The sequence below is a fragment of the Salinimicrobium oceani genome, assembly GCF_012037645.1.
On record NZ_JAAVJR010000001.1, the window covers coordinates 634,388 to 691,854 of the forward strand.

The 57,467-nt window shown below is 43.0% G+C and carries 60 protein-coding genes and 1 tRNA gene (2 of these 61 running past the window's edge); 35 read left to right on the plus strand and 26 right to left on the minus strand.

All coding sequences use genetic code 11. The features are described 5' to 3' along the window. Positions 1-743, minus strand: partial view of an aspartyl protease family protein gene (locus tag HC175_RS02900; RefSeq protein ID WP_168136990.1) — the 5' portion only. The gene continues 580 nt to the left of window position 1, outside the view; 743 of the gene's 1,323 nt are visible here — the first part of the coding sequence; it begins with the start codon at positions 741-743; the stop codon falls past the left edge of the window. 87 nt (positions 744-830) lie between these two features. Here HC175_RS02900 and HC175_RS02905 point away from each other — a divergent pair, with 87 nt between their 5' ends. After that, on the plus strand, positions 831-2,021 hold the full coding sequence (locus HC175_RS02905; protein WP_168136991.1) for a pyridoxal phosphate-dependent aminotransferase: 1,191 nt from the start codon (positions 831-833) through the stop codon (positions 2,019-2,021). Beyond that, a complete protein-coding gene (murB, locus tag HC175_RS02910) occupies positions 2,021-3,034 on the plus strand; it encodes a UDP-N-acetylmuramate dehydrogenase (RefSeq protein WP_168136992.1) in 1,014 nt (337 codons plus the stop codon). The genes HC175_RS02905 and murB overlap by 1 nt, the downstream gene beginning before the upstream one ends. A 75-nt stretch (positions 3,035-3,109) precedes the next feature. Here murB and HC175_RS02915 read toward each other — a convergent pair whose 3' ends face one another. Continuing rightward, the gene (locus tag HC175_RS02915) at positions 3,110-3,724 is read right to left on the minus strand and encodes a fasciclin domain-containing protein (RefSeq protein ID WP_168136993.1); all 615 of its coding nucleotides are present in this window, start codon (positions 3,722-3,724) and stop codon (positions 3,110-3,112) included. Positions 3,725-3,945: 221 nt separating this feature from the next. Between HC175_RS02915 and HC175_RS02920 the strand changes: the two genes are divergently transcribed. From HC175_RS02920 to HC175_RS02945, 6 genes are all read left to right on the plus strand, one after another. After that, positions 3,946-4,152 (plus strand): membrane or secreted protein, encoded by a 207-nt coding sequence (locus tag HC175_RS02920; protein ID WP_168136994.1) that lies wholly within the window; start codon positions 3,946-3,948, stop codon positions 4,150-4,152. Between the two features lie 13 nt (positions 4,153-4,165). Then, the gene (locus HC175_RS02925; RefSeq protein ID WP_168136995.1) at positions 4,166-5,266 is read left to right on the plus strand and encodes a glycosyltransferase; all 1,101 of its coding nucleotides are present in this window, start codon (positions 4,166-4,168) and stop codon (positions 5,264-5,266) included. Beyond that, positions 5,257-5,826 carry an RNA polymerase sigma factor gene (locus tag HC175_RS02930; RefSeq protein WP_168136996.1) on the plus strand — a complete coding sequence of 190 codons (570 nt, stop codon included), beginning with the start codon at positions 5,257-5,259 and terminating at the stop codon, positions 5,824-5,826. Before HC175_RS02925 ends, HC175_RS02930 begins: the two co-directional genes overlap by 10 nt. Positions 5,827-5,990: 164 nt before the next feature. Further along, positions 5,991-6,860, plus strand: coding sequence for a lipoyl synthase (gene lipA / locus HC175_RS02935; protein WP_168136997.1), 870 nt, complete (start codon positions 5,991-5,993; stop codon positions 6,858-6,860). Beyond that, entirely contained in the window at positions 6,860-7,894 is a 1,035-nt protein-coding gene (gene gap, locus HC175_RS02940) for a type I glyceraldehyde-3-phosphate dehydrogenase (protein WP_168136998.1), read from the plus strand. The genes lipA and gap overlap by 1 nt, the downstream gene beginning before the upstream one ends. Before the next feature lie 31 nt (positions 7,895-7,925). Next, positions 7,926-10,154, plus strand: coding sequence for a response regulator (locus HC175_RS02945; protein ID WP_168136999.1), 2,229 nt, complete (start codon positions 7,926-7,928; stop codon positions 10,152-10,154). Positions 10,155-10,246: 92 nt separating this feature from the next. Here HC175_RS02945 and lpxK read toward each other — a convergent pair whose 3' ends face one another. Beyond that, positions 10,247-11,260, minus strand: coding sequence for a tetraacyldisaccharide 4'-kinase (lpxK, locus tag HC175_RS02950; RefSeq protein ID WP_168137000.1), 1,014 nt, complete (start codon positions 11,258-11,260; stop codon positions 10,247-10,249). Positions 11,261-11,493: 233 nt separating this feature from the next. Here lpxK and HC175_RS02955 point away from each other — a divergent pair, with 233 nt between their 5' ends. The 5 genes from HC175_RS02955 to HC175_RS02975 all read left to right on the plus strand — a co-directional run bounded on the left by HC175_RS02955 (position 11,494) and on the right by HC175_RS02975 (position 16,331). Next, positions 11,494-12,588: a Nif3-like dinuclear metal center hexameric protein gene (locus HC175_RS02955; protein WP_168137001.1), complete on the plus strand. Its 1,095-nt coding sequence runs from the start codon at positions 11,494-11,496 to the stop codon at positions 12,586-12,588. A 2-nt stretch (positions 12,589-12,590) separates the two neighbouring features. Further along, positions 12,591-13,370 carry a zinc ribbon domain-containing protein gene (locus HC175_RS02960; RefSeq protein ID WP_168137002.1) on the plus strand — a complete coding sequence of 260 codons (780 nt, stop codon included), beginning with the start codon at positions 12,591-12,593 and terminating at the stop codon, positions 13,368-13,370. A gap of 179 nt (positions 13,371-13,549) precedes the next feature. Next, on the plus strand, positions 13,550-14,113 hold the full coding sequence (locus HC175_RS02965; protein WP_168137003.1) for a hypothetical protein: 564 nt from the start codon (positions 13,550-13,552) through the stop codon (positions 14,111-14,113). A 3-nt stretch (positions 14,114-14,116) separates the two neighbouring features. Further along, on the plus strand, positions 14,117-14,779 hold the full coding sequence (gene msrA / locus HC175_RS02970; protein WP_168137004.1) for a peptide-methionine (S)-S-oxide reductase MsrA: 663 nt from the start codon (positions 14,117-14,119) through the stop codon (positions 14,777-14,779). A gap of 55 nt (positions 14,780-14,834) precedes the next feature. Next, positions 14,835-16,331, plus strand: coding sequence for a potassium/proton antiporter (locus HC175_RS02975; RefSeq protein WP_168137005.1), 1,497 nt, complete (start codon positions 14,835-14,837; stop codon positions 16,329-16,331). Positions 16,332-16,515: 184 nt separating this feature from the next. On the opposite strand, the gene HC175_RS02980 is transcribed toward HC175_RS02975, so the two are convergent. Continuing rightward, a complete protein-coding gene (locus tag HC175_RS02980; protein ID WP_168137006.1) occupies positions 16,516-17,862 on the minus strand; it encodes an FAD-dependent oxidoreductase in 1,347 nt (448 codons plus the stop codon). Positions 17,863-18,191: 329 nt separating this feature from the next. Between HC175_RS02980 and HC175_RS02985 the strand changes: the two genes are divergently transcribed. From HC175_RS02985 to HC175_RS02995, 3 genes are all read left to right on the plus strand, one after another. Next, entirely contained in the window at positions 18,192-18,347 is a 156-nt protein-coding gene (locus HC175_RS02985; RefSeq protein WP_029038389.1) for a lmo0937 family membrane protein, read from the plus strand. Positions 18,348-18,926: 579 nt separating this feature from the next. After that, complete coding sequence (locus HC175_RS02990) at positions 18,927-19,682, plus strand: SDR family oxidoreductase (protein WP_168137007.1); 756 nt, start codon at positions 18,927-18,929, stop codon at positions 19,680-19,682. Between the two features lie 943 nt (positions 19,683-20,625). Then, on the plus strand, positions 20,626-21,267 hold the full coding sequence (locus tag HC175_RS02995; RefSeq protein ID WP_168137008.1) for a hypothetical protein: 642 nt from the start codon (positions 20,626-20,628) through the stop codon (positions 21,265-21,267). Between the two features lie 147 nt (positions 21,268-21,414). Here HC175_RS02995 and kynU read toward each other — a convergent pair whose 3' ends face one another. Then, positions 21,415-22,680, minus strand: coding sequence for a kynureninase (kynU, locus tag HC175_RS03000; RefSeq protein WP_168137009.1), 1,266 nt, complete (start codon positions 22,678-22,680; stop codon positions 21,415-21,417). A 151-nt stretch (positions 22,681-22,831) separates the two neighbouring features. Between kynU and HC175_RS03005 the strand changes: the two genes are divergently transcribed. From HC175_RS03005 to HC175_RS03015, 3 genes are all read left to right on the plus strand, one after another. Beyond that, entirely contained in the window at positions 22,832-23,221 is a 390-nt protein-coding gene (locus HC175_RS03005) for an endonuclease domain-containing protein (protein WP_168137010.1), read from the plus strand. Between the two features lie 106 nt (positions 23,222-23,327). Beyond that, positions 23,328-23,717 (plus strand): endonuclease domain-containing protein, encoded by a 390-nt coding sequence (locus HC175_RS03010; protein WP_235942503.1) that lies wholly within the window; start codon positions 23,328-23,330, stop codon positions 23,715-23,717. A 107-nt stretch (positions 23,718-23,824) separates the two neighbouring features. Beyond that, on the plus strand, positions 23,825-24,214 hold the full coding sequence (locus tag HC175_RS03015; protein ID WP_235942504.1) for an endonuclease domain-containing protein: 390 nt from the start codon (positions 23,825-23,827) through the stop codon (positions 24,212-24,214). Between the two features lie 95 nt (positions 24,215-24,309). Here the strand turns inward: HC175_RS03015 and HC175_RS03020 are convergent, their stop codons facing one another. The 7 genes from HC175_RS03020 to HC175_RS03050 form a co-directional block, all read right to left on the minus strand. Beyond that, complete coding sequence (locus tag HC175_RS03020; protein ID WP_168137011.1) at positions 24,310-24,951, minus strand: O-methyltransferase; 642 nt, start codon at positions 24,949-24,951, stop codon at positions 24,310-24,312. Between the two features lie 258 nt (positions 24,952-25,209). Beyond that, positions 25,210-25,491, minus strand: a complete 282-nt coding sequence (locus HC175_RS03025) for a Sec-independent protein translocase subunit TatA/TatB (protein WP_168137012.1) — start codon at positions 25,489-25,491, stop codon at positions 25,210-25,212. A gap of 580 nt (positions 25,492-26,071) precedes the next feature. After that, on the minus strand, positions 26,072-28,381 hold the full coding sequence (locus tag HC175_RS03030; protein WP_168137013.1) for a M1 family metallopeptidase: 2,310 nt from the start codon (positions 28,379-28,381) through the stop codon (positions 26,072-26,074). A gap of 56 nt (positions 28,382-28,437) precedes the next feature. Next, positions 28,438-28,938 (minus strand): DUF6702 family protein, encoded by a 501-nt coding sequence (locus HC175_RS03035; protein ID WP_168137014.1) that lies wholly within the window; start codon positions 28,936-28,938, stop codon positions 28,438-28,440. A 116-nt stretch (positions 28,939-29,054) separates the two neighbouring features. Then, positions 29,055-29,897, minus strand: coding sequence for a hypothetical protein (locus HC175_RS03040; RefSeq protein WP_168137015.1), 843 nt, complete (start codon positions 29,895-29,897; stop codon positions 29,055-29,057). 99 nt (positions 29,898-29,996) lie between these two features. Then, positions 29,997-30,692, minus strand: coding sequence for a hypothetical protein (locus HC175_RS03045; protein WP_168137016.1), 696 nt, complete (start codon positions 30,690-30,692; stop codon positions 29,997-29,999). A 109-nt stretch (positions 30,693-30,801) separates the two neighbouring features. Continuing rightward, a complete protein-coding gene (locus HC175_RS03050; RefSeq protein WP_168137017.1) occupies positions 30,802-31,584 on the minus strand; it encodes a hypothetical protein in 783 nt (260 codons plus the stop codon). 210 nt (positions 31,585-31,794) lie between these two features. On the opposite strand from HC175_RS03050, the gene pepE reads away from it, so the two are divergent. Then, entirely contained in the window at positions 31,795-32,502 is a 708-nt protein-coding gene (gene pepE, locus HC175_RS03055; RefSeq protein WP_168137018.1) for a dipeptidase PepE, read from the plus strand. Position 32,503: 1 nt separating this feature from the next. Then, entirely contained in the window at positions 32,504-33,418 is a 915-nt protein-coding gene (locus HC175_RS03060) for a glutaminase (RefSeq protein WP_168137140.1), read from the plus strand. On the opposite strand, the gene HC175_RS03065 is transcribed toward HC175_RS03060, so the two are convergent. The 5 genes from HC175_RS03065 to HC175_RS03085 all read right to left on the minus strand — a co-directional run bounded on the left by HC175_RS03065 (position 33,396) and on the right by HC175_RS03085 (position 35,819). After that, complete coding sequence (locus HC175_RS03065; protein WP_235942505.1) at positions 33,396-34,001, minus strand: alpha-ketoglutarate-dependent dioxygenase AlkB family protein; 606 nt, start codon at positions 33,999-34,001, stop codon at positions 33,396-33,398. The genes HC175_RS03060 and HC175_RS03065 overlap by 23 nt on opposite strands. 17 nt (positions 34,002-34,018) lie before the next feature. Next, complete coding sequence (locus HC175_RS03070; RefSeq protein WP_168137020.1) at positions 34,019-34,831, minus strand: GNAT family N-acetyltransferase; 813 nt, start codon at positions 34,829-34,831, stop codon at positions 34,019-34,021. A gap of 32 nt (positions 34,832-34,863) precedes the next feature. Then, positions 34,864-35,061 (minus strand): hypothetical protein, encoded by a 198-nt coding sequence (locus tag HC175_RS03075; RefSeq protein WP_168137021.1) that lies wholly within the window; start codon positions 35,059-35,061, stop codon positions 34,864-34,866. Between the two features lie 176 nt (positions 35,062-35,237). Next, positions 35,238-35,313, minus strand: a tRNA-Gly gene (locus HC175_RS03080). Positions 35,314-35,366: 53 nt separating this feature from the next. Next, positions 35,367-35,819 (minus strand): GNAT family N-acetyltransferase, encoded by a 453-nt coding sequence (locus tag HC175_RS03085; protein ID WP_235942506.1) that lies wholly within the window; start codon positions 35,817-35,819, stop codon positions 35,367-35,369. 31 nt (positions 35,820-35,850) lie between these two features. Between HC175_RS03085 and HC175_RS03090 the strand changes: the two genes are divergently transcribed. Genes HC175_RS03090 through HC175_RS03105 form a run of 4 tightly spaced genes read left to right on the plus strand, consistent with a single transcriptional unit; the run spans position 35,851 to position 38,776 of the window. Further along, the gene (locus HC175_RS03090) at positions 35,851-36,411 is read left to right on the plus strand and encodes a ClpP family protease (RefSeq protein ID WP_168137022.1); all 561 of its coding nucleotides are present in this window, start codon (positions 35,851-35,853) and stop codon (positions 36,409-36,411) included. A gap of 1 nt (position 36,412) precedes the next feature. After that, positions 36,413-36,709, plus strand: coding sequence for a GNAT family N-acetyltransferase (locus HC175_RS03095; RefSeq protein ID WP_168137023.1), 297 nt, complete (start codon positions 36,413-36,415; stop codon positions 36,707-36,709). 10 nt (positions 36,710-36,719) lie between these two features. Further along, entirely contained in the window at positions 36,720-37,151 is a 432-nt protein-coding gene (locus HC175_RS03100; protein WP_235942507.1) for a GNAT family N-acetyltransferase, read from the plus strand. A gap of 5 nt (positions 37,152-37,156) precedes the next feature. Beyond that, the gene (locus HC175_RS03105; protein ID WP_168137025.1) at positions 37,157-38,776 is read left to right on the plus strand and encodes a L,D-transpeptidase family protein; all 1,620 of its coding nucleotides are present in this window, start codon (positions 37,157-37,159) and stop codon (positions 38,774-38,776) included. Here HC175_RS03105 and HC175_RS03110 read toward each other — a convergent pair whose 3' ends face one another. Beyond that, the gene (locus HC175_RS03110) at positions 38,777-39,520 is read right to left on the minus strand and encodes a murein L,D-transpeptidase catalytic domain family protein (RefSeq protein WP_168137026.1); all 744 of its coding nucleotides are present in this window, start codon (positions 39,518-39,520) and stop codon (positions 38,777-38,779) included. Between the two features lie 273 nt (positions 39,521-39,793). Between HC175_RS03110 and gpmI the strand changes: the two genes are divergently transcribed. From gpmI to HC175_RS03140, 6 genes are read left to right on the plus strand one after another with little or no spacing between them, the layout of a single operon-like run. Continuing rightward, on the plus strand, positions 39,794-41,311 hold the full coding sequence (gpmI, locus tag HC175_RS03115) for a 2,3-bisphosphoglycerate-independent phosphoglycerate mutase (protein WP_168137027.1): 1,518 nt from the start codon (positions 39,794-39,796) through the stop codon (positions 41,309-41,311). Between the two features lie 3 nt (positions 41,312-41,314). Next, entirely contained in the window at positions 41,315-41,869 is a 555-nt protein-coding gene (locus HC175_RS03120) for a thioredoxin family protein (protein ID WP_168137028.1), read from the plus strand. A 36-nt stretch (positions 41,870-41,905) separates the two neighbouring features. After that, positions 41,906-42,322 carry a BT0820 family HAD-type phosphatase gene (locus HC175_RS03125; RefSeq protein ID WP_168137029.1) on the plus strand — a complete coding sequence of 139 codons (417 nt, stop codon included), beginning with the start codon at positions 41,906-41,908 and terminating at the stop codon, positions 42,320-42,322. Continuing rightward, a complete protein-coding gene (map, locus tag HC175_RS03130) occupies positions 42,319-43,143 on the plus strand; it encodes a type I methionyl aminopeptidase (protein WP_168137030.1) in 825 nt (274 codons plus the stop codon). The genes HC175_RS03125 and map overlap by 4 nt, the downstream gene beginning before the upstream one ends. After that, a complete protein-coding gene (locus HC175_RS03135; RefSeq protein ID WP_168137031.1) occupies positions 43,136-43,699 on the plus strand; it encodes an HNH endonuclease signature motif containing protein in 564 nt (187 codons plus the stop codon). Before map ends, HC175_RS03135 begins: the two co-directional genes overlap by 8 nt. Next, a complete protein-coding gene (locus HC175_RS03140) occupies positions 43,699-44,463 on the plus strand; it encodes a class I SAM-dependent methyltransferase (protein ID WP_168137142.1) in 765 nt (254 codons plus the stop codon). The genes HC175_RS03135 and HC175_RS03140 overlap by 1 nt, the downstream gene beginning before the upstream one ends. Before the next feature lie 3 nt (positions 44,464-44,466). Here the strand turns inward: HC175_RS03140 and HC175_RS03145 are convergent, their stop codons facing one another. The 8 genes from HC175_RS03145 to HC175_RS03180 form a co-directional block, all read right to left on the minus strand. Continuing rightward, the gene (locus tag HC175_RS03145; RefSeq protein WP_235942508.1) at positions 44,467-45,417 is read right to left on the minus strand and encodes an FAD:protein FMN transferase; all 951 of its coding nucleotides are present in this window, start codon (positions 45,415-45,417) and stop codon (positions 44,467-44,469) included. Positions 45,418-45,482: 65 nt separating this feature from the next. Continuing rightward, positions 45,483-45,839: a Na(+)-translocating NADH-quinone reductase subunit F gene (locus HC175_RS03150; RefSeq protein WP_168137033.1), complete on the minus strand. Its 357-nt coding sequence runs from the start codon at positions 45,837-45,839 to the stop codon at positions 45,483-45,485. A gap of 94 nt (positions 45,840-45,933) precedes the next feature. Beyond that, the gene (gene nqrF, locus HC175_RS03155; RefSeq protein ID WP_168137034.1) at positions 45,934-47,223 is read right to left on the minus strand and encodes an NADH:ubiquinone reductase (Na(+)-transporting) subunit F; all 1,290 of its coding nucleotides are present in this window, start codon (positions 47,221-47,223) and stop codon (positions 45,934-45,936) included. 10 nt (positions 47,224-47,233) lie between these two features. Further along, on the minus strand, positions 47,234-47,848 hold the full coding sequence (nqrE, locus tag HC175_RS03160) for an NADH:ubiquinone reductase (Na(+)-transporting) subunit E (RefSeq protein WP_168137035.1): 615 nt from the start codon (positions 47,846-47,848) through the stop codon (positions 47,234-47,236). 24 nt (positions 47,849-47,872) lie between these two features. Next, complete coding sequence (locus HC175_RS03165) at positions 47,873-48,598, minus strand: NADH:ubiquinone reductase (Na(+)-transporting) subunit D (protein ID WP_209309918.1); 726 nt, start codon at positions 48,596-48,598, stop codon at positions 47,873-47,875. Positions 48,599-48,636: 38 nt separating this feature from the next. Further along, positions 48,637-49,377: a Na(+)-translocating NADH-quinone reductase subunit C gene (locus HC175_RS03170; protein ID WP_168137036.1), complete on the minus strand. Its 741-nt coding sequence runs from the start codon at positions 49,375-49,377 to the stop codon at positions 48,637-48,639. A gap of 2 nt (positions 49,378-49,379) precedes the next feature. Further along, the gene (locus HC175_RS03175) at positions 49,380-50,564 is read right to left on the minus strand and encodes an NADH:ubiquinone reductase (Na(+)-transporting) subunit B (protein WP_168137037.1); all 1,185 of its coding nucleotides are present in this window, start codon (positions 50,562-50,564) and stop codon (positions 49,380-49,382) included. A 10-nt stretch (positions 50,565-50,574) separates the two neighbouring features. After that, positions 50,575-51,921, minus strand: coding sequence for a Na(+)-translocating NADH-quinone reductase subunit A (locus tag HC175_RS03180; protein WP_168137038.1), 1,347 nt, complete (start codon positions 51,919-51,921; stop codon positions 50,575-50,577). Positions 51,922-52,081: 160 nt separating this feature from the next. On the opposite strand from HC175_RS03180, the gene HC175_RS03185 reads away from it, so the two are divergent. From HC175_RS03185 to HC175_RS03200, 4 genes are all read left to right on the plus strand, one after another. Further along, positions 52,082-53,332, plus strand: a complete 1,251-nt coding sequence (locus HC175_RS03185) for a type IX secretion system plug protein (RefSeq protein ID WP_168137039.1) — start codon at positions 52,082-52,084, stop codon at positions 53,330-53,332. A gap of 16 nt (positions 53,333-53,348) precedes the next feature. Beyond that, positions 53,349-54,434, plus strand: coding sequence for a DUF3667 domain-containing protein (locus HC175_RS03190; protein WP_168137040.1), 1,086 nt, complete (start codon positions 53,349-53,351; stop codon positions 54,432-54,434). A gap of 1 nt (position 54,435) precedes the next feature. Then, positions 54,436-54,822: a Co2+/Mg2+ efflux protein ApaG gene (gene apaG, locus HC175_RS03195; RefSeq protein ID WP_168137041.1), complete on the plus strand. Its 387-nt coding sequence runs from the start codon at positions 54,436-54,438 to the stop codon at positions 54,820-54,822. Positions 54,823-55,428: 606 nt separating this feature from the next. Next, positions 55,429-57,467: the 5' portion of a vanadium-dependent haloperoxidase gene (locus tag HC175_RS03200; RefSeq protein ID WP_168137042.1), read on the plus strand. 154 nt of this gene lie beyond the right edge of the window; the window shows 2,039 of its 2,193 coding nt (coding positions 1-2,039); the start codon lies at positions 55,429-55,431; the stop codon falls past the right edge of the window.

Consider the following 57,467-nt stretch of genomic DNA (forward strand, 5'->3'; position numbering starts at 1 on the left):
ATTCGGCTGCGCAGCCCTACCACATCTCCCAGAAGTCCCAGCCCCAGGAAGTCTGGGAAGGAATGCTGAGGCACCTTAATCTCCTCATTATCCGTAAACAGCCACAGCGCATCACTTAAACCATTGTCAAGAAGAAGCGTAGCCTGGCTTTCTTCCCCCTCTATATTCACGCTGACTGTTAGGTACGGTTTTTCCTGAAAAAATTCCAGCGGTAGACGTTCATATTTTCTCAGGTTTTTCTGAAATTTTTTCCTGTCATGCAACCGAAGAAAATTCTTAGGATAATTGATCTCGACAATAAAATCTTTAAAGAGGTCATATCCAATAATACCGTGTACAGGCAAACCAAGCCGGGGAGAAAAATTGATCTTCTCGTCATAAATGACATATACTGTAAGTGCGGTATGCTTTAGGTTTCCCAGTCGGATTTCGTTATCCTGGGACCTGAATGCTTCAATGAGCTCCTCTCCGCCCAGGCCGCGCAGGTGGATCTTCTCGGCAGAATTCAATTCCATGCTATCCTGCTCATTAAGGTTTAGCAGCACAGTAGTTTTCACTCCTGTATCTACAAGAAAATTCAGTTCTACACCGTTCAAAGAGACGGGCACTATGATGAGATTGTTTACAAGATCGAACTTAACTTTAGCACTGGATCGGCCATTTTTGATCACAAAGTTCTCCTGACTAAGACAAATGCTTAACCCTCCAAACAGCAGCAATATGAGCAACTTGCATTTTAGCATTTCTGGGGGATGAGAAGTTGATAAAAAATACGAAAAATATCTTTATGAAATTAAAATTTTGCAACTTTGTAGGCCAAAAATTTCATTATGCCGAATATTTCTCAAAAAGGGCTCGCAATGCCCGAATCTCCTATAAGAAAGTTAGTTCCCTACGCCGAAGCTGCGATCAAGAAAGGGCGCACAATTTACCAGCTCAACATAGGTCAACCCGATATCAAAACACCCGCGAAGGCTCTTGCGGCTGTAAAAAATAATGATATCGAAGTTCTTTCCTACAGCCACTCTGCCGGTTTTGAAAGTTACCGCACAAAGCTTGCGGCTTACTATCAAAAACACGACATAAATGTTCAACCTAATGAACTTATCATTACCACAGGTGGTTCTGAAGCATTGTTGTTCACCATGGGAAGTATTTGTGACGCCGGAGATGAGGTGATCATTCCAGAACCGTTTTATGCCAATTATAATGGTTTTGCAACAGCATCGGGCGTGAAAGTGGTGCCTGTAAAATCAAAAATAGAAGATGGTTTTGCTCTCCCTCCAATTTCGGAATTTGAAAAGCTGATCACTTCCAGGACAAAAGCCATAATCATTTGCAACCCTGGAAATCCAACGGGTTACCTCTACACCCGTGAGGAGATCGAGCAGCTTGCCGAAATAGTCAAAAAACACGATCTTTTTATTGTTGCCGACGAGGTGTACAGGGAATTTGCATATGATGGTGCAAAACATTATTCCATCATGAGCGTACCGGGATTGAAAGAGCACGCAGTGATGATAGATTCCGTTTCCAAGAGATACAGCATGTGTGGCGCGCGTATAGGATGCGTTGCTTCCAGGAATAAGGATTTTATGGCCACTGCGATGAAATTTGCGCAGGCACGTCTTAGTCCGCCGACTTTTGCTCAAATTGCCAGCGAAGCGGCTCTTGATACAGAACAGGAGTATTTTGACGAGGTCATTGAAGAATACACCTCCCGAAGAAATACCCTGGTACAGGGACTGGAGCAAATTGAAGGAGTACGGGTGGCAAATCCAAAAGGAGCATTTTACTGCATTGCAGAACTTCCTGTAAACGATGCCGAAGATTTTGCAAAATGGCTTCTCGACAGTTTTGATCTTGACAATGAAACAGTAATGGTAGCTCCTGCCGCCGGATTTTACTCCACCCCAAATACCGGTCTTAACCAGGTTAGGATCGCATACGTTCTGAAACAAAAAGATCTCTTGCGAGCCATTGAGATCCTTAAAGCAGCATTAAAGGAATATAAAGGCTAATGAAGATCCTTCATGACGTTTCCTTAAAGCCATACAACACATTTGGCATTGATGTCAAAGCACGAAAGCTCATCGAAATTACTTCTTTAGAAGAGCTAAAGGAAGTGCTTCGGAAGTCTTATGCTTCAGAATTATTTTTTCTGGGAGGCGGCAGCAATATGCTTCTCACCAAAGATGTGGAGCAGACGGTACTGCACATAGACCTGAAGGGAAAGCAAGTCAACAAAGAAAGTGAGGATCATGTGATCGTGACCGCCATGGCGGGAGAAAACTGGCACCAGTTCGTTTTGTATTGTATTGAGAACAACTTTGGGGGCGTGGAAAATCTTTCTCTTATTCCCGGGAATGTTGGCACTGCTCCTATTCAGAATATTGGAGCTTATGGCGTGGAGATCAAAGACGTGTTCGAATCATGTGAGGCTCTTGATGTTCAAACCCTGGAATTAAAACGATTTAATAAGGAAGAATGTCATTTTGAGTATCGCGAATCGATCTTTAAAAATGAAGCCAAAGGCAGATATATTATTACCAGTGTTAGTTTTAGACTTACTACACAAAATCATCAGCTTAACACCTCCTATGGATCAATAGATACCTTTCTTGAAGAGCAAGGCATAACGAATCCTCAAATTCGGGATGTTTCTAATGCTGTGATCCATATTAGGCAGTCAAAACTCCCAGATCCAAAAGTGTTGGGCAATAGCGGCAGTTTTTTTAAGAATCCGGTGGTAGGGAAATCTACACTTTTGAGGCTTCAAAAAGAGTTTCCCGAAATGCCATTTTACGTACTTAATGAGGAGGAGGTCAAAATTCCTGCAGGCTGGTTAATTGACAGGGCGGGTCTAAAAGGTCATCGCGAAGGAGATGCTGGGGTGCATTCCAGGCAGGCCCTGGTTCTGGTGAATCACGGAAATGCTACCGGCCAGGAGATCCTTGCACTTTCTCAAAAGATACAGGAGCGCATCGATAATTTGTTTGGCATTAAAATTTCTCCCGAGGTCAATATCTTCTGATTTAAAATAAAAAATAAAGCTGCTCAAAAATGACATTTTTGAGCAGCTTTATTTTTTACGACCTTTTGAAGTTAACTACCCTTCGTTTGTGATCGTCACTTCCTTACTGAATTCTCTTGGCAGCAGGACCTTGTCAATAATATAAACTGTACCATTTCCAGCCTGTACAGAATCTGTCACCCGCGCCGAGATACCAGTGACTCCAGTGAGCACTACAGCATCATCATCAAGTGATAATTTCAGATCTTCTCCCTGCATGGTTTCCACCATGAGCGTATCATTAGCATTTCTGATCTCGGCTTTTAGTTCTGCAAGATCTTTAGGCGTCTTCAGAATATGATAAGCTATGATCTCTTCAGAATCCAGCGCCAGCATCTCCTGGCCTTCCTCCTGACTAATGGTACTGTAGGCGATATTTGTAGGAGCAAAAATCAGAATATCTTCTTCGGCAGTATCAATGGAATCTTCCACGTTCCAGGCATTGAGACCTGTTGCGAAAGTACTCAGTTCCGGATTGCTTTCTACAGCATTGACCACATCATCATCCCCACGCGCCTCTTCCAGCCTGTTATCAAAGTTTTCATCAACTCCTTCTGTAATTTCTATACTTTCAGTATCCCGTTCATTGTCTTTACACGAAAAAGCCAAAAAAAGAACGGCGAACAGCATTAAAATTTTTTGTATTCTCATAATCTTTATTTTTTAATCATTTGGAAACCAAAGTATTAAAATAGGGAGAACACTCATAATTTTAGATTATAATCCTTAGTTAAAACTGAAATTGAAATGCTAAATTCCAAGGTTTCACTGTTTTACTTTGCAAAAGAAGATCGGTTATTTTAACAATCACAAATCGCCTGATCTCTTCATATACTGCTCTTTATTGTTTATTTTTGCGGAAACTTTTAGACATGGAACTAGTTTTAATCACGATAGTACTTTTAGCCCTTGCATTTGCTGGCATTGCCATCAAGATCTGGGGTAAAAAAGACGGGAAATTCAGCGGGACCTGTGCCAGCCAGAGTCCATTTTTGAACAAGGAAGGCGAAGCCTGCAGTTATTGCGGAAAATTGCCCGACGAAGCCAAAGACTGTGATCAACCTCAAACGGTAAAGTAATCCAGCCACTTAAATGCTAACCATCCTTATTGCCTTTGTCATCATAGGCCTGGTAAACCTGGGGTATTACCTTGGTTTCTTCAAATTTGCCTTTGCTCCTGCGAGCGAGAATGTGCGGCCTAAGATGCTTCCGGTTTCGGTAATCATCTGTGCAAAAAATGAAGCCGACAACCTTCGGAATTTTCTTCCGCTTATACTTTCGCAAGATCATCCAGATTTTGAAGTGGTGGTGATCAATGATGCTTCCGCAGATGAAACTCTCGAGGTCATAGAGGAATTTGAAGCCCTTGATCCAAGGGTGAAGATCGTTGATGTTCAAAACAATGAAGCCTTCTGGGCCAACAAAAAATACGCGCTCACCTTAGGTATCAAAAAGGCCAAAAAACCATACCTCCTTTTTACAGATGCCGATTGCCGCCCCGAAACCGACCAGTGGCTAAAAGAAATGAGTGCCCATTTTGAAGATCAGAAAAGTATTGTTCTTGGCTATGGAGGCTATTTGATCAACACACGTTCTATCCTCAATAAATTGATAAGGTTTGAAACGCTTTTTACAGCTATCCAGTATTTCTCTTATGCCAGCTGGGGCAAACCTTACATGGGAGTGGGCCGGAATCTCGCTTATACTTCTGAAGAATTTTTTGCACAAAACGGCTTTGCCAGTCACCTGCACGTAAAGGCAGGAGATGATGATCTTTTTGTAAATCAGGCAGCCAATAAGTTCAATACCGCTCTTTGCCTGTCACCAAATGGAATTACCCGAAGTGTACCAAAAGAAGATTTAAAATCGTGGTTTAGGCAAAAAAGAAGGCATGTCTCCATCGCTACCCATTACAAGAGAGAACACAAACTTATGCTGGGACTTTTTTACAGTTCACAGCTATTGTTCTGGTTGTTGTTCATGGTACTTGTTTTCACCACATTCTGGCAAGTTGCGCTTGCAGGCCTTGCTTTAAGGTGGATCGTACAGGGAACCGTATTTTATCACTCGGGCAAAAAGTTTAATGAAACCGATCTTTTTTGGATATTTCCCTTCCTGGAGCTGTTTTTAATTTGGGCCCAATTAGGTATCTTTATAGCTAATCTTTTTTCAAAACCCACTCATTGGAAATAGAACCCGATCTACTTCAGCAGCAAATTGAAAAGGCAAAGAAGGGAAAGCAAACGGCATTCAATTATTTACTGGACCGTTTCTGGAATGAAGTCTATGGATTTCAGCTGAAGCGCACGCAGAATGAGTATGATGCCGAAGATATAACCATCCAGACCTTTTCAAAAGCATTCGATAAAATTGACACTTTTGATCCTAAATACACCTTCAAAACCTGGCTCATCACGATTTCCAAGAACATCCATGTCGACCTTATCCGGAAGAAAAACGCCTCGATAAGATCTCAAACCACAGATGAAGAAGATGAGCGAGTTCACAGGATAGCCGATGATGCCCCAACCATTGAGGATACCCTTATTACAGAACAGAATTTAGCTCAACTCCTGCGGGACATTAAAAAGCTTAAGAAACCTTACCAGGAAGTGATCACCTTGAGGTATTTTCAGGAAATGAGCTATAAGGAGATCAGCGCTCATCTACAGGAACCAATGAGCAATGTCAAGGTGAAGCTGCTTAGAGCGAAGAAATTACTGGCCGAGATCATTGAGAAAAGGAAGAGCTGAAATTTTTGTGACTTAAGGCTCAAGTTTTCAGCGTTGGGAATTTTCGGGTTGCCAACTTTAACCCCTGAATATTTTTCTGAACAAATCCCAGAACACTGATCCCTGAACACAGATCACTTTTTAACGTTGCTATTTCAACATCCTAATTGTACCTTTGCAGGCATATGGAAACACAGCAAATCCCTACTCAAAGAACACCAAAACCCAAGTGGTTGCGGGTAAAATTGCCTACAGGTAAGAAATACACCGAACTAAGAGGTGTGGTCGATAAATACAACCTCCATACCATCTGTACTTCCGGAAGCTGTCCTAATATGGGTGAATGCTGGGGGGAAGGTACCGCAACTTTCATGATCCTTGGAAATATCTGCACGCGATCCTGCGGCTTTTGCGGCGTAAAAACCGGAAGACCAGAAACTGTGGACTGGGATGAACCTGAAAAGGTAGCTCGCTCCATAAAACTAATGAAGATCAAGCATGCCGTGATCACCAGTGTGGACCGGGATGATCTTAAGGATATGGGTTCTATCATCTGGGCAGAGACGGTCAAGGCCATTCGACGCATGAATCCTGAAACTACCCTCGAAACCCTTATTCCCGATTTTCAGGGCGTGGAGCGTAACATCAATCGAATTATTGAGGTAAATCCAGAGATCGTTTCCCACAATATGGAAACGGTTAAACGGCTCACCCGCGAAGTGAGAATTCAGGCGAAATACGAACGCAGCCTCGAGGTCTTAAAATACCTGAAAAAAGAGGGTATAAGAAGAACAAAGTCGGGAATTATGCTGGGGCTTGGAGAGCAGGAAGAAGAGGTGATCCAAACCTTGAAGGACCTGAGAGCAGTAGATCTGGATGTTGTGACCATTGGCCAGTACCTTCAGCCTACAAAGCGACACTTGCCTGTTCATGAATTTATTACTCCGGAACAATTCAAAAAGTACGAGACCATTGGGCTCGAATTAGGTTTTAGACATGTTGAGAGTGGAGCGTTGGTGAGGTCTTCCTATAAAGCGCAAAAACACCTTACCTAATGCGCAACGAAAGAAATTCCGAAGCAGCATCAGGAAAGATCAGAATCGGGATCAATGGATTTGGACGTATTGGGCGAAATCTTTTTCGATTACTTCTGGATCATCCGCAAATAGAAACTGCGGTGATCAATGACATCGCACCGGCCTCTACTCTTGCACATCTTCTTAAGTATGACAGCATTCACGGCGTCTTAAAAAAAGAGGTTACTGCTGAAGAAAACAGGATCAATGTAGATGGAAAATCCACACCCGTCTTTCAGGAATCGGAACCAGAGAATATTGACTGGTCTGCTCATAAAGTCGATGTCGTGGTAGAATGTACGGGGAAATTTAAGACCCGAACAACCTTAGAAGCCCACCTGAAAGAAGGTGTCAAAAAGGTCATTTTAAGCGTCCCTCCTTTGGACGATTCTATTAAGATGATTGTACTGGGAGTGAATGAACAGATCCTTGATGGCACAGAACGAATTATTTCCAATGCCTCCTGTACAACGAACAATGCCGCACCTATGCTCCAGGTGATACATGAGCTGGCAACCGTAAAGCAGGCATATATAACAACTGTACATTCTTATACTACAGATCAAAGTCTGCATGACCAGCCGCACAAAGATTTACGTAGAGCCAGAGCCGCCGGGCAGTCCATAGTGCCTACCACTACGGGTGCCGCAAAAGCACTAACCAGTGTATTCCCCCAGCTGAAAGACGTGATTGGAGGTTGTGGGATTCGTGTTCCTGTTCCAAATGGCAGCCTTACAGATATGACCCTCCACGTGGAAAGACCTACCTCCATTGAAGAGATCAACACTGCATTTAAATCGGCAGCCGCCGGACCGTTAAAAAATATACTCGAATACACCGAAGATCCTATTGTTTCCATAGATATTAATGGCAATACTCATTCCTGTGTTTTTGATGCCCAAATGACTTCGGTCGTTGGTGGGAATCTGGTAAAGATCATTGGCTGGTATGATAACGAAATTGGATATTCCAGCCGTCTTATCGATTTAATTTCCCATGTTACAATTAAATAATTATCTTTAGCCACAGTTATTTACGTCCCAAATGAAGAACTTTACTCTTTTAATGGTGGCTTTTCTTTCTTTTTCCTTTTCCTACCCCCAGGAAAACAACCTACAGGAATCAGATGAAATTAATGCTACCATTGAACAGCTGTTAAAGGATGCAGAAGAATCCATTAACAGCGTTAACTTCGATGAAGCCCTACGGGAGCTTAATCGGGCCCTTGAATTGGCCCGTGCCATTGACCACTCTAGATTTATCGCCCTTTCGAGCAGTCTTATGGCCCAGCTCCATTATGTGCGGCACGAGAACGACAAAGCAGCTACAGAATTACAGAGGGCTATTTCCATTCAACGTGAAATAGACGACGAAGCAGGTTTGGCCTATAGTTATCTCAACTACGGAAAGATCTTTACTGCTAAAAGGATCTTTGAAAGAGCCAATGAATATTTTGACCTTTCTGAAACCCTTTACAAGAAGCTCGGCGACACTGAAGGACTTGGTAACCTCGACCTCAATCGCGGAATTCTCTACCTCAACACCTCTGCCCGGCCACATGCGGCCCTTTCCTATTTTAACCTGGCAGAAGAAAAGCTCAAGGCCAGCAGTAACCATTACGAACGCGTAAGAGTTTACTTCTATAAGGCTAGAGCATATCTTAACATTGGAAAGCTGGATGAGGCCATGGCCGAAGCTCAAAAGAGCCTGGATCTCGCCAGGAAAAATGATTTTGGAGGGATGGTGCAGCACACCTACTGGATTCAGAGCAGGATCCAGGAAGCTGCAGGTAATCACGCTGAGGCACTTAGCCTGCTGAAGATCAACAACGAAATGCGGGATTCTCTTTACAGCTTAAACAGAGAAGCCTTAGCGTCTGACGCCAGCGCGAGATATGGTGTAGACGCCATGAAGAGCACAGTGAATGAGCTAACGAAAAGACAGGCCGAGAATGAAAGAACGTTAAAGGTAAATAAGCTTACCACCATACTAAGTGTGGCTTTGATCACCATTCTTTCTCTTCTTACCCTCTCGCTCTACAAGAATAATAATCTAAGAGCCCGTGCGAATGACCTGCTGCAAAAAAAGAATTCGGAATTGGTCACCGCAAAGGAAAATGCTGAAAAGGCCTCTTTGGCCAAGGCGCAGTTCCTTTCAACGATCACACACGAACTTCGAACTCCTCTTTATGCTGTAACCGGCCTCACACACCTGCTTCTTGAGGAAAGTCCAACAGAAAATCAAAAGGAACATCTCAATTCCCTGAAATTTTCGGGAGAATACTTGCTGTCCCTCATTAACAATATCCTGGATCTAAACAAGCTGGAAGCCAAGAAGGTCGAAATGCTGGAGAGCTCGTTTAACCTGAAGAAGCGGATCACAGACGTGCTCATCGCCCTGAAGAATTCAGCAGAAGACAAGAAAACCCAGCTACATCTGGAGTTTGACGCCGATATTCCGCGGAAGCTGAAAGGAGATCCTTTAAAAATTTCCCAGATCCTTATAAATCTAATTGGTAACTCCATCAAATTCACTGAAAATGGTGATATCTGGGTGCGGGTGAAAAAAGTGAATCAGAAGGATTCTAAGGTGAAACTGAGATTTGAGGTACAGGACAATGGAGAAGGAATAAGCAAGGAGAAGCAAAAGGCGATCTTTGAGAATTTCACCCAAGGTTCCTTACAGATCAACAGGAAATTTGGAGGAACAGGCCTCGGACTTTCTATTGTTAAGAACCTGCTTACTTTGATGGACAGTGAGATCCATTTAGAGAGTGAACTGGGGGACGGGTCGTTATTCTATTTCGAACTTGATTTTGAAGCCCTTGAACCAGCCGCCCCTCAGGATGCTGAAGGAAAAGACCTGATCCCCGAGCCACTTTCCAATGAGATCATGCACAATAAAAAGATACTTATTGTAGAAGACAATAAGATCAACCAGATGATCACCAGGAAAATCCTCGAAAAGAATAACGTGATCTGTGATGTGGCCGATAATGGAACTATTGCAATATCAAAGGTCGAGAACAATGACTTCGACCTCATATTGATGGACATTCACATGCCGGGCATCAGCGGAATTGAAGCTACCAGAGAGATCAGGAAATTTAACGAGAGTATTCCCATCATTGCTTTAACAGCGGTGACCTTAGAGGAAAGTCTTGATGAATTCTACCTCAACGGCTTTAATGATATCATTCCGAAGCCATACAAAACAGAGGAATTCTTTCAGAAAATAAATAAATATTTAAGTAAAGAGAAGGTGGAAGTGTAATTGGCACGCCCTTTGATTCAAGGTTGGCTCAGGTTATTGTTTAAGATAGTTTGAATTAGCCAAAATATAAAAAATGAGATCTCTCCACGGTCTCATTTTTTTTGCACTAAACTCAACACCTGTGATTTAAAGGTCTCTTCCCCAGCCAGGAATTTAGTTTGAATGGGCAGGTAAAAGATCTTTTCCCTGGAGATCTCGTTTTTCAACCGCGTATAATCCTTTTCTGTAGTAATGATGAGTTCCTCGAACTGCAATGCCTTTAGTTCCTCCTCTGTAAAGTTGTGGTGATCCTTGTATGCCTTGTGATTAAATTTAAGCCCAAGGGACTTGAGGTGATTCACCAACGGCGCAGGATTTGCAATACCTGTAACAAGAGTAATATCATCATACTTATGCAGCTCACTTAATTGAAGAGAACGGTTTCTTCCAAAGACGCTGTCGCTGTAACCAATAGTTGTAAAGAAGACCTGTTGCCTTGTTAAAGGGCGCAGTTTTTTCGTGATCTGCTCCTGCTCCTCCTGTGAGAGATCTGCAGGACACTTGGTTACCACTATCACATTTGCCCTTTTTGCTCCCGATGCAGGTTCCCGGAGATTTCCGGCAGGAAGGATGAGGTCATCTTTATACAGCTGTGTGTAAGCAGTAAGAAGCACGTAGAAATTGGCCGCAACCTTTCTATGCTGGAAAGCGTCGTCTAAGAGAATGACTTCTGGAGGGGCAGTCTCCTGCTTTAACTGACGAATACCGTTAACGCGATCTTCATCTACAGCCACAAGCGCTTTTGAAAACTTATGCTTGAACTGCAGGGGCTCATCTCCCACTTCAACAGCTGTCTCCTGGCCAGTAAGAAGTATATACCCATTAGTTCTTCTCCTGTATCCCCGGCTTAAAATAGCGACCGTGAAGTCATTCATAAATAAACCGGCGAGGTATTCTACCATAGGAGACTTACCCGTACCACCCATATTCAGGTTTCCCACGGCGATCACGGGAAGGTCGAATTGATGTGAGGAGAGGATATTCTGGTCGTAGAGCATATTGCGTACGCGCATAATGCTGCCGTATAAGATCGAGAAGGGAAATAGTAATTTTCTTGCTGAGGCCATGCCGCGAAATTAGTATATTCTGATGTTTCTTTTTTGCATCCCCGAAAAAAGAAAATAAAAAATAGAGACCTTAAAAACTTTATGTAAAATTATAAAGTACAGCTATAAATTACCTTACCTGAAACCCTTACTTCGGGCAAACATTTATTTTATATTTGCTAAACTGCAATATTCAGGCGCTTTTTTAATCGCTCAAATAGACCAATAAAGGCGAAATCATAAAATCTAATGCTATGCTTATTAAAGATATTATTTGTGAACTGGAATCCTTTGCCCCGACGGCTTACGCCGAAGATTTTGATAATGTAGGGCTGCTAACAGGTTCGGCAGAGGCTAAGGTGACCGGGATCCTCGTCACTTTAGATACGCTGGAAACTGTAGTGGACGAGGCTATAGCGCAGAATTGTAACCTTATTGTAAGCTTTCATCCTATCATTTTTTCGGGTTTAAAAAAGCTTACAGGGAGTAATTATGTTGAGAGAACGGTATTGAAGGCCATCAAACATGATATTGCCATTTACGCCATCCATACCGCTTTAGACAACAGCATGAAAGGAGTTAATGACATGATCTGTGAGCAGCTTGGGCTCATTAACCGGGAGATCCTCATTCCGCAGGCTGGCAGCATTAAAAAGCTCCTCACCTTCGTCCCTAAAAAAGATGCAGCCGAAGTAAGGGAAGCCCTTTTTTCCGCAGGTGCCGGAAGTATCGGAAATTATGATCACTGTAGCTTCAATACCATAGGCAGCGGATCCTTCCGCGGAAATGAAGAATCAAACCCAGTAATAGGACGTAAGGGAGAGATTCACTACGAAGAAGAAGTGCAGATTGGTGTTACCTTTTCACGACATTTGGAAAGAAACGTTTTAAAAGCCCTTTTTGACTGTCATCCTTATGAGGAAATAGCCTATGAAATCACAACTCTGGACAATTTCAATCAGAAAATAGGCATAGGCATGGTAGGCGAGCTGGAAGAAGAGGTTTCAGAAATGGCATTTTTGGAGCAGGTTAAAAAAACCTTTGGCTGTGGCTGTATCAGGCATTCCCAACTGCGTGGAAAACCTATCAAAAAAGTCGCAGTTCTTGGTGGCAGCGGAAGCTTTGCCATTGGAAATGCTGCTGGAGCCGGAGCAGATATTTTTCTAACTGCCGATCTTAAGTACCACGATTTCTATAAAGCTGAGCAAAAACTGGTGCTGGCAGACATTGGGCATTACGAAAGTGAGCAGTACACAAAAAACCTGTTAGCCTCTTTTCTTAAGAAAAAATTTGCTAATTTTGCAGTCGTTTTATCAAACACAGATACCAATCCTATCAAGTATTTTTAACTATGGCAAAAAAATCCGATGTTACTGTAGAAGAGAAGTTAAGAGCGTTGTACGATCTTCAACTTATAGATTCCCGCGTGGATGAGATAAGAAATGTACGAGGCGAACTTCCGCTGGAGGTAGAAGATTTAGAAGATGAGGTAGCAGGCCTAAATACCCGTTTGGAAAAAATGGATGCCGATCTAGAGGTGATCGATCAGGATATCAACGCCAAAAAGATCCTTATCGAAGATGCCAAAGCATTGATCAAGAAATATTCTGAACAACAAAAGAACGTTCGTAATAACCGGGAATTCAACGCACTTTCCAAAGAAGTGGAGTTCCAGGAACTGGAAATAGAACTTGCTGAAAAGCAGATCAAGGAATACCGCGCTCAAATTGACCAGAAGAAAGAGGTGATCGAACAAACTCGTGAGCGTCTTACCGAGCGTCAAAAGCACCTGGATCACAAGAAGAGTGAACTGGATGAGATCCTTGCTGAAACTGAAAAAGAAGAGAAAGCACTTCTTGACAAATCCAGAGAATACGAGCAGCAAATCGAGGAACGTCTTGTGAGCGCTTACAAGAGAATTCGTGGCAGTGTGAAAAATGGTCTTGCTGTTGTACCAGTTGAGCGTGGAGCCTCGGGAGGTTCTTTCTTTACTATCCCGCCACAGGTGATCATGGAAATTGCCGGCCGCAGAAAGATCATCACCGATGAGCACAGTGGAAGGATCCTTGTTGATGAAGAACTAGCACAGGAAGAAAGACAAAAAATGAACGAGCTGTTCCAAAGCTTCTAGTTTTTTGCAGTCACATAAAACAAACCCTTCGCATGCAATGTGAAGGGTTTTTCTTTTTTGAAAGGAATCAGACGTATTGCTAAGGATCCTTCAAGAAGGATCATGAGCAGGGCCTTAACATCTATTTCACAAAAAAGAAATCAGGAAGGCTTACCTTTATTGATTAAACCCATCAAATCATGAAAAAGCTCATATTGATCTGCCTGTCTGTAATAAGCTTTGCCTGTAATGACCGCGGGCGTAACTCTACAACTTCTGAGGTAGCCGACCGCGATACCATATCTTCCAAGACTCAGCCACCAGGAAATATCCAGGAGGAGCGTGATGCAGTCCAGACGGAAAAAGAAGAACCTCGAATTCCTGTAGCTCTTGATGGAAGATACAGAAAGATCGAGGAGGAATCAGCCGCAACTACCTGTAACTGCAATTGTATAGAGATCAATTTCGAGCAAGCTACAGAGTGGTGTATTGACAAAGACAAGATCTATATTACAGCCAGAACCCAAAAGACAGGTGAGAATTCTGCCGATGTTTATTTCCAGGCAGTAGCAAGAGAAATGGCGCCCGACAGGAAGATGCCGTGGCAGGATTTCGATACCGACACTCCTGTAGCAAAACTAACCTTTACCCCAAATGGAGGTGCCGAACTTGATTGGTTAGGTTTTTCTACAAACGGCGAGATCTCTACAGATTATGCTTTGTTTGGAAAGAAAACCCTTGAAGGCACCTATAAAAAAGAATAATCTATGAAGTTTTATTTATTAGCATCTTTATTTTTCACCCTTAGTGCCTGCGGAAATCCTTCTGAAAAAACGGTGACCTTACCTGAAATTGCCAATGCCGAACCCGTTGAAGTGCCGGTGCAGAACGGTCTCAAAAAAGCATATTTTGCGAGCGGTTGTTTCTGGTGTGTGGAGGCAGTCTTTGAAAGCGTTATTGGCGTTAAAGAAGTCATTTCAGGATATTCAGGAGGCCACACTAAGAATCCGACGTACGAAGAAAGCAATACAGGAACTACGGGACATGCAGAGGCCGTGGAAGTGATCTATGATCCAAAGGTTATCGATTTTGCCACACTCACAGATGTCTATTTTGGATCTATGGATCCCACTCAAAAGAACGGCCAGGGACCCGATATGGGTTCACAGTATCGCTCCATTATCTTTTATCAAAATGCGGAACAAAAAAAGACCATCGAAGCAAAAATAAAAGCATTGGCTTCAGAATACGAAAAAGCAATTTCTGTAGAGGTCCTGCCATTTCAGAAGTTCTGGAAGGCAGAAGCTTACCACCAGGATTACAAGAAACTGCATCCCAATGATCCATACATTCGAAATGTCTCTGTGCCCCGGTTCAACAGGTTCAAGAAGAAATTTCCGCAGCTACTAAAAGAAAACAGTTCCCACTAACCCTTCAAAAAGGGCAAAAATTGTTCTTTTACATTTTTCAATAAGTCGGCCATAAATGGATATTACCACAGAGAACGTACTGCTCATAGGTTCCCTCCTCCTCCTCATTAGTATCCTCGCGGGAAAAACTTCCTACCGGTTTGGAGTTCCCACTCTTATTCTGTTCTTATCTGTAGGGATTCTGGCGGGATCTGAAGGAATTGGAAAGATCGAATTCGACGATCCCCAACTCGCGCAATTCGTAGGGATCGTATCGCTTAACTTTATTCTTTTTTCGGGGGGGCTGGATACCAACTGGCGCAGCATAAAGCCCATCTTGTGGCACGGGATATCCTTATCTACTCTTGGAGTACTTTTCACGGCCCTGTCATTGGGAACATTTGTCTGGGCTATAACAGATTTCAGCATTTACGAAGGTCTGCTGCTTGGGGCCATAGTCTCATCGACAGACGCTGCAGCTGTTTTCTCCATTTTGCGGTCCAAGAACATGGCTTTAAAGGCGAACCTCAGGCCAACCCTGGAGCTTGAAAGCGGTAGTAATGACCCGATGGCCTACTTTCTTACGATTGCCTTTCTTGGCCTGGTTGTGAACGAGGATCAAAGTCTGCTGTCGATAGTTCCGTTATTTTTACAACAGATCCTCATTGGAGCTGCTCTGGGTTTTCTCTTCGGAAAGCTGAGCAAAATGATCATTAATCGAATAACCCTGGATTTTGAAGGACTGTATCCTGTACTGGCAATCACATTGATGTTTCTGGTCTTTTCGGCTACAGACAGGCTGGGCGGAAACGGATTCCTGGCAGTTTATCTTGCCGGTGTTTACCTCGGAAACCAGGATCTCATACACAAACGCACCATCATGCGATTCTTTGACGGACTCGCCTGGTTAATGCAGATCGTGCTTTTCCTTACGCTGGGGCTACTGGTTTTTCCCAGTGATATCGTTCCCGTACTTGGCCTCGGCATTCTTATTTCTGGTTTCCTGATTTTTGTTGCCCGCCCAATTGGTGTTTTTCTGAGTTTGTCGCCTTTTAAGATGAAAATGAGGAGGCGCTGGTACATATCATGGGTTGGCCTGCGCGGGGCTGTGCCTATTGTTTTTGCGACCTATCCCCTGCTTGCCGGGATCGAAAAGGCACATATGATCTTCAATATCGTATTCTTTGTGTCTTTAACTTCGGTTTTAGTTCAGGGAACAACTTTGTCCAGAGTAGCCAAATGGCTGCATGTAGCCCTTCCAAAAACAGTGAAAAAAGTATCACCTGTAGATGCCTTCCTGGCTGATGGCACTAAATCCCTTATCAGGGAGATCACTATCCCGCCCGATAATTTTTCTGTAGGTAAAAAGATCGTAAATCTGCATTTCCCCCGGACTGCCATTATTGCGATGATCTCCAGGGATGGAAAATTCCTTACTCCGAATGGTGCGACAGAGATCCAGGAAGATGATACGCTCATTGTACTTATGGAGACCCAAAAGAACGTGAAAGCAGTTTACAGTAGCCTCCACCTGGCATATGATCCAGATACGGTTGAAGAGGATAATATCTAGTACTCAGTGGTCAGTAATCAGTATTCAGTAAACAGAAAGTTCGCAATAGGCAGTAGTTAGTAGGCAGTAAAATTTTTAATTCAAATGCTATTCCGACGAAGGAGGAATCTCATCTTACACCTGTGGATCCTTCGCTAGCTAAAGCTTGCTGTGGATGACAACAGCAAACCTCGTACTCCGAACTTTAACTTCCTTTCAGCATCTCCAGAATCTTCTGCTCAACTTCCGCAGAATTCCACTTCTCCTCTATTTTGGGCATTCGCATGATCTCATCCATAATAGCAGCTTGTTGATCCCCCATTTTTAATGCTTCAGCATAAGGAGCTTCAGAAAAAGTCACTCGGGAATAAACGGGTATCCACTTTTCAGGATGCTTTTCAGCGAAAGATTTTTCGATCTTCTTCCGAAGTAAAAAATGCTGATCGGCAGTTTTGCTGCTCATCTCCATGAAATTTCGATAGCTGAGTTCAGCAACAGCATCAGCATTTGGCTTCCGCAGGTTCTGGTAACCGGAAAATATCTGCTCCCAGTCGTCCCCATGAATTTCTTCAAGACGAACTAATTCCGAAATATCTTCAAACCCAGCATTCATACCCTGACCATAGAAGGGAACGATCGCATGAGCTGCATCTCCCACGAGAGCGATCTTGTCATTATAGACCCAGGGAAAGCATTTTACAGTCACCAGGGCACTCGTAGGATTTTTAAAGAAATCTCGCGTAAGATTGGAGATCTCATCCTTGATATCGGGAAAATGCAGGCTGAAAAACTCATCTGCAGCCGCTGCAGTAGTAAGGCTTTCAAAGGAATGCTCCCCTTCAAACGGCAGGAACAAGGTACACGTAAAGCTGCCGTCAAGGTTGGGCATCGCGATCAACATGAACTTGCCGCGAGGCCAGATGTGGAAGGAATTCTTATCGAGCTTATGAGAGCCATCGGCATTGGCTGGAATTCGCAGTTCCTTATAACCTACATCAATAAAATGCTGAGAATAATTAAACCGACTTTGGCGCTGCATCTTGTGCCTTACCCTGGAAAACGCCCCGTCGGCTCCAAAGATGAGATCAAAATCGTACTCCTGCCAATTTCCTTTTTCAGATTCCCCGGTGTAGAGCTTAGCTTCGGAAAGATCTACGTCCCACACCTTCTCTTCAAACCGAAATTCGGCCCCGGCAGCTTCAGCAAGATCGATCATTTTCCTGTTAAGCACCCCACGAGAAATGGAATAGATCGCTTCCCCTTCCTTTCCGTAGTTCTGAAAATAGGCGGGACTGCTATTTACATGCATGGCTCGTCGATACAAAGGGATAGCCAGCTTTCGCACCTCCTCCTCGATTCCAGCTTCCCGTAATGCTTTCCAGCCACGATTAGACATCGCCAGGTTGATGGAGCGTCCCGAAAATTCTACTTTGCGAACATCGGGCCTCCGGTCAAAAACAGTTACAGTATGTCCTTTTTGTTTCAGGTGAAGGGCAAGCAGAGATCCAACCAGGCCCGTCCCTACAATAGCGATATTTTTTGAGTGCTGCATGTCGCCTGCGAAAATACAATTTTTTCCGGTTGCCGCCTGCTGCTATCAGACTTCGTAAAGACATTAGCAGGTGAAAACCTGGAGAACAGAAACCAGAAGGAGACGAGACCCAGATAAATAGATGTACAATTTGGAGGCCAGATAATTACACGGCGGCAGCCGTTAAACCTCCGTTAAAGTAGAAATCAGAAAATAAAAGCTTTTGTACATTTAACATATAATCTGCAGTAAATTAAGCATAAGCAAAAAGAAAATGAAGAATCTACTGTGGCTAAAAACCAAATCCAAAAAATTCTAACCAGCAGCAAAAGCTGCATAAACTATCAATTATGAGAGATTTAGTATGGCTTATTATCGTTTTACTGATCATTGGTTGGTTGATTGGCTATTTTGCCTTTCCTGACCTTGGAAGTATCATTCACATCCTGATCGTGATCGCCGTGATTTTGATCATCTACAAATTACTGACAGGAAGGAGTCTGTAACAGGAGATTTACAGGCCAAAGCATAGATTAGGGGCCGCCCCGGTAAATGCAGACAAGAATTTCTAAATCTACCATAATTTGGAATGGTTTCTAATTCTCTTGTCCGTATTTGGGGCGGTCTCTCCCATTTTGGGAAGGTAGATTTACGAAGGTAGAAGGAAGTAGGCAGTGGGCTGTGGGCAGTATTTAGTAGGCAGTTATCTCTATAATAAGCTGTTGGCTGTTAGCTGTTGGCCTTGGGCTGCTGGCTATTATCTTTTGGCCCTTTTACTGTTGCAGGTTGCAGGTTGCGGGATACGGATTGCAGGGTGCAAGTTGAAGCTGCAGTTTTTTGTTGCTTAGGTTCATTGTTGCCTGTTTTGTTGTCATCTCGACAGAGCTTTTTCTTTCGTGAGAAAGAAGGAGCGACGAGAGATCTCATTAATTTAGCTGTTGGTCTTTAGCTACTGTGCCGGAAGTGGCCTAACATCTCGTCACGGATTACAAATCCGCGCCATCGGGTGGTGCTTTAAAAATTAGCCAAGTACCAGTTTACCAATCCCCAATTAACTAATTAACCAATTAACCAATAACAAAATTATGTGGAACTTAAAAGGACAAACAGCAGTAATTACCGGCGGATCTAAAGGCATTGGCCGCGCCACGGTGTCAGAATTTTTAAAACTGGGGGCAGAGGTACTCTACACAGGCCGCAATGCCGATGATATTCTGAAGGTTGAAGATGAATTCACCGCAGCCGGACATTCAGTAAAAGGCATAGTTGCCGATGTAACCAAGGCCGAGGATCGACGAAAAGTTTTTAGCTGGGCTGAAAATAACTGGAAAGCGGTCACTATTGTGGTCAACAACGCCGGAATCAATATCAGGAAAAAGGCTACAGAAATTTCGGAAGAGGAACACAGGGAGGTACTGGAGACCAACCTGATTGCACCTTTTCTCTTAGCAAAGGAACTCTATCCCTTCCTGAAGCAGTCGGGCAACGGAAAGATCATTAATGTAGCGTCGGCTGCTGCGATGCAGGACGTTGGCACGGGTACGCCATATGCCATGGCAAAAGCGGGACTCCTGCAGCAAACCCGCAGTTTGGCAGTAGAATGGGCACGTGATAACATTCGAGTTAATGCCGTTTCTCCCTGGTATACCCGCACACCTCTTACAGATTCGCTGCTGGAGGGGGAACGTAAAGAAATGATTCTGCGCCGCACTCCGCTAAATCGCATTGCAGAGCCTGAAGAAATAGCCTCAATAATCGCATTTTTGGCTATGGACAACTCCTCCTTTATCACCGGACAAAATATTATTGCTGATGGCGGAATGAGTGTGAAAGCGCTCTAGCCTGCGGCTGTTCAAGGTTTAAAGTTCAAGGTTTAAGGTTTAAGGTCGTTTCAAGTTGCAGGTTGAACCTGTAGCGAGGTTGTTCTGTTGCGGGTTGCGGGTTGCCGGTTTTGAAGTCCTCTCCTTTAGAAGGATGCAATAGGCAGGATGAGGAAGTTCGCTTCGCCTTTTCCCGTTTTACCCCTCCCCTAAAGGGAGCCGGGAAAAGAAGTCCACTCGAGCTCGACAAGTTCCGTTTGCTTATGTTACAGATTGATCTGGTTTTCACCAATCATCCTTTGAAATATCCCCTCCCCAGGAGGGAGCTTGTCCTGAACTTGTTTCAGGATGGCCGCAGGACGGGGTGAGAAAGTTCGCTTCGCCTTTTCCTGTTTTACCCCTTACCCTATCCCGAAGGATCGGGAGGACCCGGGAAAGTAGTGGGCAGTGATTTATAGTAGCCATTAGTTTGATCTTTGGTTTAAGGTGTTATACTTTTCACGGATTGCAAATCCACGCCATCAGGTTCTTTGATTCGCCTTTTCCTGTTTTACACCTTACCCTATCTCGAAGGATCGGGAGGAGATGGAAAAAGCATCAGATAAGCCTGATTTTCAAGTCTCCCCGGATTATACTTATTTATTTCACCAAGATTTGAAAGGAACTTCTAACCGGCCTACGAAAAGTTGACGTAAAATTTGAAGTGAAAGCAGCGCAAAATTTTAGGCTGTTTGAGCCAAAAAGGATTACATGTCGTATCAGAAATTCTCTGGCGGGTTCCTAAAATTTAGCTGCTGAACAAAAAATTTAGGCAACTTTTCGTAAGCCTAGATTTTTTTGCTTTTTTTTTCATCAATGGAAAAAAGAAGAATAGAATCAAGAACTGAAGTTTTAGCTAAAACCCTGAAATATAAGAATTGATTACACATTCCTTATCTTTATCCAATATCAACTATAGTTAACTATGAAAAAAATTACTCTCCTCTTCATTCTCCTTATTATCACTTCCTGCACCCAAAAAGAACAAGAACAAACTATAATCCAGCAAATTGCCGAAGCCAACGGCTTTGAAAATTTCGAAGATGTCGAGGAACTCCGTTACACCTTCAACGTCAAAGTTAATGACACTTTGAGAACCAGCAGAGCCTGGACCTGGAATCGCAAAACAGATGAGGTAACTCTCACTACTCCCGACAGTACCGTGACCTACAATCACAAAACAGAAGCCGCAGCAAATGAAAAGACAGATCAGCGGTTCATCAATGACCAATACTGGCTGCTCTTCCCTTTTCACCTGGTGTGGGATGAGATGGAATGGGAGCATTCCGAACAGGCTACAGCGCCTATCAGCGGGGAACAAATGCAGCGCATTACCGTCACTTATCCCGACGGTGCCGGATATACTCCGGGAGATATGTATGAGATCTACTTCAAAGATGACCACATGATAAGGGAGTGGGTATATTTATCGGGTGGGAGCAGAGAAAAACCCTTCGCCACCACCTGGGAAGAATATGAAACCTATAAAGGAATAGCCATTGCTAAAATGCATAAAAATGCAGAGGGGAGCTTTGAGTTGTTCTTTACCGATGTTAGTGTTAAATAAGGGTGAAGGAGCAATATTTTTCTTATGTCGTCTTAAGGGGATTAACGATTTCTTACCCCATGTTGCCTCAGCTTGCTCCTTCTAAAATTCCACAACTTTTTTGCTTGAAGCAACTTCTAAAGAGTTAAATTAAAAATTATGTTTCTTCTAATTACTAAAATACCTCTTCAACACTTGTCCAAATTCATACATATCTTCAAAAGAACAATAGAACGCTGCCGGTGCTAACCTAATTACATTCGGTTCCCGCCAGTCGGTAATTACTCCGTTTTTCATGAGGTAATGGAACAGGTCTTTTCCCTGGCCGTGGAGGAAAACTGATAGCTGAGTGCCACGTTCTTTTGGAGTGATGATCTCGAAATCCCTTCCGACTTCCTCTGCAACTTCCTGCAGGATGAATTCAAGATAGGCCACGATCTTGTCGCGCTTGGCGATCAACCTGTCCATGCCTACTTCCTCAAAGTATTCCAACGAAGCCAGGTAAGGCGCCAGGGCAAGTACAGGCGCATTGCTCACCTGCCAGGCATGTGCATTAGGCTCAGGTTGGAATTCGGGTTCCATTAAAAACCGCCTCTCTTTATTATGTCCCCACCAACCTTCAAACCTCGGGATATCTTTTTTTCCGTGATACTGCTCATGCACAAAACATCCGGAAGCATTCCCCGGACCTGAATTCATATACTTATAACTGCACCAGGCAGCAAAATCCACATTCCAGTCGTGCAGCTTCAGCTCCACGTTTCCCGCCGCGTGTGCGAGATCCCAACCCACAAAAGCACCGACTTCTTTTCCGGCCCTGGTAATGGTTTCCATATCCAACACCTGCCCATTATAGTAATTCACTCCGCCCATAAGCACCAATGCACACTCCTCTCCTATTTCGTTTATTTTCGCCAGAATATCCTCTTTCCGGAAATGATGTTCTCCCTCCCGTTTCTTCACCTCAACAATAGTCTCCTCCGGATCTAATCCATGGAACCTCACCTGACTCGCAACCATATATTGATCACTGGGAAATGCCTTTTCTTCCATAATGATCTTAAAGCGCTGCTGCGTAGGCCGGTAAAAAGACACCATCAATAAATGCAGATTCACCGTTAGCGTATTCATCACAGTTACTTCCGAAGGTTTAGCTCCAACTACAGGTGCAAGTTTCTTAGCAAATCTTTCATGATAATCCCACCAGGGTTTCTCCGCCTGAAAATGTCCTTCCACCGCCAGCTCCGCCCAGTCGCTCATGATCTCATCGACATATTTCTTCGCGTTCTTTGGCTGCAAGCCAAGAGAATTCCCGGTGAAGTAGATCACCTCCTTGCCATTGACTTTTGGGAAGTGGAATTTGTTTCTATAATCTTTTAGAGCGTCTTGTTGATCGAGGTTTTGTGCGTATTCCTTGGTATTTTTGAAATTCATTTCTGAAGATTTGGTTCAAAAATACATTTTTTGGAGGGATAGATAATGCTTTTTCCGGCTCCCTTTAGGGCTGGGGCCAAACGGAAAAAGAAAAACTAATTCTTTTGCCCCTCCCTAAAGGGTGAGAATTAGTTTTTCTAAATTTATCACATTGAAAAAAGATAATCCATATCATGATAATAGTATGTGGAAAGGTGCCCGATCTGAGATTTTTAAGCGGGCAGAGCATCTTCGCAACAATCCGACAGAGGCAGAAAAACTTCTGTGGGAAAAATTAATTTGTGATCCTTTTAAAAAATTCCACTTCAGGCGGCAACATCCCATCCATAATTTCATTGCTGATTTTTACTCACATCAACTGAAATTAGTCATTGAAGTGGATGGAGGATACCACGAAAGTGCAGAGCAGCAAATAAAAGATCAATTACACACAGAACTACTTCATTTTCAAGAATTAAAAGTAATTCGCTTCACAAATCAGCAGATCATCCAAGAAATGGAAACGGTATTAGAAATTCTTTCTGAAAAGATAAATACCTAAAACTTTTTCCGGCTCCCCTTTAGGGTTGGGGCCAAACGGAAAAAGAAAAACTAATTCTTTTGCCCCTCCCTAAAGGGTGAGAAATAGTTTTTCTAAATTTATCACATTGAAAAAAGATAATCCATATCATGATAATAGTATGTGGAAAGGTGCCCGATCTGAGATTTTTAAGCGGGCAGAGCATCTTCGCAACAATCCGACAGAGGCAGAAAAACTTCTGTGGGAAAAATTAAATAGTGGTCCTTTTAAAAAATTCCACTTCAGGCGGCAACATCCCATCCATAATTTCATTGCTGATTTTTACTCACATCAACTGAAATTAGTCATTGAAGTGGATGGAGGATACCACGAAAGTGCAGAGCAGCAAATAAAAGATCAATTACGCACAGAACTACTTCATTTTCAAGAATTAAAAGTAATTCGCTTCACAAATCAGCAGATCATCCAAGAAATGGAAACGGTATTAGAAATTCTTTCTGAAAAGATAAATACCTAAAACTTTTTCCGGCTCCCCTTTAGGGTTGGGGCAATCCGGAAAAAGAAAAACTAATTCTTTTGCCCCCTCCCTAAAGGGTGAGAATTAGTTTTTCTAAATTTATCACATTGAAAAAAGATAATCCATATCATGATAATAGTATGTGGAAAGGTGCCCGATCTGAGATTTTTAAGCGGGCAGAGCATCTTCGCAACAATCCGACAGAGGCAGAAAAACTTCTGTGGGAAAAATTAATTTGTGATCCTTTCAAAAAATATCATTTCAGGAGGCAACATCCAATACATCATTTCATTGCTGATTTTTACTCACATCAACTGAAATTAGTAATTGAAGTGGATGGAGGATATCACGAAAGTGCAGAGCAGCAAATAAAAGATCAATTACGCACAGAACTACTTCATTTTCAAGAATTAAAAGTAATTCGCTTCACAAATCAGCAGATCATCCAAGAAATGGAAACAGTATTAGAAATTCTTTCTGAAAAGATAAATACCTAAAACTTTTTCCGGCTCCCTTTAGGGTTGGGGCAATCCGGAAAAAGGTTTATTCAATCCTGGAATTTGGTGCCTGGAATTTGTAAGGGATGGATTAACTATTTCCTCCTTGAAATAGTCAACCCATCCCTCACCGGCAACATCACCGTCTCCAACCTCTCATCTTCAGCTAAGAGGCGGTTGTATTCAAGAAGGGCTTTGGTAGATTCGTCATCTTCTTTCACAGGTTCCACTACTTTTCCGCTCCAGAGCACATTATCAGATAAGATGACTCCCCTTGGGCGCAGCTTTTCCATGATCTGTTGGAAATAAACAGGATAATTCGGCTTATCGGCATCAATAAATACCAGGTCAAAATCCTCTTTTAGAGAGGGAATGATCTCAGTGGCATCACCCAGGTGAGGTACGATTCGATCTTTCCAAAGAGAGGCTTCAAAATACCTTTTTTGAAGGTCCAGTAATTCCTCGTTGATGTCGATTGTGTGAAGAATTCCATCCGGCTGCATTCCTTCAGCCAAACAAAGTGCAGAGTACCCCGTATAGGTGCCTATTTCTAATATATTCTGTGGGTTGATGAGCTTTGAAAGCATGCTTAGTAGCCTTCCCTGATAATGTCCACTGAGCATTCTGGGCTGAAGCACCTTCTGATTAGTTTCCCGATTAAGTTGCTGCAAAAGCTCTGGTTCTTGAGCGGAGTGGGCTACGACATAGTCGTCGATCTTTTGTGGCAGGAAATGCATGTGGAAGTATGATTTTAGAAGTTAGAAGTGCGAAGATATAAAGCCATTGGCTATTGGCCATTAGCTGTTGGCACAATTCTTAATTATGACAAATACTTTTTCGGCTCCTCCCGATTCTTCGGGATTGGCTGAGGGGTAAAACGAAAAAGTTTGTGAAATTTAAGAAGCCTTATATATGGTTATAGTGCATTTAAATACTGCGAATAACTTTTTCTTTGAAGATTCAGTAGCCAAAGGCCAAAAGCTAAGAGCCAATGGCTAAAAACGTCGTTTCACCGATCCCGTTAGCTCCTCGATCTCCTCTTTCACCTTATCGGCTTCTTTTTTCAGATCATCCCCAATGGAGGTGTCAATCCCATGTTTCTCGGCGCTGCGCATCACTTCAGATTTAATGTCATTAGTGGCATTTTTGATGCTGCGCATCCCTTTCCCCAGACCTCTCGCGATCTCCGGAATTTTATCGGCACCAAAGACCATCACCAGGATGAACATGATAAAAGCTACCTCAGCACCGCTGATAAAAAGTGGGAGTGTTTGCATAGTCTGCAAATATACTCAGATTTCTATTCAGAAGAAAAGGGGGCTTGTTAATTCTGTCTTGGCTGCGCCCCTTCTTTTCAAGAAGGTTTTTAGGAACAGGCAAGACCGCTGCGCTGTTAGAACCTGGAACCAAGACGGGTTTGCGACAGCTACGCACCTCCTGCGGAGGGATTTGCCTCCGGACCACCCCGTCTGCCTTTGGCAGCCACCCCTCCTTAATAAGGAGGGGAACTCATCTGGTGCCTGTGGCACCACTGCTTTTGGCAGGTTGAATGCCCAAAAAGGTTAAATATATTAATCAAAAAAAGACTAAAGATCATTACGCTAATAAAACCTGGAGCCAAGACAGATCCAACTCCCCACCTCCGGAGGGACCGGGGGAGGATGAACACAAAAAACCCTCCGGCGGGGAGGGTTTTTAAATGTTATTTCTATGTCAAGGCCTCCTCCCAAAGGGAGGAAAAAACACCTTCAGGTGTTTTGACCCTCAACCAGCTCCCCTCCTTTTTTAAAGGAGGGGTGGCAGGCGGTAGCATGACGGGGTGGTCCGGAGACGAACCCGCCGTAGGCCGCCAAGGTCTTACCCTTGTGTTCTTTCTTTGAATTCCTGAAACTTATCTGCTTCAGCAGCCTGTGGCCACGAGTTATTGCTGGTATCCACATCGGCAGTTTCAAGGTCTGGATCTACAACGATCTTTGTGATCTCCTTATCTGTAGCGATCGCACGACTTACTCTGTCATCATTCTTTCTCCATATCTGTACTGGATAAGTTACCTTTTCCGAAGTACCATCGGCATAGGTGTACTCCACAATTACAGGCATTACAAGTCCGCCGGGTTTATTGAATGTCACCTGATAAAAATATTTCGGCATCTTCAGGTTTGCTCTTTGTTCTGGTGTGAAATTATCCATTAAATACTCGTTAAGAGTTGGAGCGTTTTCAGCAGGAGTTTTACCTTTCATATTCGGGTCATACTCCTCTCCACCTTCTTCCACAACATAAAGAACATCCATTGATGAAGGATCTTCTACTCCATATCGCTTCAGCAGCTCAGTTCCCTCTTTGGTAGGCTTATCTGTCACGTAATATTTCTTCACCTCTTCAACGCCTATATCCACATTGTCTGTAGTATAGAACCAGCCTCTCCAGAACCAATCCAGGTCAACAGCCGAAGCATCTTCCATCGTTCTGAAGAAATCTTCTGGCGTAGGATGTTTGAACATCCATCTCTGGGCATAAGTTTTAAAAGCATAATCAAATAGCTCTTTCCCCATCACGGTCTCTCTTAAAATATTAAGTGCCGTTGCTGGCTTGCCATAAGCGTTGTTACCTAACTGGTAAACATTCTCAGGATTTGACATAATAGGTGCAATGAACTTTTGATCACCTTTCATATAATCCACAATTTTTGAAGGCTCACCTCGTCTGGAAGGATATTTTGTATGTGGAGCAATGTCATCGGGATATTTTTCACCATACTCCTGCTCTGCCACATACTGCATAAAGGTATCAAGACCTTCATCCATCCAGCCCCATTGACGCTCATCTGAATTCACGATCATAGGAAAGAAGTTATGTCCAACCTCATGAATGATCACACTCATCATTCCGTACTTCACACGGTCACTGTAGGTTCCATCTTCATTTGGACGGCCATAGTTCCAGGAGATCATTGGATATTCCATTCCCTGGTTCTTGGCATGAACCGAAATAGATTTGTGATAAGGATAAGTGAAGGTATGATCTGAATATGACTTAAGCGTATGAGCTACTACCTTAGTAGAAAAATCTTCCCAAAGCGGGTTCCCCTCTTTTGGATAAAGAGATACAGCCATCACATCTTTTTCACCAAGATCTACAGCCATCATGTCCCAGATAAATTTCCTGGAAGTGGCAAATGCAAAATCTCTAACCATTTCAGCTTTTAGTTTCCAGGTCTTCTTTTTCTCTGAAAAACCTTTTTCAGCCGCTTCTGCTTCTTCCTGGGTCACGATCATTACCGGCTTGTCATAAGACTTTTTCGCCTGCTCGTAACGACGCATCATTTCCTTTGTAAAAACTTCTTTTCTGTTTTGAAGCTCTCCTGTTCCATCAAGTATATGATCTGCAGGCACAGTAATGTTTACCTCGTAATCTCCAAAAGGAAGTGCGAACTCTCCGTTACCCCAAAACTGGTAGTTCTGCCAGCCTTCAACATCATTATAAACCGCCATTCTTGGAAAGAACTGCGCAATCACATAAGCGTTATTCCCATCGGCAGGAAAATGCTCATATCCAGAACGGGCACGATCTGTAACGTGATTATTGACATTGTACCACCATGCGATATCAAAAGTGAATTTTTCCCCTGCCTTTAAAGGCTGCGGAAGGTCCACTCTCATCATGGTCTGGTTGATCATTGTTTTTAAAGGCTTTCCGTTAGCGCTAACTTCTGTAATGTTGAAGCCGCCGTCGAAGGATTCCTCCATATATTCTGAAACAAAACTTCCCGGTTGTGCCACCGGTGCAATGCCGTTTCCATCCTTTAATTTGGCTACAGATTCTTTTGACCTGATATTTTGATCAAGCTGCACCCACAGGTATTCCAGTACATCTGGAGAATTATTGTGATAAGTAATGGTTTCCCGTCCTGTTAATTTCTGGGTTTTGTCATCAAGTTCGATGTCCATCTTGTAATCGGCTTCGTTCTGGTAATAAGCCGGGCCCGGGGCTCCACTTCCAGTTCTATACTGGTTGGGCGTAGAAAACTCCTGGTACATTTGCCGGAATTTGTTTTCGTTGATGTGTCCAGCTTGCCTTTGTTCAGTTTGTTGTTCTGCCTCCTGCGCAAATACGCCGGCAGAAAACAAAAGACAAAAAGCTGCAAGGGCAGTTCTCATAGATCTCATATATAAAATTTAAGTTTAGGTTGCTAAAAATAATTTAATTCTGAAGTAAAACAATTTTAATTTCCGAATTTTAATGTTCCTTCAAGTTCCTCTCGCATAAGCAGCAGACTCTTGATCTTGCCACCATACTCCACCTTTATCACGTTTTTCTGCTCCGGAAAAATATCTGTCAAAACAGCATTTTTGACACTTATGTTTTTGATGGCTTCCACGTCTTCCACCTCTATGTAGACCAAAAGCTGGTCTTTATCATATTCCTTTCCGAGGTATGTGAGTTTTCTTTCTTTTCCATTTACCGAAATCTGGAGCTTATCAAAAAAATATTTTTTCAGAAATTCATCTGCAGCCGGATGTTCTCCTTCTTTCACCAGGTAGAGTTCTTTGTTATACCGGGTTTTTAGTAAATCTTCAATATCATCTGTAAAGACATGGGAAATGATCTGCAGGCTTCGTTGTTTTTCGTTATAAGCTATATCTGTCGCACTTACGTAGAATTTATGAGCCAGACCAAAAGAAAGCAATGGCAGCAGTAAAAATAAAAGCAATGTTCTTTTCATGGAATTGTAAAATAGGACCCGAAGGTAACCTTTCTAAGCAAAGACCGTTCCATAGCCTCCTGTTATAAGACTGCAGGAGCAGGAGAAGGTTTAATTTCTGAAATTATTTCTGAAGTTCAGAGCCCTTCTTCGGTTGAATTTTCCTTCTGAAGTTTCAAGAATTTCTCACTTTGAACAAACATCATTTGCAGGAGATCCATTTCCCTCTCTTTATTCAGCAGTGCTTCCGAAAAATTCTGCTCTTCTAAAAAGGCAATAAAATCTGCTATTTTTGGAGGGGTAATTTTAAACTGCTCCAGGAAGAATTCATCTGAATACCGCGCTCTTATCTTTCTCTCCAGCTGAATTAACCCGATCTTACTTCTTGGCTGTTCCTGTTGCTGAGGCTTTTTCCTGGTACGCGGCAGCAAGAGAGACGCTACTGTCGAAAGAATCGCAAGCGGATTCGCGCCTTTGCTCAGTCCGCTCCCTCCCATTGCTGAATTTGTGACTCTGCTTTGGCCATCCTGTCGGAATTCCCACTCATAATCATTAATAGACATGGCAGTCATGGTTGGCAATTCCACATCTACAGTTTCAATGTTTCCGGCATCTACTTCCAATCGTCCAGTAAGCTCGTGTGAGCGCACCACCACCTCGGGCAGTTCATTTATTCCTACAGATATTTCGACTACCAGACGCCTGTTCTGGATGATCTCATCGTCTACGACAACCAGTAATTCCTTGAACTGGAGGGCAGTAAAATATACAGAATCGCCTTCCTTTACCCTCAGCTCAAAATTCCCCCCGGCATCTGAAACGTTGCCCTTTCCGGAGGAAAAGTTATACACATGAATGCCACTGGAGTTATATTGCACCGGAACGATTATAGTTCCCGTAATATCCAGTCTTTCCTGCGACCAGACATGATGACCTGTACTGCAGCACAATAAAAGGAGGAGGAGGAGAAGCTTCTTCATCTTTGCTAATAAACGCTAAATTGTAGGAATTATTACCAACTACAAAAAACCTGCGCTGAGAAATTCTTCACCTTAACTTTGAACCCTCTTAAGTTTCGTTTAAAAAAGTGCTATTTTAATACTGTTGATGTATATCGTTGTTGTTCCTTCAAATCCTGAATCTACCCCGAATAACAGCCATAATTCCCCCGCATCATTGGTCATGACCGTTTGAGCACTGGGAAAATACAGGGTTTTAAGGGTATAGACATTCTCCTCTGTGCCATTGGCGAAATTCCCAATGACCATCATGTCATCACCTCCTTCTGCCTGGTTTCCCTTATCCACATTCAATCTGTACCAGCCGAATTCATCTTCAATGTTTTGCGGTTCATGCGATGCTCCTCCCGCTTTTAGGTAGACACTTTCCCCGGGGCTGCCGCCAATTCCAAACTGTCCGTCGGCCACATTTGAAGCAAAATTCACCTCAAATTTCATTTTATATTCCTTATTTGGCTGTAACCCGGAAATCTGCTTCGTGACATACATAAAAAGATCATCGCTGTGATTGTTGCCCGAAAGTTTTAGCGCAGCTTCTTGCGTGTTTAACGGTTCTGGCAGCTGGCTGTGTTCAAATTCCAGTTCATAGAAATCTTCTTCTCCTGCAGGATAATCTGAAAAACCGCCAATCCAGCCTTCGGTTCCCGTTGCGAAATTGAATGAGAAATCGAGCTGCATTTCTTCCTGCACCGCATCATCACTGTCGCAACCTGCAAAGATCATCAGGCACGCGAGCAACAAAACCTTTGATTTCATAACCATGCAATTACAATAAAAAAAGAATCCTGAAAATACCTTTTTTGAGAGGTGTATTTCCGTCGCTCTTCAGAAGATGAATTCCTTCTGAAAACGCTTCAGCTATAAATTATTCTCCTGCTTTTCTCTGCTTGTACTTCTGGCTTTGCGCCACCAGGAAAGCAATAAGATCCATCTCATTCTCTGGCTGAAGCATTGCCGGATTAAGCCCGTTGTCTTCAGCAAATAGAATGAACTCATAAATGTTCTCCTCCTTAATATTAAGACGCTCCTTGAAAAAATCATCGTCGTAAAGCTGAAGAACTTCCTCCTGAATATCTTCCTGCCTATCTATAGTCGTGGTTACATTGCGTGTAGAAAATATATTTCTGAAAATATTCGCAAAATTTGCACCGCTGTAGATCATCCCCTCGCGCATAGCGGCATTGGGAGGAGAAACCAGGGAATCCGGCCTAAAAGTATAATTGTAGTCATTAATTTCTGCCGCTGTTTTTACCGGAAGATTGGTCTCGACTACCGGGATCAGCTTTACATCTACCTCCACGTTTCCTGAAAGATCATAGGGAGTAACCACAACTTCGGGCAACTCATTGACGGCTTCCGAAATAAAAACATTCAGCTGTCGGTTTTCGATCACTCCCTCATCAACAACCACCGAGAAATTCTGAAACTGCAGAGCAGAAAAATGCAGCGTGTCGCCAGCAGCAACTTTTATCTGAAAATTCCCTACTTCATTAGAGATGGTTGCACTCTTTGCCGTGCGATTAACAACAGAAATTCCTTCGGCATCACCCCCTACTGGTGGGGTGATCTTTCCGGAGATATCCATTCTTTCCTGGGCAACCAGAGGAAGTGAAATAAGTAAAACAATCAGGCTTAGGGAAATTTTCATATCACGGCTTTTCCTAAAGGAACAAAATGTATTCTTTAAAAAATTCTAATTGCCGACTAAACTTTAGTTAAATCTACAGATACAAAAACTTCTGAAAAGCCGCCGAACCTGCACTTTCATGTCCGCCCGAATTAACTTCTTTTATGATTTGCACCTCCCGGTTTTCAATAAGAGATTTAGTAATTTTACAGGAACAACTAAACCTGCTTTATGAAAAATCTTATCCTTGCCAGCACTTCCACCCTTCACGGCCAGGAATATCTTGAATATTTACTTCCAGTTTTAAAATCCCACTTTAAAGGTTGCAGGGAAATCCTGTTTATTCCCTACGCTAGACCTGGAGGAATTACTCATGACGAATATACGCAGCTCGCAGAAAAAGCTTTTGCCAATGCAGGGTTGCAAGTAAAAGGATTACATCAATCTGAAACAGCTATAGCAGCAATTGAAGAGGCTGAGGGTATTTTTACCGGCGGCGGCAATACCTTTCTGCTTGTACAGCAGCTTTACAGGTATAACCTCCTCACCCCTCTTAAGGAGAAACTTGAAGAGGGAACGCCTTATCTTGGTACCAGCGCCGGGACCAACATTGCAGGGCTTACCATGAAAACTACTAATGATATGCCTATTGTTTATCCACCTTCCTTCAATACTTTAGGTTTGGTGCCTTTTAACATTAATCCGCATTATCTCGACCCAGATCCCACCTCCACGCATAAAGGGGAAACCCGCGAAACCAGGATCAGGGAATTCCACCAATTCAACACTCCACCGGTTGTAGGACTTAGAGAAGGCAGCTGGCTGGAAGTAAAGGGAAAGGACATAAGGCTAAAAGGAGAGCCCCTGGCGCGCATTTTTGAAGCCGATAAGGAACCTTATGAAGTAGAACCGGAAACTCTTCTAAATGACCTCACATAATATAGATTATCAAAAGATCCTTAACCAGGTAAGCCAGGAATTTGCCGGCAAGCCACGATCGGGAAAAGTGGCCTCCTATATTCCGGAGCTGGCCAAGGTTTCCTCTCAAAAATATGGAATGCATCTCCACGATGTGAACGACAATAACTATTGTTTTGGAGACAGCAACGAGCGCTTCTCCATTCAATCCATTTCCAAAGTCTTCACTCTCGCGCTGGCCATGAAGGTGGTGGGAGACCAGCTGTGGAACCGTGTTGGCGTGGAACCATCGGGTGACCCGTTCAATTCTCTCTCACAGCTCGAAAATGACTCCGGAATTCCAAGAAATCCATTCATCAATGCCGGCGCCCTGGTGGTGGCCGACGTTCTTGTGTCCTACTTCAGCAATCCTAAGGCGGCGCTGCTCACTTTTTTGCATGAGATCACCGGCAACACCAGCATCGATTACGACCCAGTAGTAGCAGCTTCCGAAAAATCTGAAGGATATCGCAATTTCGCCATGGTCAACTACCTGAAATCCTTCGGAAATATAGAGAACAATGTGGAAGAGGTGCTGGATTTCTATTTTCATCAATGCTCACTGTCCATGTCCTGTCGCGAACTGGCGAACGCCTTTATCATCTTCGCCAATAATGGTCGTGTAATAGGTTCAGAAAGAGAGTTTCTCACCGGCAGACAGGTAAAACGGATCAATGCCCTGATGCAAACCTGCGGATTCTATGATGAAGCGGGCGAGTTTAGTTTTGAAGTAGGCCTACCTGGAAAAAGTGGTGTAGGTGGCGGTATTGTTGCCGTTCACCCAGATAGATTCGCAGTTGCAGTCTGGAGCCCGCCTCTTAACCCCAAAGGAAATTCTGCCCTGGGTATGGCTTCCCTTGAACGACTTACCACACTTACGGGGTTTTCCATTTTTTGATGTTTCTGAATGTGAGGTTTATCCTTGGTTCCTTTACCTTTTTAGTCTTCGGAAGGCTGTGCAGCCAGTGGGTCTGCGTTTCTCCTGCCATGAGTAACAGGCTTCCCTGTTCCAGCTGAAGCTCCAGCTTTTCACCCGTTTGCTTATGCTTAAGTACAAATTTTCTTTCAGCTCCCAGGCTTACTGAAGCTATTGCGGGTTGCCTGCCCAATTCTGCTTCTGCATCGCTGTGCCAGGACATGCCTTCTTCGCCGCTGTGGTATAAATTGAGGAGACAGGAATTAAATACAAGGGCGGTCTCCTGCTCTACCTTCTGCCTTAGCAAGGCTAATTCCGGCAACCAAAGCATGGCCTTTTTTGTCATTTTTGAATAGGTATATTCGAATTCTTTATCTCCATACCACGCAGTCTTTCTAGCGGTGGTGATCTTTCGGCCAAAGATCATCACCTCATCATGCTTCCAGCTTACCTCCTTTAGAAGCAGCTCGAAAAAATCTTCCGCTTCTGCTTCGTTCAGAAGTTTTCCGAAGTAGTAGACCTGGCCATTTTTTGGCAGTAGATTTGGCGGATAATTTTGTTTCATGGCTTCCGTCATTCGGGTTATAAATCCATTTGCATTTCGAATTGATCTACAGAGCTTTTAAATCCTAAATTTTCCAGCTCCTTTATAAGTTCCATTCGGCCTGCATCAACATTTTTTAGCTTTACAAGCTTAGCTATGGTGCCTGCGGCATGAAGAAGTTCGCTCCATTTCCCGCTTTGACTTTCCAGCTGGATCATATTGTGGTCCTTATCAATAACAATATATTCCTGAATTTCATCTTCGGAAGCTAGCGCATAGGTCACAACATTTTCTTTCAGCAGTTTTACAGCTGCCGCAGTATTCTCCCATGCATAATGCGATTCGCAGTAAAGTCCCGGTTCCAATACCTCTGAAAAATGCCTTTTTTGAAGCCTCTTTGCTAAAAGTTTCTGAGGCAGCTCTCCGGTGAAACTGCGGAGTTTTCTTTTTATGCTGAACCCAATCCGTTGATATACACGAATGGCTCTTGTATTTTCACAGATCACCTCCAGGAGACAGGTTTCGACTCCTTTCTCTTTTAGCATTGGGAAGGCATGAGCGTAAATTTTATCTACGATACCATTTGCCCTAAAAGCCGGAATGACGCCTGTTCCGGTATTATATGCAGTCAATTTTCCTTCATGCTTGTCGATGCCATGAATCACATAGCCTACCAATAGTTCTTTCTGAAACATGCCAAAAGAAAGATCCCAGTCTACACGAGCAGTTACAAAGCGAGCTCTCCAGTATTCAGTATCTTCTGGTAGCACTACGTAGTAATCTTCAAAGGCAATGAGAAAACATTGTATAAGGTCTTCGAACGGAATGGAAGAAAGTGGTTTGATTGTCATAGGCTCGAAAAAGAGAGCCGAAATTTGATTAATTAATTGGGAAAAGAACTTTTCCTTTTCATCATCACTACAGTTCCTGCGATGAGAAAGCCGGCAAAAATGGGATACATGATCCAAAGTGCCGAAGCGGCGACTTCCTCGGAAGTAAAGGCCGCCAAAATAATATGGAGCATGGACGAAAAGAGCATTCCAAGTGTGCCAATAAGAAAAAACGGGTTGATCTGCTTCATCTTTAGTATATGTAGGGTTACCGTGTATTAAAGTACAAAGATTGTGATACGATTAAATGGCTGTAAAGAAAGAATTAACATTTCGTCCTCTATTGCCACTGAAGCTGAGTATGGGCAGGAGGATCCAGAAAACCTGAAAGCAGGATATAAAAAAAGCCTCGTCAATTGACGAGGCCTGGAGCGGGAGACCGGGTTCGAACCGGCGACATTCAGCTTGGAAGGCTGACGCTCTACCAACTGAGCTACTCCCGCGTTGATATTGCTGTGCAAATATATATGGAAAGTTTTTATTGCTCAAAAAAAAATTACAGCTTTTTTAGAAAATGATAGCCTTTGATCTCGTAACCTTCATTCAAATAGAACTTATGGCTTCGGTAATTGCTCACATAGCTGTTCAATTCAGATGTTTCACAGCCTTTTTCTGCGGCATAGGCATAAATGAATTCAAATAACTTTTTTCCTAGTCCCTTACTTCGGTACTCCTCGAGAATATAAATATGATCGGGTTCACATGATCTACCGGCATAATGTCGGGTCATAAACCACATGCCAAAAACCCCGACAAGCTTTTGCTCGAAAAATATTCCGAAGCATTCATAATTCTGTGAAAACATTTCTTCAAACCGGCGGTGAAGGATTTCATCAGAAAATGTGTTACCCATTAACTGCTGGATAAGGGGCAGGATCTGCGGAATTTCTTCCTTTAAAATCTTGTTAAATGCAAGCTTCATCCACTTCTTTTCTGCAAAAATAGTCATATTTTTAGCTACTTAATACTGAAAAAACAACATGAAAGACAAAGATAAATCGGGCAAGCTTCAGGACCAGATCGAACGCTCCCTCCTCAATGAACGCAAAATTTTCCTTTGGGGAACGGTGAACGAGAAATCTGCCAAACATATTATAGAAAGAATGTTGTACCTGGACGCAACCGGTGACGAGGAAATACAGTTTTACATTAGTAGCCCTGGTGGTTATGTGACCTCGGGATTTGCCATATATGATACCATGTTAAGTCTTAACAGCCCGGTGTCAACAATTTGCAGTGGTTTAGCTGCCTCCATGGCCTCCATTCTTCTTTCGGCTGGAGCAAAAGGCCGTAGATTTACACAGCCCCACGCCAAGGTGATGATCCATCAACCTAGTGGCGGCGCCCAGGGTCAGGCTTCCAATATCGAGATCCAGGCTCAGGAAATTCTTAAAATAAAAGAACAAAGCGCCAGGATCCTTGCAAATAACTGCAACCAGGATTACGAGCGCATCATTAAAGATTTTAACCGCGACTACTGGATGGACGCAACAGAATCTGTTGATTACGGCATCGTAGACGGTATTCTAGAAAAACAATAAGATGAAAAAAGATATTCAGCACAAGGAGACAGATGGGAAAGGTATGTTCTATATGGAACAGGACGGCGAAATTATTGCTGAACTTACCTATACGCTACAGGATAATAATATCATGACCCTCGATCATACCGAAACCGATCCGAAATTTGAGGGAGAAGGTTTGGCAAGCAGCCTGGTAAAACACAGCGTGGACTACGCCAAAGAGAAGAATATTAGAATAGATCCTCTTTGTCGTTATGCCGCAGCTCAATTTGAGCGCCACGAGGAGTACCGGGAAGTGCAGGCGACAGAAGAATAATACAGCCATCTTGATCCAGAGAATTTCAGCAGAAGAAACCTATCCTGTGAGGCAGCAGGTGCTTCGGCCGGGAAGACCACTCAGGGAATGTTTCTTCGAGGGCGACCTGGAAAAGGACAGCTTCCATTTAGGCTATTTTCACGAAGGAAATTTAGCCGGAGTCGCAACTTACGTAGCCCGCAAAAATGACCTTTTTGAGACCTCTTTGCAGTTCCAGCTTAGAGGTATGGCGGTTCTGCCACAATTCCGGAAAAAGAACATTGGTGAAAAACTCCTTCTGGAAGGGGAAACCTTATTACGTCAAACAGAAACTTCAATACTTTGGTTCAATGCCAGGGAAGTAGCTGTCGAATTCTATAAAAAATACGGCTACCATACCGTGGGAGAAGCCTTTATGATCCCAAATGTGTGCATACATATAGTGATGTACAAAAACCTATGAGAAAAATGAAAAAGAACTTTTTTTACCCTGTCATTATAATTCTGATCACTCTTACAGCCTGTAACAATGATAAAGGAGAACCTGGCAGCCAGGCCTCTTCCGATCTTGCTTCAGAAAAAATAGCAGATGCAACTCCTGATGGAATAAAAACAGAAATATCTGCCAAAAATGACATTTTTGAAGGGGGTGCTCTGGAAAAACTTTACAGCGAAAGACAGTACAAATCCTTATGGCGCAACGGGGATGCCTTGTATTCCTTTTATAATAATTTAAAGGAAGCAGAAAAAGAAGGGCTACGGTTTGCTGATTATCATGGGGAAGAACTTGATCTCCTGCTTTCATCATCAGACCTGGGAGAGGACGAAGCAGCACGGCTGGACCTGTTGCTTTCTGACGCCTTTTTAACCTATGCAAAGCATCTGTATTTTGGTAAACTCGATCCTACCGATCTCAATGAACTATGGGGAGTAAGCAGAAAGAAAAAGGATTTTTCAGCCTTATTAAAGAAGGGTGTAGAAAGTGGTGATTTTGACAGCATTTTCGAAGAATTAAGACCAAATCACGAAGTCTACAAAGGATTAAAGCGTAGCCTGGCAGAATATGAGGAAATCAAGGAAGATAAAGGCCCTTTGAGCAATATTCCCGAGGGAGAACTAATAAAACCCGGAGACCGGGACTCACGTTTACCTGCCATAGCCAAGAGACTGATCGCTTTGCGGCAATTTGAGGGAGATACCACTGCTTTAGACAGTGTTTATTCAGAACAACTGGTGGAAGCGGTAAAGGAGTTTCAGAAAAGCAAGAGCATACAAACCGACGGGATAATTGGCAATTCTACAATTACAGAGCTGAATAAAGGTCCGAAAGATCGTTATCTACAGCTCCTTGCCAACCTCGAAAGGTGGAGATGGTATCCCCGAGACCTTGGAGCTCATTATATTTTGATCAATATTCCGAACTTTAAACTTGCCGTGGTCAAAGATGGAGATACTGTGAGGGAACATAACGTGGTGGCCGGAGCAAAGGAACGTCAGACCCCTATTTTTAGCGATACTCTGGATCACCTGGTGATCAATCCCACATGGACGGTACCTCCAACCATTAAATCTCAGGATATCATTCCTAAGATTGCGGCAAATCCTGGTTATTTGCGCAGCAAGAACATGGAAGTCACAGGGCCTAACGGGGAAAGGGTGAATCCATCTTCGGTAGACTGGAGCAGCGACGAAGCCATGAGTTACACCTTTACACAGGTAGCAGGGCCATCAAATCCCTTAGGCAGAGTTAAGATCATGTATCCAAACCAGTATCTAATATATCTTCACGACACGCCTGCCAAAGCGCTTTTCAATCAAACAGACAGAGCAGAAAGCTCAGGTTGTGTAAGGGTTGAAAATGCCGTAGATCTTTCGGCATACGTGGTGAATGATCAAAGTGAGTGGACTAAAGAAAGGATTGAAGAAATTATTCAGACCAATGAAACAACTGTGGTAAAAATAGACCAGCCCATCCAGGTGCACCATTTTTACTGGACCGCCTGGAGGGCCGGAGGGGAAACTGTTTTTATCAATGATGTTTACGAGCTGGATAAGAAGATCTACTCCCAGCTTACCGCTAGTAGATAATTATACTGCTATAGTATTAAGATAGGTAGATCTTGCCAGGTAATCTTCACTGTTGTGATAGATGAAAAGTACAGATCCGCCTTTGATGGTGTTGATGATCTCTTTAGAAACTTCGGTTGGAACAGCAGGACACCCATAGCTTCTGCCCAGTCTGCCTAATCTTTTAATTGAGTCTTCCTTTGCATAGTCTGCTCCGTGGATCACCACATAACGATCTCGTGCATTAGAATTAAATTCACTTTCCATTCCGTCTATAAAAAGAGACAGGCCGTTTTTGCCGTAGTAGGTTTCAGCAGTTACATAGAACCCTAAGGAACTCTGAAGAGAATTTGGAGTATTTGAAAATTCTGTCGCCATATTTCCTCCGGTATTCTGGCCATGAGAAACATAGGTATGGTACAGGACTTTACTAGTGGTCATGTCCAGGATCCACAATCTTTTTTCTGTAGAAGCAAGGCTAAAGTCAACGATAGTGAGAAGATCCTTATTTATCTTCTTTTCTCCTTCCAGCTTGTTATAACCGGTAAGGGCGTAAGTAAAAGAGGCCCTTGATGGCATATTTGAATTCACAGCTGCGAATTCTTCATATAAAAGTCCAATTTTTTCTTCAGCTGTTGGTTCAGCGATTTCTTTGGCGGGAACTTCAAAAGAGGTTGTGGTTGTAGGGCTGGTAGTAGGTTCGTAGGTGGTAAAGGCGAATGAGGCTGTTACAAAAACTCCAATTGCAATTATTTTATTTATCATATTGTTTTGTTAAAGTGATTAGTTGCCATTAAACATTCAAAGGTCATACCAAACCCGAAAAATGGATCATTAATCCAGTAAAAATGAGGTTTTTAACATCTCACTGCACCCCTCTTAATAACTTGCAAACTAAAAAATTATTGCGTGTAAAAATAGAAAAGCTGTTAAATTTTTCTTTAAGAATAGATTCCATTGGAAATAGCTTCTGTTCTGCTGAATCAGACTTTTGGCCGCAGGCATATTTTGTATCTTTGCGCAAATCCATTTTTGAACATGAACAAAAAAGTTATCTTAATGATCCTGGATGGTTGGGGAATCAGCCATGATCCGGAAAGATCGGCCGTTGACAAGGCAAATACTCCTTTTATAGATTCATTATATACCAGATATCCACACAGCCAGTTACGTACAGACGGAATGAATGTTGGCTTACCAGAAGGGCAAATGGGCAACAGCGAAGTAGGCCATATGAACCTTGGTGCGGGTAGAATTGTGTACCAGGATCTCGCGAAAATAAATCTCGCAGTCGAAAATAATTCTTTAGGAAAAGAGCCGGTTTTAGAACAGGCTTTCAATTATGCCAAAGAAAACAACAAACCTGTTCACTTTTTAGGTCTTTTGAGTAATGGTGGCGTGCATTCTCACATCAATCACCTGAAAGGTCTCCTTACCGCAGCTCAGGAATTTGGAATTTCAGAAAAGTACGTTCACGCCTTTACCGATGGAAGGGATGTTGATCCCAACTCCGGAAAAGGTTTTATTGAAGAACTTCAGCCTCACCTGGAAGAGACTAATTCCAAACTTGCTTCTATCATAGGCCGTTATTACGCAATGGATCGCGATAAGCGTTGGGAAAGGACCAAACTGGCATATGATCTCATTGTCAACGGGAAAGGAGAAAAACACTCCAATGCTTCCGAAGCTATTCAAAAAAGCTATGACAAGGACATCACAGATGAATTTATTCAGCCTATTGTCATGACCGATGCAGAGGGAAACCCTGTTGCTACGCTAAATGATGAGGAAGTAGTGATCTTCTTTAATTTTAGGACAGACCGGGGTCGACAACTCACCGCGGCGCTTAGTCAGCAGGACTTTCCGGAGCAGGAAATGAAGGCACTCCCACTTTACTATGTGACCATGACGCGATATGATGAAACTTTCCAGAACATTCATGTGGTCTTCAGCAAGGAAGATATAAAAGCGACCTTAGGAGAAGTACTTGAACGGGCCGGGAAAACTCAGATTCGCATAGCCGAAACTGAAAAATATCCACACGTTACCTTTTTCTTTTCGGGAGGAAGAGAGAAACCCTTTCATGGGGAGCAACGAATTATGGTGAATTCCCCTAAAGTGGCGACCTACGACCTTCAGCCAGAAATGAGTGCTTTTGAAGTGACTTCAGCAATTGTCCCTGAGATCAGGAAACAGTCGGCGGATTTTATTTGTCTCAATTTTGCAAATCCCGATATGGTGGGACACACTGGAGTATTTGAGGCTGCAGTAAAGGCCTGCGAGACTGTTGATCAATGTGCACATGAGGTGATCGAAGCTGCATTGGAAAACGATTACACTGTGCTGGTGATCGCAGATCATGGTAACAGTGAATACATGGTGAATGAAGATGGAAGTGCAAATACTGCTCACACCACCAATCCCGTTCCTTTTATTCTTGTAGATAAGGAAATCACCACAGTTAAAGAGGGAATTTTAGGAGATATCGCCCCTACGATCCTTAAATTAATGGGCGTCGAAAAACCTCAGTTAATGACTCAAAAAGCACTTATTTAATTTATGAAGATATTTTTGTATTTCCTGCTGATAGTGACGGCTGCCAATTGCGGTAGCTCTCAACAACATGAAGAAAAAAAGGCCGCCTCCCCTGAAACCGAAGTTAATGAGGAAGGACAGGAAACGCTGCTTGTTGGTGATATTGAAAGAAAGGATCTAGAGCAGGCTCAGTTTGCTACCTGGTTTCACCCAATGTATAAATCCTACAAGCCGGAAGCTAAGGCCCTGGAAACCATTCGGGAGCACATTAACGATTATGAGATCCTCATGTTCATGGGAACCTGGTGTGCCGACAGTCAACGCGAGGTGCCGAAATTCCTAAAACTTCTCGACTTAACAGAATTCGATCAGGAAAATCTGAAAATCAAAGCTGTACGAGAGGATAAAACTTTGCCCGATGAGGAGCAGAAAGAATACGATGTTGTTTACGTGCCAACCATGATCTTTTTTAAAGATGGAAAAGAGGTAGGTCGTTTTGTGGAATACCCGCAGGATGAATTGGAAATTGATATTGCCAAAATAGTTTCAGGCAAGGAGTACAGGCATTCCTATGAATAAAAGGATAATCTCCCCTATTCTTTTTACTTTTGCAGCATGCCCAAATTATTGACCATAGCAGTAGATTTTGATGGTACCCTGGTGGAGAACCAGTATCCGAAAATTGGAAAACCCATCCTCTTTGCTTTTGAAACTCTAAAAAAGCTGCAGAATGACGGACATCAGATCATCTTGTGGACCTATAGAAGTGGAGCAAAGCTGGATGAGGCAGTGGCTTTTTGCAGGAGTAAAGGGATTAGTTTTTATGCTATCAACAAGAGCTATCCCGAAGAAGAGTACGATAATTACATGAGCCGTAAGATCCTTGCAGACATCTTTATCGATGACCGCAACATCAATGGTTTGCCGCCATGGGGCGAGATCTATCATCAACTGGCAGCAGGGGAAGGCGCAGTATCAAGATCTTTAAAAAAGGAAAGCGGGCTGCGGAAAATATTTAAAAAATTGAAATGATCATTCAAAAGACAAGAGAAGAAATAGAACTCATACGGGAAAGTGCACTCATTGTTTCCAAAACCCTGGGAATGCTTGCCGCTGAAGTCAAACCGGGAGTCACCACGCTCTACCTGGATAAACTGGCGGAAACATTTATCCGCGATCACGGGGCAGAACCTGGTTTTCTGGGGATGTATGACTTTCCAAATTCTCTGTGCATGAGCCCTAACGCACAGGTAGTGCATGGAATACCTAACAATGAACCTCTTAAAGAAGGAGATATCATCTCCATTGACTGCGGCGCCTACAAGAATGGCTTTTATGGAGATCATGCCTATACCTTCCCAATCGGGGAAATAGATGCGGAAACCCAGCGATTACTCGACGTCACTAAAGAATCTCTTTACGTAGGAATAAGAGAGTTCAAAATGGGCAACAGGGTTGGTGATGTTGGCTTTGCCATTCAGCAACATGCAGAAAAGAATGGATTCGGCGTAGTTCGGGAATTAGTAGGTCATGGGTTGGGCGCAAAGATGCATGAAGATCCCGAAATGCCAAATTACGGAAAACGAGGTCGTGGTAAAAAATTTGTCGATGGAATGGTCGTGGCTATTGAACCTATGATCAACGCCGGGACTGCCCGAATTAAACAACTGCGGGACGGATGGACCATTCTTACTGCCGACAATAAGTACAGTGCCCACTTTGAACATGACGTAGCTTTAATTAATGGAAAGCCCGAACTATTATCAACTTTTCATTACATTTATCAGGCTCTTGGAATTACAAGTGACGAGGAAGAAGAACTCCGGGCTGAAACTATAAAATTAGATGATTAAGAATTTCCGACAGGAGAAGTGGCTCCCTTACTACAAAGAGACATGGCAGGAACGCTTTAAGTATGCAGTTTCCAACTATGGACGAGTAGTGAGCTACGTTAAGAATCCTGACGGACAATTATTAAAAGGAGGAAAATCTCAGGGCTTTCTCACTTTTGTTGCCAATCTCAAAAATGGCAAAAAACAGGCCTGTTATATTCATCGCGTTGTGGCCGAACTTTTCATTCCTAAAAAAGATGGGGATGAATACGTGATCCACAAAAACTATAACAAGACCGAAAATAAAGTAAGTAATCTTGCATGGGTGACGAAGAAGGAATGGGTTGCACACCAGCAAAACAATCCGCAGGTCAAAGAAAACAAGCTCAAGCGCAAATTGGGAACAATTAAATGCTATTCCAAACTTTCTTATGCTCAGGCTACTATTCTCAAGAAAAAACTGCTCGATCCTAACAGGAAAACGCGCATCAGGGTATTGGCAAAGCAATTTGGGGTGTCAGAAATGCAACTTTACAGAATAAAATCTGGAGAGAACTGGGGCGATATTAAAGTATGATCCGCAAGTTTTTTAAGGTTGTTCTTAACACAATTCCCCGGCCGTTGCTCATTCGTCTCAGCTATCTGGCAAAGCCACTTCTAATGCTTGGCTTAAAGGGTTCGAAATATACAGATCCCATTGATGGTCGCAGCTTTTCCAAATTTCTGCCCTATGGCTATGAAAAACAAAGGGAGAACGTATTGTCTCCCTCAACGCTTTCCCTGGAACGGCACAGGTTGTTGTGGCTCTATCTAAAGGAACACACCAGTTTTTTCACTGCACCGCACAAGGTGCTGCATTTCGCGCCAGAACAGGCTTTCTATTCGAGATTTCGAAAGCTTAAGAATTTACAGTACACTACTACCGACCTCAATTCTCCTTTAGCCGATGTGAAAGCTGATATCTGTGACCTACCATTCACCGATAATTCTTTTGACTTTATTTTGTGTAACCACGTGTTGGAACATATCCCGGATGATAAAAAAGCTATGCAGGAAATCTTTCGTATCCTTCAGCCCGGTGGCACTGCGATCTTACAGATCCCACAGGATCTCAACCGCGAACAAACCTTCGAAGATGATTCCATTACAGATCCCGTTGAACGCGCTAAGATCTTTGGGCAATACGACCACGTACGTATTTATGGAAGGGATTTCTTTGATCAATTAAGGAAAATAGGATTTATAGTGGAAGAAGTCGATCTCACTTCCAAAACAGCTCCAGAATTAGTGGATCGATACAGGTTGGCGAAAGGAGAAATTATACCTGTTGCTACCAAGTAAAACTTACAGCTCCTTCATTACTTCCTCAAAACCCGGAGTAATGAATTCTCCCAGTTTCCCATCATGTGTCGCATAAATCAAATAGGCGTCGACATTATCCAGTTTTGGAAGCACAAGGTTAGAGAGATCATACCCCATAGCCATAAAGGCCGTAGCGTAAGCATCGGCAAGTGCACAATTTTCTGCAAGCACCGTGACACTCAGAAGATCACTTTGCCTGGCAAAACCGGTTAAGGGATTGACAGTGTGAACATACATTGCGCCAGTTTCGGGGTTTCTTCTGAATTTTCGGTAATTCCCTGATGTTGCCATTGCCCTGTCCCTTAGTTCAACCGCAGCAGCCAGTTCACGCTCCCCTTCTCTTTGCTGAGGATCATCAATACCTACGGTCCAGAAAGTTCCTTTTTCCCGGTTTACACCTTTTGCTAAGAGCTCTCCGCCCAGTTCAATGAGATAATCCTCCACCTTCATAGCATCGAGATAGGCACCAATAAGGTCTATGGTATAACCTTTTGCAATGGCATTAAAATCAAGATAAACCTGTGGATGCTCCTTGATCACCTTATCCCCCTTCAGCTTTAATTTCTGAAAGCCTACAAATTTCATGAGCGAATCAATAGTTACAGAATCGATCTTCTTTGGTGCAACTTCGGGTCCAAAACCATACTGGTTCACGAGGTCTCCAACGGTGGGATCGAAGTAGCCGTTGCTCTCCTCCCATACCTGTTGCGAAATTCTGAATACTTCCTGGAAAAGCGTATCTACCTCTACGAGGCTGTCACCCCTGTTAAGCCGGGAAATATCAGAATTCTCCCTGTAAGTGCTCATGGATTGATTTACCCGCTCAAAAATGGAATCGAGTGCCTTATCCAGAGGAATGATCTCTTCAGAATAATATTTGATGCTATAGGTGGTGCCCAGGGCTTCTCCATAAGAAGCTCGTTCCTTGTCCATAGTCGAACACGAAAGAAAAAGGGCTGCGCAAACGAAAAAAAGAACAGGTCTCAAAAATGTCATTTTTAGATCTCTTTTAAGCCGGGATAGTTCACGACATAGTCTTCTGAACTGGACACAGGCAATTCATAATCGCGGGAATTAGCTAATCCAACTCCGGCGTAAAAGGTGCGGGCATCGAACTTAAGTGCATGCTGCTTTACAGATTCAAGAAAGATAAGATCAATTTCCCTGGGGTCATGAGGATATTCTATAGCTCTAACAATAACGAAATGCAATTTCTTATTCTTAAGCGCCACAAACTGCGGATCTTTCTTGAACTCACTGTTCACTCCCAGAAACTCGTAACCCTGATCTTCAAGGTCCTTCCCCACAATATTCATAGCAAGGTTATGTAATTCCTGTTGAGTTAGTGCTGGCATGAGAACAAATTTATACAAATAAGAAATAAGCCACTGCTGAAACAAAAAAAAACAGCTGCAAACTGCAGCTGTTTTTTTCAATATTCTTTAAAGATTAACCTCCAAAGTCATCGAATCTTACGTTTTCTGGCGGTACTCCAAAATCTTCAGCCATTTTTTCCACAGCCTTGTTCATTAATGGAGGACCACAGAAGTAGAATTCGATCTCTTCAGGTTCATCATGATGCTTCAAATAATTATCTATTACCACCTGGTGAATAAATCCTACGAATCCATCTCCTTCTCCTTCAATACCGTCTTTTACTTTCCAGTTGTCTTCTTCAAGAGGTTCTGAAAGGGCGATGAAGAACTTGAAGTTAGGGAAATCTCTTTCCAAAGCTCTGAAGTGCTCTGTATAGAATAATTCTCTCTTAGAACGTCCACCGTACCAGTAAGTAACTTTTCTACCTGTTTGCAGGGTTCTGAAAAGGTGATACAGGTGAGAACGCATAGGAGCCATCCCTGCACCTCCACCAACATAAAGCATCTCGGCTTCTGAGTGGTTGATGAAGAACTCTCCGTAAGGTCCGGAAATGGTTACCTTGTCCCCTTTCTTCTGATTAAAGATATAAGAGGAAGCTATCCCAGGGTTCACAGACATCCAATCGTTTTTCGCTCTATCCCATGGCGGAGTAGCTACACGCACGTTAAGCATGATCCTTCTCCCTTCAGCAGGATAGGAAGCCATAGAATAGGCTCTTTCCACCACTTCTGGGTTCTTCATAACGAGTGGCCACAGGTTGAACTTGTCCCACTCCAATTTGAACTTATCGGGCTCTCCCGGGTGTTCCTCGGGGTGAGCAGTAATGTCCATTTCCTGATACTTTATTTCACACTTCGGAATTTCGATCTGGATATAACCTCCAGCCTTGTAATCCATATCTTCAGGAATTTCGACTACAAATTCCTTGATAAATGATGCTACGTTGTAGTTACTAACTACTGTAGCTTCCCATTTTTTGATTCCGAAGACTTCTTCAGGAATAGTGATCTTCATATCCTGCTTCACTTTCACCTGGCAGCCTAAACGCCATCCATCGGCAATTTCCTTTCGGGTAAAGTGAGGTTCTTCAGTAGGCAGAATGGTTCCCCCACCTTCAGAAACTATACACTTACACTGGATACAAGTACCTCCACCGCCACAGGCAGAAGGAAGGAATAACTTGTTTTCCCCCAAAGTAGAAAGCAGCGTTCCTCCCGATCCTACTTCGATGTCTTTCTCATTGTTAATATTGATCTTTACAGGTCCTGAAGGAATTAATTTGGCTTTTGCTCCCAATAGAACAGCCACCAGAATTAAAATGAGGACTAAAAATACAATAACACTTGCTATAATTACTTCCATTGCTTTCTCTCTATAATTTGATTCCCATGAAACTCATGAACCCTAGGGCCATTAATCCAGTGATGATAAAAGTGATCCCTAAACCTTTTAGGGGTGCAGGAACGTTTGAATAAGCGATCTTTTCACGAATGGCAGCAATACCAAGAATAGCCAGGAACCAGCCAATTCCACTTCCAAAGCCATAGGTCACGGCTTCTCCAATACCCGAGAAATCCTTTTGTTGCATAAAAAGAGCCCCTCCTAAGATGGCACAGTTCACCGCAATAAGCGGAAGGAAGATCCCTAAAGCCCCATAAAGTGCTGGTGCAAATTTTTCAACAACCATTTCCACCAGTTGTACCATGGCCGCAATTACAGCAATGAACATGATGAAACTTAGAAAACTTAGATCAATGGTTGCATATTCTTCACTTAGCCACTGCAAGGCACCTGGTCTAAGAAGATACTTATCAAGGAGGAAGTTAATAGGTACGGTCATGGTCAAAACGAAGATCACCGCTGCGCCTAATCCAACCCCCGTTTTTACGGTTTTTGAAACTGCGAGGTACGAACACATCCCAAGGAAGTACGCAAAGATCATGTTCTCAATGAAAATGCTTCGTACGAATAAATTTATATAATCCATAGTCGAATTTTTAGTGGTTATAGATTAGGCTTCGATTAGTTTACGGTTTCTTGAGCGTTGTACCCAAATAATGATCCCTACCACTATAAGTGCCATAGGAGATAAAAGCATTAGTCCGTTATTTTCATAACCCAGCGCATAAAGTCCGGTAGATTCTGCAAGGGTCGCACCTTTATGTCCCAGTATTTCGTAACCAAACAATTTTCCTGCCCCTAAAAGTTCCCGGAAAAAAGCTACGATAATTAGGATCAATCCATATCCTGCCGCGTTTCCAATCCCGTCAAGGAAAGATTTATAGATCCCGTTTCCAAGAGCAAAGGCCTCAAGCCTTCCCATCACAATACAGTTGGTAATAATAAGTCCGATAAATACAGAAAGCTGTTTACTCACATCATATGCGTAGGCTCTAAGTACCTGATCAACGAGTGCCACAAGGGAAGCTACTACTACCAGTTGCACGATGATCCTGATCCTGTTTGGGATCATGTTTCTCAAAGCCGAAATGATCATATTACTAAAAGCCATTACTGCCATTACAGCAATTGCCATTACAATAGCAGGCTCCATTTGTACAGTGATCGCAAGAGCCGAACAAATTCCCAGTACCTGAACAGTAATGGGGTTATTGTCATCTAGAGGATCACTTAGCAGCTTTCTGTTTCCTTTGGAAAGAAAATGCTCCTTTTCCTCGGAATTAGAAAGGAAAAGCACCATGGCCTTTTTCTTTTCTTCTTTTTCCACCTCGCTCATCTGCTCTGGCTTATTTTTTATTTCCTGTGCCATAATTATTAATTATTTGCAACGTTTACATCTGTTTTACTTTTGAAATAAGGCAGATAATGCTGCAATCTTTCAGAGATCATATCCGATACTCCGTCTCCGGTAATGGTAGCACCAGAGATTGCATCTACTTTATTATCATCTTTAGAAGAGCTGCTGTTCCCTTTAACTACAGAAACTCCAATCAATTCTCCATTCTCATCAAAGATCTTCTCATCTGTGAATCGCTGTCTGAACCATTCCTGGGTGATCTCGGCTCCAAGTCCCGGAGTTTCCCCAAGGTGATCGAAGACCGCACCTTTAATGGTGTTCACATCATCTTTTAAAGCTATATATCCAAAAATTGCATTCCACAGCCCAGATCCTCTAAGCGGAATAATATAAAAGGTCTCTCCTTCAACTTCAGCAACATAAAGAGGGAAGTTCTGCTCTCCAGGTACACGTTTGATCTCTTTTGCAAGATCGACATCAAAGGCATTCACCCCTTCTTTTTCCGTTCCTTCATTATTAAGAACAACCTGTTCTTTTATATGCTTTTGAAAAAGCGCTTCGGCCCCTGCTCTATCGGTTTGTACACCAACAGTTGCAAGGATGTTCTGCATTTTTTCCTGCCGCATGTTCTCATACTGTTGTGGCTGCAAAGATGTAGCCGCAAATGCAAGCACCACTCCAACAACCACTACCATGATAATGGCGAAAGTGAAGGTATAAGCGTTGCTGTTCGTCTTATTTACTGTTTTCTCTTCCATAACTATACAACGGTTTCAACTTGAGGGTTAATGCCTTCTTTTTTTCGTTTAACTCTGCGCTTAATATTCCCCTGAATCACATAGTGATCAATGGTAGGAGCAAAAACGTTCATCAACAAGATCGCAAGCATTACACCTTCGGGATACGCAGGGTTGAACACCCGGATCATCACCGAGAACAACCCGATAAGAAATCCGTAGACCCATTTCCCTTTATAGGTTTGAGCTGCAGAAACAGGATCTGTTGCCATATAAACTATTCCAAAAGCAAGACCTCCAGCGATAAGGTGATTATACCATGGGAAATTTGTTAATGCATTCCCCTCAATTCCCATTGACGGCAGTGCATTAAAGATCAAGCCCATTACAGAAGCTCCAAGCACAGCACTTAGCATAATTCTCCAGCTACCTACTTTAGTAAAGATAAGGAACAACGCTCCCAGCAAACAAAGTGCGGCAGATGTTTCAGAAACCGAACCGGGAATAAACCCAAGGAACATATCCATAGAGCTATATTCTACGTTCTGTCCTGCAGCGAGAGTTCCAAGAATGGTTTCTCCAGAAACTCCGTCAACCTCAGCCGCGTTCATCACCCACACCTGGTTTCCAGACATGTAGGTAGGATAGGCGAAAAAGGCAAAAGCCCTCGCCGTTAGCGCCGGATTAAGGATATTCATCCCTGTACCACCAAAAGCCTCTTTTCCAATAACAACTGCAAAAACAACAGAGATAGCAAGCATCCATAACGGCAGACCAACAGGCATGATCATTGGTATAAGCAGTCCGGTTACCAGGTAACCTTCATTCACCTCATGCCCTCTAAAAATGGCAAATGCGAATTCGATTCCAAGACCAACCGCGTACGAAACAACGATCATTGGCAGGATCTCCATAGCACCGTAGCCAAAAGCTTCCCAGAAATCAACTTCTGGCTGAATTTGTTTCAGGTATTGAAAACCCGTATTCCACATACTAAACAGCAGCACCGGCAGTAATGCGATCACCACGGTGATCATCACTCTCTTTAAGTCTACCGCATCTCTTACATGCGCTCCTCTTTGGGTAGTGTGGTTAGGTGTAAAAAGAAAAGTATCAAGTGCGTTGATCGCTGGGGAATACTTTTCCAATTTCTTCCCTTTTGCAAAGGGTTCTTTGAATTTATCTAGTCTTTGTCTAATCCATTCCATAGTAAACAGTTTATCCAACTTCGGTGATCATTAGATCCAGCCCTAATCGTATTATTTCTTGTGCCTCGATTTTTGAAGTATTCACGTAATCCACCAAAGCAAAATCTTCGGGAGCAACTTCATAGATCCCCAGATTTTCCATGGCTTCAATATTGGCAGCCATGCACGCTTTGATCAACTGCATAGGATAAATATCCATTGGCATGACCTCCTCCATTTCGCCAGTCACAACCAGCGCTCTCTCTTCCCCATGAAGATTGGTGTTCACTTCAAATTTCTTTTTTGAGAACATCCAGCTTAAGGAGGTACGGGAATTGGATGGAATATTATTATAAGTGAACGGTAGCCATCCAAACATACGGTATTGATTGCCTTCAGGAATCAAAGTCAGTTCATTTGGAAAAAAGCCCAGATATTGTTTACTGTTCACAGCCTGCCCTGTTAGAACATCTCCAGAGATCACTCTTACATTCTTCTCATCTATAGTGCCGATGAAATCTGCTACCGGAGCACCGATCCTGGTTCTGAAATATTTCCTGTCCTTTGCCTTGCTTCCGCAAACAGCAATTGTTCTTACAGGTGTGAATTTTCCTTTCAGGAAGAGGTCTCCAATATTAGCAACATCCTCTGGCTTTACAGTCCACACTCGCTCTCCTATGTTAACTGGATCGATATGATGGATCTGAACGCCAACATTTGCAGCAGGATGCGGCCCTGTCACCTTATGAAGCTCTACATTTTTCACATTATTGAAGACGCCGGTGCCTTTTCCATCAACAGAAACATGCACTTTTCCCGGAGTTAACCTGGTAAGGGCATCTAAACCTGCCTGGAAAGCCTCCTGCCTGTCTTTAAGAATGAATTCCACATCTCCCGAAAGAGGCGCGGTATTCATAGCCGAAACAAAAATGGCTTTTGGCGTATCTTTTGGATCTGCAGGAATGTCGTATGGCCGCTGATTGATGAACGCCCAGCTTCCACTCTCGAGGATCCTGTTCTTCACCGCATCGGCATCTGCCGACAAAGGATCCATAGTTCCGAAATCCTTGAAAGAATCTGAAGCATCAGCCTCGATAACTACTTCCAGAATTCGGCGCTTTTCCCCTCTTACGATCTCTTTCAATGTTCCACTCACAGGTGAAGTAAAGCGTACTTCTCCAGTATATTTGGAAAAGAAAAGCTCATCACCTGCCTGTACTTTTGCACCCTCCTTAACTACCATTTTTGGCACCACAGCATGAAAGTCGGGTGGTTTAATTGCGTAGGTCTTGGAGCGGGGTGCGTCAACAAGGGTCTTCTCGGCTTCCCCTTTAAGGCGAAGCGTAAGCCCTCTTTTAATTCTAATGTCGTTTGACATAGGACGAAGTGTTAAAATTTCATTTAAAATCGGGCAAATTTACTCAAAACTGAGCCATACTTCCCAATGAAAAGTAAATTAATTCCGGGCGATTATTGTTAAAGTAAGGAATTAATGATGGTAATCAGTTTTTCAATATCTTTAAATTTATTTTTGCTGCATGAAGCTAATTTTTACCCTCTCCCTTTTCTTTACATCTCTTTCATTTGCCACAGCACAGGCCGTGATCGAAACTCCGCCGCCAAACTACATTCGCACCGTTATTTTTCAGGGGCCCGGTGATTACAGCGGAGTACCTGTAATAAGATTAGGCGAGCCGCTGGTTCTTAAATTTGATGATATAATTGGCGATGAAGCCAATTACTACTATACCATTGAACATTTCAATTACGACTGGTCCCCTTCAGAATTACTGAAGAACGAATACCTTGAAGGCTTTGACAACGTTAGGATCACAGATTATGAGAATTCCTTCAATACGCTGCAGCTGTACTCGCACTACCAGCTGGAAATTCCAAACGAAGATACCCGCGCCCTGAAGGTAAGCGGAAATTATCTCTTAAAGATCTTTAACGACAAAAAAGAACTAGTCTTTTCGAGAAAATTTATGGTCTATGAACCTCTTGCCCAGGTAGAAGTGGCTGTAAGAAAAGCGAGAGATGTAAGGTTCATTCAAACGCAACAGATCATCAATTTCGAGGTCAATTCCCCAGATTTCATTATTCGCACTCCAGAAGAGTCGGTGTGGGCGGTGATCCTTCAGAACAATAACCTGAAAACTGCGATCTTCAACATCAGGCCCCAATATCACATTGGGAGCACCCTGGTATACAAATACGATCAGCTCACCTCCTTCTGGGCAGGAAATGAATACCTCAACTTTGACAGTAAGGACTTAAGAGCCGCAACAGTAAAAATCAGATATATTGAGGTACAGGACCTGTATCATCACTACTTGTTCAAGGATGCAATTCGGGCCTTTCAACCCTACACCTATAACCCCGATATCAACGGGAAGTTTGTAGTAAGAAATTTTCAGGCTCTCGACGACGATATTGAAGCTGGCTACGTATGGACCCATTTTGCACTCGAAACCTTAGAGCCGTTTGAAGCCGGAGAAGTTCATCTTTATGGCGAGTTCAATAACTTCCAGCTGGATGATAGCACGCGTCTCACTTTCAATCCGGACACCGGTCTATATGAGACCGCCCGTCTTTTTAAACAGGGGTACTATGATTACAAATATGTTTTTCTGCGGAAGGATGGAATACTTGATGAAGGCTTCATTAGCGGAAATTTTGTAAGCACCGAAAATGATTATACTGTACTTGTGTATTACCTGCCACCCGGCGGAAGATACACCAGGATCATAGGAGTAGGCCATGCCACTTCTTTAAACATCACAAACTAGTTTCCGGAAGTTTCTCATGGAAAGAGATAAAAATTTACCTGTTATTCACAAAGAGCGGCATAAGTTAAAATACCGCAATACCCAATGCCTCAATTGTCAACATCCGCTCGATATCAGCGACCAGTACTGCCCCAACTGCAGCCAGCTGAACAGCACTAAAAAACTGGCCTTCAACGATTTTTTCAACGAGTTCTTTGCCGGGATCTTTGCCTATGATTCCCGATTTTACCGAACCCTGGGCGTTCTTCTTTTTAAACCCGGAAAAATTTCCAAAGACTATATTGAAGGGAAACGGGTACGATATGCAAATCCGTACAGATTTTATTTAAGCGCGTCTATTGTCTTCTTTTTAATATGGAGCCTTACCCACGAAGTCGAGCCTCCGGTGGAGGTCAACAAAGAAGCCTCAGAACAGCAACGAGTAGAAGCAGATTCCATTCTTGCGGCAACAAGGGTAGAAAATCCCGAACTTGCTGTAATTCTTCCAGAGGCCGACACTACTGCATCCAAGGATCGTTACGTTCCGGAATCAGCGCTGGACACTATGGATCTCACCAATTCAATTACCACACGCTGGGAGGTATTTTCAGATTACTATGACGAGACCCAGATGCGTAATCCGCAGGCTGCACTTGACAGCCTGAAGTATTCCAAAAGCGGCTTCAACCAATGGTTTTATAAGAAAACGGTAGATGCGAAGCGCTTTAGTTCAGACTCAGATCTATTCTGGAACTATTTCTACGGAAAGGTGCCGTTCATCATATTTTTCTACCTTCCGGTCTTTGCACTTTTCATCTGGTTGCTTTACCTGCGCAGGCCGTTCACCTATATGGAACATCTCATCTTTACCTTCCATAATCAAACCACCTGGTTTGTGCTCTTCGGAATTTCCATCAATCTGGATTCTCTGGTAGGCACTACTTCCTTTTCATGGATTGCCGCAGGCTTATTTGGTTTTTATTTATACAAAGCCTTCCGAAGATTTTATGGACAGGGAAGAGTTAAAACCCTTTTAAAGTTTATTCTTATCAATATAATATTCTTTATTTTAGCCATAATTGCTGCCGTATTTTCTGTATTGGCATCTTTCGCGATCTACTAAGATGATACAACAAGTTACCAGAGGCATTAAGATCTCCATCGAGACAAATTTTGAAGGGACCTTTTATAAAAATTACAGGGTCCACTTCGCTTTTGGGTACCAGATCACCATTGAAAATCAAAGCAAGGATTCTGTCCAGCTCACATCGCGCTTCTGGAAGATCAAAGATGCATTAAATCGTACCGAAATTGTGGAAGGCGAAGGCGTGATTGGCAAAAAACCGGTGATCAAACCCGGAGAAAGCCACACTTACAAGAGCGGCTGCCTTCTCACCTCTCCTTTTGGAGCAATGAGTGGGTTTTACAACATGATCAATTTTACCTCCACTAGGAAATTCCGGGTGGCCATTCCCTCATTTAAACTTAGCGCTCCTTTCGCCTTGAACTAGCTAAAGGTTTTTAAAATTCAGCAGTAAGAACCTCACAAAATGCCTTTTTTCACACCTCCTTGTGCTGAAAAAATAACGTACTGAAGGTTCAAATAAAATACCTGCCTAAAAATGCCTTTTTTGACACCTCAATTTTTGCTAAAGTCTTGGAAATTAAAATTTCGGGCTTTTATTATTTCGAATTAGCTGTATTCAACATTTCAATAATTCAAATTTCCCTGAAGCCTTTCAAAAATCCCTTTCAAAAAGGTCATTTTTGACACTCTATACCAGGGAAGTTTTCTTTCACCCTTAGAGTTCATTTGCAGTTCGTGGTCGCTTTCCCTTTTGAGGAATTCTTTTCAGTAATTGATGATCTCGTGATCTACAAATAGTAAATTTTTTAGAAAAATATTCTGTAACGCTTTGTATAACAGAAAGTTAATTTAATTATCTTTAAAAAGGATTTATAGATCCACCTCCCTCAATAGATTTCCCTCAATAGATTCTCCCTCCAGATATCCTCCACAATTTATTTCCCCATCCCCTATTCCTTCTTTCTCAATTTTGATTGCGCCTTAATCATTGTGGTTCTGGCTTTTGTTTATAAACCAAACTATTCTCGTTATGAAAAGATTTATGATGTATTTAGTGGCTGTAACAGCCTGCCTTTTTATTATTACTTCATGCAGCAAGGATGAAAGCATTAATAACTTGGAAACAGCAGTTCTTTCCTTTGAACCTGTACTGAAGGATTTTCACGCAAAAAATACTTCCAAACAAGCTTTGGGAGACCTGCCTGAATGTTCTGATGATGATCCCTCCTATGTTATGATCGTGGTGTCTCAAAACGGGACAAATGTGGTGGGCAGCACAGCCTCTCCTTTTCGGGTAGATCTGGCTCCTAACCAGGATTTCACTGTAGAAGTTCCGGAATTAGAGCTTAGCCCGGGGCAATATTCCCTGGACTATTTTGCCGTTCATAATGTTGCCGGTGCTCTCATATGGGTTGCGCCAAACGGCGGATCCCTCTCTGGTCTTTTGGACCATCCTCTTCCAATCCAGATAGATCTTAATGCTGGGGTCAAGAAGTATGTTGAAGTTTCGGTAATGTGCTTTGATGACCGCCTCGTCAATGAATATGGATATCTTTTCTTTGACCTCGATACCAATGAAGCAATTGAATTCTGCTTTTTTGGAAATTATTGTGATGATTCTGGAAGACACTTCCCTGCGGCCTTTAGTGTAGACATTTGGAGTTATAGTAATGGTGCGTTGGGTTCGCAGCTCTACTCAAATCTGGCGAATAATGTTTCTCTCAATAATGATGGTGACTATGCAGGAACTCCATTATGTGTCGCCCTACCCGATGCCGCTGGAACGGATGAATACTATGTTGAAATTACTCTTCTTAATTCTGATGCTTATGGTAATGTTACAGAGGAAGTAATACGTTCGGGAGTTATTTCTGACGATGACGTAAAAGCCTTATTTGATGGACCGAATGCTCTTGATTATTTCCATTTTAGGGAAGGTGCGTGTAACGTAGAAGATTCTCCGGAGCTTTTTGATGATAACAGAGTGACTGAATCTTACAGCAATGATGTTGTGATTAGGTGGAATGAATTGATAGCTGCATCCATCAATCAGCAGATCCCACAACCCATGGAAGTAAAAATTTATGCAATGATCACTCTTGCAATGCATGATGCTTTAAACAATATAGTACCGAAATATGAGACCTATGCCCTGGAAAATTCAGAAGTTGATGCCACCGGCATTACCGACGAAAATATCCCCTCCATCGCAGATGCAGCAGTCTCGCAGGCCGCACGGGATATGCTCGTACAACTTTTCCCTCCTGCCACAGCAGCGGCCAACGACCTTCTAAGCCAAACTCTTTCAGAAATAGAGGATTCAGAACTTAAAACGCATGGAATTGAAATTGGAAAAGCCGCAGCAGCTGCCGTTCTGGCCAAAAGAGCCGGGGATCCGATTTTAGGATTTGTCAGTTATTCCGGAGGAACCGAACCCGGCGATTATCAGGCTAACTACCCGCCCTTCCATACTGCTACACCAGCATGGCCGGCTAATGCTGTTTATGGCCCAAACCTGGGAGATCTTACTCCTTTTGGAATTCAGTCCAGCGACCAATTCATGGATGAAGCACCATATCCTTTAAATTCTGCAGAATATATAGCAGATTATAATGAGGTAAAAACAATTGGATGTAACAACTGCCCCGCGAGAACAGCAGAACAAACAGAAATTGGTCTTTTCTGGCTTCAAACCTCTTCAGGTATGCTGAATAAGATTACCAGAGATCTCATAGTTCAAAAGGACCTTGATGGCTGGGAAGCTGCCAGGCTAATCGCCCTTATCCAAATGGCGACAATAGACGCTTATATCGCTTCATTTGAAGAGAAGTTCCATTTTGACTTCTGGAGGCCCATTACAGCCATAAGAGCAGGAGATTCAGATGGAGTTGACGCAACAATAGGAGATGAGACTTGGACACCGTTCTCTCCCGTCCCAACTCCGCCAAATCCACAATTCCCGTCATCTCATTCTTATGCCGCTGGTGCTGCTGCCGAGATCTTTAAAGCCTTTTTTGGCAGCGACGAGATCAACTTAACAGTGACAAGTCCATTTCTACCGGGAGTGGA

Excerpts from the sequence above, each read along its gene's own strand:
- HC175_RS02905 (WP_168136991.1), top strand. The coding sequence starts at position 831 with ATGCCGAATATTTCTCAAAAAGGGCTCGCAATGCCCGAATCTCCTATA.
- murB (WP_168136992.1), top strand. The coding sequence starts at position 2,021 with ATGAAGATCCTTCATGACGTTTCCTTAAAGCCATACAACACATTTGGC.
- HC175_RS02915 (WP_168136993.1), bottom strand. The coding sequence starts at position 3,724 with ATGAGAATACAAAAAATTTTAATGCTGTTCGCCGTTCTTTTTTTGGCT.
- HC175_RS02920 (WP_168136994.1), top strand. The coding sequence starts at position 3,946 with ATGGAACTAGTTTTAATCACGATAGTACTTTTAGCCCTTGCATTTGCT.
- HC175_RS02925 (WP_168136995.1), top strand. The coding sequence starts at position 4,166 with ATGCTAACCATCCTTATTGCCTTTGTCATCATAGGCCTGGTAAACCTG.
- lipA (WP_168136997.1), top strand. The coding sequence starts at position 5,991 with ATGGAAACACAGCAAATCCCTACTCAAAGAACACCAAAACCCAAGTGG.
- gap (WP_168136998.1), top strand. The coding sequence starts at position 6,860 with ATGCGCAACGAAAGAAATTCCGAAGCAGCATCAGGAAAGATCAGAATC.
- HC175_RS02945 (WP_168136999.1), top strand. The coding sequence starts at position 7,926 with ATGAAGAACTTTACTCTTTTAATGGTGGCTTTTCTTTCTTTTTCCTTT.
- lpxK (WP_168137000.1), bottom strand. The coding sequence starts at position 11,260 with ATGGCCTCAGCAAGAAAATTACTATTTCCCTTCTCGATCTTATACGGC.
- HC175_RS02955 (WP_168137001.1), top strand. The coding sequence starts at position 11,494 with ATGCTTATTAAAGATATTATTTGTGAACTGGAATCCTTTGCCCCGACG.
- HC175_RS02960 (WP_168137002.1), top strand. The coding sequence starts at position 12,591 with ATGGCAAAAAAATCCGATGTTACTGTAGAAGAGAAGTTAAGAGCGTTG.
- HC175_RS02965 (WP_168137003.1), top strand. The coding sequence starts at position 13,550 with ATGAAAAAGCTCATATTGATCTGCCTGTCTGTAATAAGCTTTGCCTGT.
- msrA (WP_168137004.1), top strand. The coding sequence starts at position 14,117 with ATGAAGTTTTATTTATTAGCATCTTTATTTTTCACCCTTAGTGCCTGC.
- HC175_RS02975 (WP_168137005.1), top strand. The coding sequence starts at position 14,835 with ATGGATATTACCACAGAGAACGTACTGCTCATAGGTTCCCTCCTCCTC.
- HC175_RS02980 (WP_168137006.1), bottom strand. The coding sequence starts at position 17,862 with ATGCAGCACTCAAAAAATATCGCTATTGTAGGGACGGGCCTGGTTGGA.
- HC175_RS02985 (WP_029038389.1), top strand. The coding sequence starts at position 18,192 with ATGAGAGATTTAGTATGGCTTATTATCGTTTTACTGATCATTGGTTGG.
- HC175_RS02990 (WP_168137007.1), top strand. The coding sequence starts at position 18,927 with ATGTGGAACTTAAAAGGACAAACAGCAGTAATTACCGGCGGATCTAAA.
- HC175_RS02995 (WP_168137008.1), top strand. The coding sequence starts at position 20,626 with ATGAAAAAAATTACTCTCCTCTTCATTCTCCTTATTATCACTTCCTGC.
- kynU (WP_168137009.1), bottom strand. The coding sequence starts at position 22,680 with ATGAATTTCAAAAATACCAAGGAATACGCACAAAACCTCGATCAACAA.
- HC175_RS03020 (WP_168137011.1), bottom strand. The coding sequence starts at position 24,951 with ATGCATTTCCTGCCACAAAAGATCGACGACTATGTCGTAGCCCACTCC.
- HC175_RS03025 (WP_168137012.1), bottom strand. The coding sequence starts at position 25,491 with ATGCAAACACTCCCACTTTTTATCAGCGGTGCTGAGGTAGCTTTTATC.
- HC175_RS03030 (WP_168137013.1), bottom strand. The coding sequence starts at position 28,381 with ATGAGATCTATGAGAACTGCCCTTGCAGCTTTTTGTCTTTTGTTTTCT.
- HC175_RS03035 (WP_168137014.1), bottom strand. The coding sequence starts at position 28,938 with ATGAAAAGAACATTGCTTTTATTTTTACTGCTGCCATTGCTTTCTTTT.
- HC175_RS03040 (WP_168137015.1), bottom strand. The coding sequence starts at position 29,897 with ATGAAGAAGCTTCTCCTCCTCCTCCTTTTATTGTGCTGCAGTACAGGT.
- HC175_RS03045 (WP_168137016.1), bottom strand. The coding sequence starts at position 30,692 with ATGAAATCAAAGGTTTTGTTGCTCGCGTGCCTGATGATCTTTGCAGGT.
- HC175_RS03050 (WP_168137017.1), bottom strand. The coding sequence starts at position 31,584 with ATGAAAATTTCCCTAAGCCTGATTGTTTTACTTATTTCACTTCCTCTG.
- pepE (WP_168137018.1), top strand. The coding sequence starts at position 31,795 with ATGAAAAATCTTATCCTTGCCAGCACTTCCACCCTTCACGGCCAGGAA.
- HC175_RS03065 (WP_235942505.1), bottom strand. The coding sequence starts at position 34,001 with ATGAAACAAAATTATCCGCCAAATCTACTGCCAAAAAATGGCCAGGTC.
- HC175_RS03070 (WP_168137020.1), bottom strand. The coding sequence starts at position 34,831 with ATGACAATCAAACCACTTTCTTCCATTCCGTTCGAAGACCTTATACAA.
- HC175_RS03075 (WP_168137021.1), bottom strand. The coding sequence starts at position 35,061 with ATGAAGCAGATCAACCCGTTTTTTCTTATTGGCACACTTGGAATGCTC.
- HC175_RS03085 (WP_235942506.1), bottom strand. The coding sequence starts at position 35,819 with ATGACTATTTTTGCAGAAAAGAAGTGGATGAAGCTTGCATTTAACAAG.
- HC175_RS03090 (WP_168137022.1), top strand. The coding sequence starts at position 35,851 with ATGAAAGACAAAGATAAATCGGGCAAGCTTCAGGACCAGATCGAACGC.
- HC175_RS03095 (WP_168137023.1), top strand. The coding sequence starts at position 36,413 with ATGAAAAAAGATATTCAGCACAAGGAGACAGATGGGAAAGGTATGTTC.
- HC175_RS03105 (WP_168137025.1), top strand. The coding sequence starts at position 37,157 with ATGAAAAAGAACTTTTTTTACCCTGTCATTATAATTCTGATCACTCTT.
- HC175_RS03110 (WP_168137026.1), bottom strand. The coding sequence starts at position 39,520 with ATGATAAATAAAATAATTGCAATTGGAGTTTTTGTAACAGCCTCATTC.
- gpmI (WP_168137027.1), top strand. The coding sequence starts at position 39,794 with ATGAACAAAAAAGTTATCTTAATGATCCTGGATGGTTGGGGAATCAGC.
- HC175_RS03120 (WP_168137028.1), top strand. The coding sequence starts at position 41,315 with ATGAAGATATTTTTGTATTTCCTGCTGATAGTGACGGCTGCCAATTGC.
- HC175_RS03125 (WP_168137029.1), top strand. The coding sequence starts at position 41,906 with ATGCCCAAATTATTGACCATAGCAGTAGATTTTGATGGTACCCTGGTG.
- map (WP_168137030.1), top strand. The coding sequence starts at position 42,319 with ATGATCATTCAAAAGACAAGAGAAGAAATAGAACTCATACGGGAAAGT.
- HC175_RS03135 (WP_168137031.1), top strand. The coding sequence starts at position 43,136 with ATGATTAAGAATTTCCGACAGGAGAAGTGGCTCCCTTACTACAAAGAG.
- HC175_RS03145 (WP_235942508.1), bottom strand. The coding sequence starts at position 45,417 with ATGGACAAGGAACGAGCTTCTTATGGAGAAGCCCTGGGCACCACCTAT.
- HC175_RS03150 (WP_168137033.1), bottom strand. The coding sequence starts at position 45,839 with ATGCCAGCACTAACTCAACAGGAATTACATAACCTTGCTATGAATATT.
- nqrF (WP_168137034.1), bottom strand. The coding sequence starts at position 47,223 with ATGGAAGTAATTATAGCAAGTGTTATTGTATTTTTAGTCCTCATTTTA.
- nqrE (WP_168137035.1), bottom strand. The coding sequence starts at position 47,848 with ATGGATTATATAAATTTATTCGTACGAAGCATTTTCATTGAGAACATG.
- HC175_RS03165 (WP_209309918.1), bottom strand. The coding sequence starts at position 48,598 with ATGAGCGAGGTGGAAAAAGAAGAAAAGAAAAAGGCCATGGTGCTTTTC.
- HC175_RS03170 (WP_168137036.1), bottom strand. The coding sequence starts at position 49,377 with ATGGAAGAGAAAACAGTAAATAAGACGAACAGCAACGCTTATACCTTC.
- HC175_RS03175 (WP_168137037.1), bottom strand. The coding sequence starts at position 50,564 with ATGGAATGGATTAGACAAAGACTAGATAAATTCAAAGAACCCTTTGCA.
- HC175_RS03180 (WP_168137038.1), bottom strand. The coding sequence starts at position 51,921 with ATGTCAAACGACATTAGAATTAAAAGAGGGCTTACGCTTCGCCTTAAA.
- HC175_RS03185 (WP_168137039.1), top strand. The coding sequence starts at position 52,082 with ATGAAGCTAATTTTTACCCTCTCCCTTTTCTTTACATCTCTTTCATTT.
- HC175_RS03190 (WP_168137040.1), top strand. The coding sequence starts at position 53,349 with ATGGAAAGAGATAAAAATTTACCTGTTATTCACAAAGAGCGGCATAAG.
- apaG (WP_168137041.1), top strand. The coding sequence starts at position 54,436 with ATGATACAACAAGTTACCAGAGGCATTAAGATCTCCATCGAGACAAAT.